Here is a 48,909-nt window from a genome sequence, read left to right as displayed (position 1 = left end):
CTACCTGAAGCAACACCGCTTATATACCCGCACACTTGGAATTATTTGAGTCTCTAAAAATGAGGGGATCTCTGAGGATCGGCGCGGGTCTCGTCGCCGTCGATCTCCTTGGCGGAAACGGTGAGCCCGAGGGAGAGCTGGTCGCTGCCCTCATGGTCCAGAGGCCCATTGAGGGAGACGGTGACATTGCCGTCGATATCACTGCCCTGTTGGCTGGCGGTCAGCTCGGCCTTCAGCACCTCGACCCGCTTGCCATTGCCATCCAGGTAATACCCCGTCAGCAGGCGATCACCGGTGAATTCGAAGGTCAAGGCGTGGCCGTCGCTGCTGATACCGCTGCCGTTGAGACGGGCCAGGGTTGCACTCTGATCCGCGAAGACGGCACTTGTTGCCACCAAGGGATCGGACTGATGGCCCACCACGAACTGGCTCTGTCCCACCACCGCCGCCGGATTGGTGAAATCATCCTCCGTGAGGCTGATGGGGGCGATGGTGAAGTCCGGCGGTGTGCTGTCCACCAGGTTGACGGTGAGATTGGCGCTCACCCGATCCCCGTCGCTGTCGCGGTACTCCAGGGCAAAGGGCAGGCTCAGGCTATCCTGGCCGTGATCCAGGCTCTGGTTCCAGACGATGCGATAGCTGCCGTCGTTGGCCAGGGTCAGGGTGAAGACGGTCACGCCCCCCGCACTGGCGGTGAGGGTCTGGCCGCTGACCTGGTAGGCGAGCGCCGTCCCGTGGCTGGTCAGGCCAAGCTGATTGAGGGCACCTTGATCGGCGGCAAAACTCACCTGCAGGTTGCCATCAAGCCCGGCACCGGTGTGCAGGGATCCGGTGGCACTCACCGGCCCCTTGGCAAGATCCGCCTCGGAGAGGGTCAGGGTATCGCTCTGACCGATGAGGGGAGCCCCGTCAATAACCCGGTTGCCCGCCAGATCCGTCACCTCGGCGCGTACCTCGTAGGGGCCCCGGATGCTGGAGAGATCCAGGCCTCTCAGTTGCCAGCGGCCGTCACTGCCCACCAGGGCACTGCCGCTGAAGAGGGTCTGGCCATTCTGGCCAACCAGGGTGATGGTCACCCGCTGCCCCGCCTCCACGTCCGTGGTACTGCCGCTCAGGGTGACCTTGTCATGGCCGAGGATGCTGTCGGTATCGAGATCGTCGATGTCGATGGCGGCACGGGTATCCACCGTCACCGTCAAGGTGTCGCTGGCCCGGTTGCCCGCGATGTCCACCGCATCGACGCGAAAATCATGGGGGCCATCGGCCAGGGTATCGGGGATCTGATATTGCCAGTTGCCGTTGCCATCCACGGTGAGCACGGCCATCACCTTGCCTTCCAGGGTCAGGGTAACGGTAGCGCCAGGCTCCCCCTTCCCTTGCAGCAGCGGTGTGGTGTCGCGGGTCAGATCATCGGTCTGGCTGGTGCCGGTGTCGCTCTCGTCCGCCAAATCCAGGGTAATGGTGGTGATGGTGTCGAGCAGGGTCTGGCCGGTGTCGCTGGCCCGGTTGCCGGCCGCATCCTGGGTATCGGCCTGGATGGTCAGGGGGCCGTCCACCAGCTTGCCGGTGACGTCGCCGAAGTTTGCCTCCCAGACGAAGCCGGGCAGCACCACTGTGGTGGTGGTCAGGCGGTTGCCATCCTGATCTATCAGGGTGACGGTGACGGTCTGGCCGACTTCCACATCCTCGACAAAGCCGCGGATGATGACGCCGGTCGCCTCGTCGGCATTGATGATGTTGTCATCGGTCTGGGGCTCTGTGATGGTGATGGCGGCCAGCAGATCCTGATCTTCGGCATAGAGCAGCTCGTCGCCCGGCTGACGCGCCTCATGGCCGGTGTCAAACCCCGCCTCGGCCAGAGTCGCATCATTGATACGATCCACCACCACGAAACCGCCGGCGCTGGAGCCAACCACGCCACTAGTGGTACCGGCCCCGGCGTTGCCCGCCGCCGTCTCTTCAAACAATTTGGTCGGGTCTGCCCCCTGGCGGATCGCCTCCTGGAGGCTCGCCAGCTCGGCATCGGCACCGGCGGGCAGTGCCGCCTCGGGCTGGGGAGGCTCGGGGCGTTCGCTGCCCGCCTCCGCCAGCTCCACCTGTCCGTCGGATTCGGTGAACAGGCGCATCCCGGGCTCCAGTTGCATGCCAAGGGTCGCACGGCGCAAAGAGCCGTCCGCATCCATCACAAACACAGCGCCCTCCACCTTGGCAATAAGAGTCGGTTTATCGATTCGCAGCTCGGCCATATATCCTCCAACGGGTAAACACAGACTTCCCAGCACATGAAGCGTAAAGGGAAAGTCTCCGTGACAGGCGGCTATTTTACCGTCAATCACCCCCTATAACCCTTCGTCATTTTCGAAAATATCGAAAGTAAATGCCGCCAACCGTCCTATTAAATTCAATAACACGCTACCAGGCCGCGAATATGCTGGAATAAAGCCCTTAATTTCTCTTTTATAAAAATAGATGGCTCTCTTGGCACCCATTTCTACGACAGCTTCTGTCACAGAGCCCCTTGACAGGGGCCATGGGGATGGAAAACCGAAGTATCGCCCCTCCTTTTTCAAGCCAAAAATTGAATTTAAATTCAATAAAATCGGTTCACTCTCTCCCGTCATACGCTGTATCTGCCCGCAGCCTCTTGCCCTGCTCCCCTCGCCAGCATGATGAACATCGTTTTTACCTATTTTCATCAAAAGAGAACGGGTGGAAATAACCCTCTGATGAGGTTCAATAATTCCACCTGGATCGCACTTCTGGCATCCCTCATCCCCCTCAATTGATCTAGCGCAACTCTCACGGGGATAAATGATTATCCATTTTACCCATTTGGTATTATCCCCCCGAGCAATTGCATAAACACCGATTTATATGCAGCCATAACAATGGATCGGCCTGCCATGCCCGTCGATGATGAGCACAGATGTCCACACCAAGATGGAACGGTCAGGCCCGACATGGACTTTTTATCTGGGAGTGATGACCGTGGGTTCATATGACAAGCTATTTCGACCAGGGCTGGCGGCCCTGCTGCTGACCGCCCTGCTGGGTACAGGCAGTCTGGCACAGGCAGACGACAGTGCCCCCAAGGGCAAGATCGAGGCGCGCAGCGAGCTGTTTGCCAAGGATCACGCCGATCAGTTCACCAGTTGGAAAGGCACCAGCGAGAGCCGCGAGCGCACCGACGCCCTGGCGGAAGATCCGCAGATGGTGGTGCTCTGGGCCGGCTACCCCTTCTCCAAGGATTACAACAAGCCGCGCGGCCACTTCTATGCCCTGACCGACGTGCGGGAAACCCTGCGCACCGGCGCCCCCAAGACTGCCGAAGACGGTCCGCTGCCCATGGCCTGCTGGAGCTGCAAAGGCCCGGACGTGGCCCGCGTCATCGACGAGAAGGGTGAGGATGGCTACTTCAAGGGGATGTGGGCAAAAGGCGGACCGGAAATCGTCAACACCATCGGCTGCGCCGACTGCCACGACACCGCCTCGAAAGAGTTCAAGGAGGGCAAGCCCGCCCTGCACCTCTCCCGTCCCTATGCCGACCGGGCAATGACCGCCATCGGCAAGCCGTTCAAGGAGCAGGGGCGCTTCGATCAGCAGTCCCAAGTATGCGGCCAGTGCCACGTGGAGTACTACTTCAGCGGCCCCACCAAGGCGGTGAAATTCCCCTGGGACAAGGGCACCAGCGTTGAGCAAATGGAAGCCTACTATGACGAGCTGGGCTTCGCCGACTGGACTCATGCCCTCTCCAAGACCCCCATGCTCAAAGCCCAGCACCCCGAGTACGAGACCTGGCGCGCCGGCATTCACGGCCAGAACAACGTCGCCTGCGTCGACTGCCACATGCCCAAGGTGCAGAACGAACAGGGCAAGGTCTACACCGATCACAAGGTAGGCAACCCCTTCGATCGCTTCGATCAGACCTGCCGCAACTGCCACACCCAGAGCAAGGAGATGCTGCAAGGGGTGGTCAAGCAGCGCAAGGACGCCGTCACCGAAATCAAGCTCAAAGTCGAGAAGCAGCTGGTGCACGCCCACTTTGAAGCCAAGGCCGCCTGGGATGCCGGCGCCACCGAGGCCGAGATGAAGGACATTTTGCAGGACATCCGTCACGCCCAATGGCGCTGGGACTTCTCCATCGCCTCCCACGGGGTGCAGATGCACGCCCCGGAAGTGGCGCTGCGCATGCTGGGAACCGCCCTGGACAAGACCGCCGACGCCCGCACCAAGCTGGCACGCCTGCTGGCCGCCAAGGGGATCAGCCACGAGATCGCCATTCCTGACATCTCCAGCAAGGAGAAGGCCCAGGCCGCTCTTGGCATGGACATGCAGCAGATGAACAGCGACAAGGCCCAGTTCCTCAAGACCACAGTCCCCGCCTGGGATGCCGAGGCCAAAGCGGCCGGACGGCTCGCACAATGACGAGGCATGCGGGCCCGCAGTGTCGGGCCCGCAGCCGGATGGAGGCTTCCTATGGGTGATTTAACAATGGATTTCTTACGACTGATGCTGATGGCAGCCATGCTGCTCACCAGCCTGCAGGGCCAGGCGGCCGATGCGGCAACCGCCCCGGCACCGACTACACATGAAGTGGAATTTCTGCGCAGTGCCGACAAGGCCTGCACCGACTGCCACAAGGAGCAGGTCGAAGGCATGCACGGCAAGCACGGCCAGGCGACCAACCCCAACAACCTGGCGCCGGTCACCTGCACCAACTGCCACGGTCAACCCTCCCCCCAACACCGGGAAGGGGTCAAGGACGTGATGCGCTTTAGCGACAGCTTCAAGGACAAACAGAGCACCGAGCGCTACCCCATCGCCGAGCAGAACGGGGTCTGCATGAGCTGTCACGAGCCCAAAGTGCTTCGCGAGGCGCTCTGGGCCCACGACGTGCACGCCACCAAGCTCACCTGCACCAGCTGCCACCAGCTGCACCCGGCCAAGGAGCCCATGGTGGCGATTCCGGAGAAGTCCCGCATCAAGCTCTGCGTCGACTGCCACAGCAAGCAGCATGAGGCCGTCAAGGCGGCCAAGGCGAACACCACCTCGGGCAAGGAGGCACCATGAGCTGCTCTCGCCGTCACTTCATGGCGGGGATGAGCGCGGGGGCCCTCATCATGATGACAGGGCCGACTCGCTCCCTTGCCACCCCCCTCGCCCACAGCCAGACCATCGACGGGGTACGCTTTGGCATGCTCCACGACGAGACGGCCTGTATCGGCTGTACCGCCTGCATGGATGCCTGCCGGGAGGTGAATCAGGTGCCAGAGGGGGTCTCGCGCCTCGAGATCATCCGCTCCGGCCCCATCGGCACCTTCCCCGATGCCGAGTACCACTTCTTTCGCAAGTCCTGCCAGCACTGCGACAACGCTCCCTGCGTACACGTCTGCCCCACCGGTGCCTCCCATATCCGCAAGGAGGATGGCATCGTCGACGTCAACCCGGATCTTTGCGTCGGCTGCATGTACTGTCTGGCTGCCTGCCCCTATCAGGTGCGCTTTATCAACCCTGTGACCAAGGTGGCCGACAAGTGCGACTTTTGCCGCAAGACCAACCTGGCGGCGGGCAAGGAGCCGGCCTGTGTGGAATCCTGCCCCACCAAGGCGCTGGTGTTCGGCAATCTGGATGACCCGGACAGCCCCATCGCCAAACGGCTGGTGAAGGAGACCACCTATCGCTACAAGCAGGCACTCGGCACCTCGCCCAAGATGTACCGCGTGCCCAAAGGGGAGATAAAGTCATGACGATGCAAGAGGCGTTTCACTTCCCTTCCCTCGTGTGGGGATTTGTCAGATCGCCATCTACCGCAGTAACAGAAGGAGGAATGGATCATGTTGCATGACGCATTTCACTTCTCCTCGCTGGTGTGGGACTGGCCGATCGCCATCTATCTCTTTCTGCTCGGCATCTCCGCCGGGGCCACCACCCTCTCGGTGCTGCTGCGCCGCAAGGGAGCCGGCAGCGAGAGCGGCATCATCAAGGCGACTGCCATTCTGGCGCCTCTGAGCGTCGTGTTGGGGCTGCTTATCCTCATCTTCCATCTGGCCCGCCCCTGGACCTTCTGGAAGCTGATGTTCCACTACCAGTTCGACTCCGTGATGTCGATGGGGGTCATGCTGTTTCAGGTCTACATGGCGGTGCTGTTCGCCTGGCTGGCGGTGGTGTTTCGGACCGAGATCGAGACCTTGCGCCGTCACCTGCTGCAAGAGAAGTTCGCCTTTGTGGATGGTCTGATTGGCTGGCTTGCCCGCATCGAGCGGCTGCTGGCGCCGCTCTTGCTGATGCTCGCCGTGCTCTTGGGGGCCTACACCGGCTTTCTGCTGTCGGCGCTCAAGACCTATCCGCTCTTGAACAACCCGGTGCTGCCGGTGCTGTTCCTCATCTCCGGCGTCAGCTCCGGCATCGCTTCCACCATCTTGCTGGCGGTCACCCTGTTCAAGGAGGACCATCACAGCCAGGGGGTGAGCTTTGTCCACCGCTTCGAGCGGCCGGTGCTGGCGGTGGAGGTGTTGCTGCTGGTCTGCTTCTTTACCGGCCTCTACTTCGGCGGCGGCCAGAAGGAGGCAGCCATGTGGGCCGCCATCGGCAGCGGCTTCTGGGCTCAGGTATTCTGGCTCGGGGTGGTGGGCATCGGTATGCTGCTGCCCCAGTTGCTGGCCCTGCTGGCCCCGGCGCCACTGCGGGCCAAAAACGGCTATCTGGTACTGGTCTGCAGCCTGACCCTGGTGGGGATCCTGCTGCTGCGCTACTTCGTGCTCTACGCCGGCCAGATGACGGTAGTTTAAAGGTATGATCACCAGCGCCAGCCACCCTCGGGTGACTGGCGCTGGTTTGTTGCTGGCCCAATGAATTTCTGGTGATGCCACACCCGTTGCTTGGCAATGTGTTCCCCCAAAGGGAGACGACGCGGCGTGTGTTGCATGACATGAATGACATCAAAGATTGATCCTGGAGGTTGTGTGCTGGCAGAGCTCGGCTATCTCTCACTGTTGCTGGCGACCGGGCTCGCCCTGCTGCAAGGGCTGCTGCCCTGGCTGGGATTGCGGCTCGCCTCACGCCCGCTGCTGGGCTGCGCAACACCGCTGGCCATCCTGGTCGCGCTCCTGCTCGGGGCAGCCCTGCTGCTGCTCGCCGGCTGTTTTGGCCAGGATGACTTCACCCTGGTCTATGTGGCCCAGCACGCCAACAGCGCCCTGCCCCTTGGCTTCAAGCTGGCGGCCGTGTGGGGCGGCCACGAGGGCTCCATGCTGTTCTTCGTCTTTGCGCTGGGGGTGTGGGGCGCTCTGGTAGCTCTTTGCTCCAGGCGGGTCGATCCGCTGATCCGCACCCGGGTATTGGCCATCATGGGGCTGATCGTCGGGCTGTTCGGCCTCTATACCCTGATCTTCTCCAGCCCGTTTGACCGCCAGTTCCCGGGACCGCTGGAGGGGCGCGATCTCAACCCCATGCTGCAGGATATCGGCCTCATCATCCACCCGCCCCTGCTCTATCTCGGTTACGTCGGTTTTGCGGTCAACTTCGCCTTCGCCATGGCGGCGCTGCACTCGGGTCGGCTCGATGGCGCCGTGGCCCACTGGAGCCGCCCCTGGGCGCTCGGCTCCTGGGTCTTTCTCACCGCCGGCATCGTGCTGGGTTCCTGGTGGGCCTATTACGAGCTCGGCTGGGGCGGCTGGTGGTTCTGGGATCCGGTAGAAAACGCCTCCCTCTTGCCCTGGCTGCTCGGCACTGCCCTGCTGCACGCCCTGGTGGTGTGCGAGAAGCGCGGGGCTTACGGCCACGCCGTGCTGCTGCTCTCCATCTTTACCTTTGCCTTAAGCCTGCTCGGCACCTTCGTGGTGCGCTCCGGGGTGCTCACCTCGGTACACGCCTTTGCGGTGGACCCCAGCCGCGGCCTCACCCTCTTGTTGCTGCTCGGCTTGCTATTGACCTGCGCCCTCACCCTGTTTGCCCTGCGGGCGGACATTCGCGCCCCCTATGCCCGCTTTGGCTTGCTCTCAAAAGAGGGGCTGCTCGGCGCCGCCATCCTGCTGCTTTGCGTGGCCTGTGCCAGCGTGCTGCTCGGCACCTTCTACCCCATGGTGTTCCAGTCGCTTCATCTGGGTTCGCTCTCGGTGGGCGCCCCCTATTTCAATACCATCTTCGTGCCGCTGGCCCTCTGCCTGATGGCGCTGATGACCCAACTGCCGCGCCTTCGCTGGCAGCATCTGGCAGCCCAGCGCCGCATCAAGGTGCTGCTCCCATGCCTGTTCGGCCTGCTGGGGGGCGCCTTGCTGAGCCTCGCCTATCCCGAGCCGCTGCGGGCAAGCTGGCTGGGGCTTGCGGCCAACGTGCTGAGCCTCTGGCTGATGGCCAGCCTGCTGCTCCCGCTCTTGCAACCGGTCGCCCTGCGCGAGCTCACCCTCAATCGGTTCGGCAGCCTGCTGGCCCACCTCGGGGTGGCGGTGTGCGCCCTCGGCATTGCGCAGGTGAGTCACCACAGTCAGGAGGGGGGCGCCGTACTCGCCGCAGGCCAGCCCTATCGGCTCGGCGCCTTCGAGTTTCGCTATGAGGGGAGCGAGCCCATCATCGGCCCCAACTACACCGCCGAGCGCATCACTCTCAGCGTGCATCAGGATGGTAAAGAGGTCGCCAGGCTGACCCCGGAGCGGCGCCACTACAGCGTGCGCACCATGAACATGAACGAACCCGGGATCAAATGGGGATTGCTCGGCGATCTCTACGTGGTGCTTGGCGAGAAGATGGGGCCCGGCGCCTATGCCATGCGGCTGCACTACAAGCCGCTGGTGCGCTGGATCTGGCTCGGCGGCCTGTTGATGATGGCGGGCGGCACCCTGCGTTTGCTGGGGCGCAAGCCATTGCTGGCAGCCCAACCGCAGACCTCTGCACATCAAGTCGCGGGCTTGCTCCCCAAGGAGGCACCATGAGAGCCCGTTTGCGCCTGTTCGTGCCACTCATGCTCAGTCTGGGGCTCGGTGCCCTGCTCTGGCTCGGCCTTGGCAACAACCCCTACAGCCAGGATGAGGCCGTCGCCGGGCGCACCCTGCCCGCGTGGCAGAGTGACGATCTGCTTGGTGGCCCCCCCATCCACACCGCGGCGCTCAAGGGGGAGCCCTTCGTGCTCAACGTCTGGGCCAGCTGGTGCCCCAACTGCCGCGCCGAGCATCCGCTGCTGGGTGAGCTGGCCAGCGCCGTGCCCCTCTATGGCCTCAGCTACCGGGACAAGGGGGATGCCGCCCGCGCCTGGCTCACCGAGGCGGGCAATCCCTATCGCGCCGTGCTGGCCGACCCCGACGGTCGACTCGCGTTGGAGCTCGGCGTCTATGGCACGCCGGAGACCTATCTCTTTGCCGGCGACGGCACCCTGCTGACCCGCCATACCGGCCTGCTCACCCGGGAAATCTGGCAACGCCAGTTTGCCCCCCTGCTTGCAAAGGCCCGCAGCAACACCGCCAGCCAGCCCGAAGTGGAAAGAGAAGTAGAGAGACAAGTGCGGGAGAGCAAGCCATGAGCCGTCTCGGCCACGCCCTGATCGCGCCGCTCTTGCTGGCCTTGAGCCTCGGGGCCCTTGCCAGCGGGGTCGACACCTATGAGTTTCGCCACCCCGAGCGGCAGACCCGTGCTCAGGAATTGGCCCGCGCCCTGCGCTGCCCCCAGTGCCAGAACCAGAACCTGGTGGAGTCCAACTCCCCCATCGCCCGGGATCTGCGGCTTGAGGTCTACCGCTGGGTGGACGAGGGACAGTCTGATGAGCAGGTGATCGCCCGCATGACGGAGCGCTTCGGCGACTTCGTGCGCTACGATCCCCCCTTCAAGCGCAGCACGGCGCTGCTGTGGGGCGGCCCCGCCCTCTTGCTGTTGTTGGCGCTCAATCGCCTGCGCAGGAGCCTGCATCGCCGGCAACCGGCGCAGGTGCCGCTTGTCGGCGACAGAGCCGAGGGGGCGCTCGCCCACGACCCCAGGGCCGAGCTGAACCGGCTGATCATGGCCGAGCAGCAGGCGGGGCTTGCCCCCCACAGCCGCCTCTACCGGGAGCTGGAGCTGGCCCGCCTCGCCAACGCCACCCCACTTGCCGAACAGGCCCTGCGCGAGCGGCTGGCCAAGGACCGCACCGCCCGTCCGCTGCCCTGGCTGCGCTCCTGGATGCTGCTTGGGGGCCTGCTGCTGGCGCTGATGGCCGGTATTTATGCCGGCACCGGCCGCTATCAGGCGTGGCAGGCGTATCAGTCGCGCCCCGATCCGCTGGCGGGATTGAGCACGCGGGATCTGCAGGACAAGGAGCTGGGCGCCCTGCACCAGCGTCTGCAAGCCAACCCCGCCGATCTCGACGGCTGGGCGGCGCTCGGCCAGCTCTATCTCTATCGAAACGAGTACGCCAATGCCCTGCTCGCCTACCAGCGCCTCGCCCTGCAAGAAGGGGGCGCCAGCGCGGCGACCCAGGCCGCCCAGGCCACCGTGCTCTACTACCAGGCGGGCCAGCAGCTCACCCCGGAGGCGCAGCACCTGTTGGGTAGCGCGCTCAAGCAGGACAAGGGTGAGGTGAGCGCCCTGATGCTGCTCGCCTCCGATCACTTCCTGCACGGCCGCTACTCCCAGGCCATTGCGCTGTGGCAGCAACTGCTCGATGAAGAGCGACCCCGTATCAACCGGACCGCGTTGATCCAGGCCATTCAGACCGCGCGGATGATGGGAGGATGACGCAGGGCAAAACGGCGATAATGCAGCGGACCATCTTCCCTGCCGGGCACCGTTTTTATCGCCATGGTCGCCATTAACGACCCCTTCATCATTCCAAGACGCCGAAAGGTGCGAAAGGAGTCGTCATCCCGCCCCTCGCCAGCATATAGTGCGCCCCCGTAGTGGCGTGTCTGGCATGGCCTGGCAGGCCTCTATGACTCCCTTTATCGGGCCCAATAGCCCCGATGCGGGGGATTTCAAGGTGCGCCAACCCATAAAATGGAAATATCCGGCCACCAGACGTTGTGAAGCGTCAATTACCGTCATATAACTTAGCCAAATGTCCCTGTGAGTCGTAGTAGAGTCAAATCATGAACCTTCGTCCTTTTCTTCCCTTGCTGCTCGGCGCCTTCCTCCTTCCCGCCAGCATGGAAAGCGCCCATGCCAACCCGTTTTCTGCGACCTCTTCTTCCACCAACAGCCTGCTCGAACCCCGCAGCAACCTGCCGCTGAGATCCGATGCCTACGTGGTCGTCAACCCGAAAACCGGCGAGACACTGGCAGAGCGCAACGCCAACCGGGTGATGTCCATCGCCTCCATCACCAAGCTGATGACAGCGCTGGTGGTACTGGATGGCAATCAGCGCCTCAACGAGACCCTCACCGTCACCATGGATGACGTGGACAGACTCAAGGGCACGGGGTCGCGCCTCGCGGTGGGCTCGCGCCTGAGCCGCGCCGACATGCTGCACATCGCACTGATGTCCTCTGAAAACCGCGCCGCCTCCGCCTTGGGACGGCACTACCCGGGTGGCCGCAAAGCCTTTATCGAGGCAATGAATGCCAAGGCCCGCATGCTCGGCATGTGGAGCACCCATTTCGCCGACAGCACCGGGCTCAACCCCCGCAACGTCTCCACCGCACACGATCTCGCCAAACTGGCTGCTGCCGCATCCACCTACCCGCTGATCCGCCAGTACACCGCCTCCGAGCAGCGTCTGGTACGCAACGGCAAGCGCCAGTTGCACTACCTCAACTCCAACCGCCTGGTACGGGAAGGAAGCTGGCCCATTCTGGTCTCCAAGACCGGTTATATCCGCGAGGCGGGGCGCTGCCTGGTGATGGGAACCCGGGTCAACAACGAGCCCGTGGTCATGGTGCTGCTCCACGCCAACACCACGGATGAACGGGTCGCCGATGCCAGAAAGATCAAGAGCTGGCTGGAAACCTCGGGCCGCATGACCCTGACGGCGCAGTCCACTCCCCAGCCCAGGCTCTTCAGCAGCCAGTAACGGCTACGAGAACAAGGGCCCCCGAACCGGCAGGTGCGGGGGCCTTTTTCATGAGTGGCAATCACCCCCTGCTGTCTCTTTCTGCTCCCCCGGTGATCCCGACCGTATGGTGCTTCGTTAAGGAGGCAGAGAGAAACCAAGGGCATCAACAGGGCCGCCACATGCACCTCAAACCCCATCTACCCGAGAAGATCTGTCCCGTCTGCCTTCGTCCTTTTGCCTGGCGGCGCAAGTGGGCCCGCTGCTGGCAGGAAGTGCGCTATTGCAGCGAACGCTGCCGTCGTCGGAAGGAGCACCCCTGATGGAGCTGCGCCTCATTCTCGGAGATCAACTGAACGCAGGTCACAGCTGGTTTCGCACGCAGGATCCCGCTGTCTGCTACCTGATGGCGGAGCTGCGCCAGGAGACGGACTACTGCCGCCACCATCGCCAGAAGGTGCTCGCCTTCTTTGCCGCCATGCGCGCCTTCGCCGCCGCTCTCACCAAGGCGGGCCACCGGGTCTGCTACCTGACTCTCGATGAGAGCGCCACCTGGCCCGATTTGCCGAGCTTGCTGGCGGCCCAGCTCGAAGCGCATCAGGCCGAGCGCTTCGCCTGGCAGAGCCCGGACGAGTGGCGCCTTGCAAGCCAGCTGACCCAGTGGGCCTCAGGCCTTGCCATCCCGACCGCTGAGGTGGACAGCGAACATTTTCTCACCCCCCGCGATGGCTGGCGACGCTACCCCCACAGCCGGATGGAGTTCTTCTACCGCGCCCTGCGAAAGCAGTACCGGGTATTGCTCGATGAGCGCGGCCAGCCCCTTGGGGGGCGCTGGAACTTCGATGCCGAGAATCGCGCCAAATTGCCGGCGACCCGACCCATCCCGGCGCCCCTCACCTTTGCCAACGAGGTGAGCGACATCGATGCCATGCTGACCCGCCACGGCGTCGCCACCATTGGCAGTGCCGATGCCGACGCCCTGCCCTGGCCCGTCACCCGGCGCCAGAGCCGCGCACTGCTTGAACACTTCCTTGCACACTGCCTGCCCCACTTCGGCCGCTATCAGGACGCCCTGAGCGAGCGGGGCTGGAGCCTGTTCCACAGCCGCCTGTCGTTTTCCATGAACAGCAAGATGCTCCATCCCCTCGAGGTGATCCGCGCTGCGCAAGCTCACTGGCAGGCCAATCAGGCCACCATTTCCCTAGCGCAGGTGGAGGGGTTCATCCGCCAGATCCTCGGCTGGCGCGAGTTTGTCCGCGCCCTCTACTGGGAAAAGATGCCCGAGTATCGGCGCACCAACTTTCTCGGGGCCGAGCGACCCCTGCCCGGTTTTTTCTGGAATGGAGAAACCAGCATGGCCTGCGTGCGCCACGCCCTTCGACAGTCTCTGGAGCACGCCTATGCCCACCATATCCAGCGGCTGATGGTGACCGGCAACTTCGCCCTGCTGGCGGGGATCCACCCTGACGAGGTGGATGCCTGGTATCTGGGCATCTATGTGGACGCCATCGAGTGGGTGGAGCTGCCCAACACCCGCGGCATGAGCCAGTTTGCCGATGGCGGCCTGATGGGCAGCAAGCCCTACGCCAGCAGCGGCGCCTATCTCGAGCGGATGGGCCACTACTGCAAGGGGTGTCACTATCAGGTGAAGGCCCGCAGCGGGCCGGAAAGCTGCCCCTTCAACAGCCTCTATTGGCACTTTCTCTGGCGCAACCGGGACAAACTTGGCAACAACCCTCGCCTCGCCCTGCCCTATGCCAACTGGGATGGCCAAACCACAGAACAGCAGCAAGCCATCCTGACGACGGCAGAGCATCATCTGCTCCACCTGGAACGGCTCTGAATCGACCGGATTTCATGCCAGAAAGTGAGCAAATGACAACATTGAGAGCCAGTTAACAAAATGTGAATAGCGATAACCACCAATGACATCGACACCAGTTGAATATCCTGTGGCGGCTGATTAAGGTGGAGGCCCCAGTCAAGGAGAGACAAGATGGACATAGTGGTACTCGGTGGTGGCGTGGTCGGTGTGACCAGCGCCTGGTATCTGGCCAAGGCCGGTCACAAGGTGACCCTGCTGGAGCGGCGTGACGGGGTGGCCCTTGAAACCAGCCATGCCAACGCGGGTCAGATCTCCCCGGGTTATGCTTCCCCCTGGGCTGCCCCCGGCATTCCCCTCAAGGCCGCCAAATGGCTGCTGCAAAAGCACGCCCCCTTCACGGTGCGGCCCACCTCGGACCCCTTCCAGCTGCGCTGGATGCTGAAGATGTTCGCCAACTGCACGCCGGCGGCCTATGCGGTCAACAAGGGGCGCATGGTGCGGCTGGCCGAGTACAGCCGCGACTGCATGAAGCAGTTGCGGGGCGAGCTCGCGCTCGACTACGAAGGGCGCCAGCTCGGCACCCTGCAACTGTTTCGCAGTCAGGCCCAGCTCGATGCCAGCCAGCGCGACATCGCCGTGCTCGAGGAGTACGGCGTCCCCTACCAGTCTCTGAATGCCGACGGCTGCGAGGAGGTCGAGCCCGCCCTGGCAAGGGTGCGTGGCAAGGTGGTGGGGGGCCTGCGCCTGCCGGGGGACGAGACGGGGGATTGCTTCCGCTTCACCCAAGCCCTGGCTGACGAGGCCCGCAAGCTCGGGGTGAGCTTCGTCTTCAACTGCGCCATCGACGAGGTCGAGATCGCGAAGGGACGCGCCGTAGCGGTCCGTGCCGGCGAGCAGCGCTTCCAGGCCGACGCCATCGTCTGTGCCCTCGGCAGTTATGGCACCGGCTTCCTGCGCCCCCTCGGAATTGAGCTCCCCGTCTACCCGGTCAAGGGGTACTCCCTCACCCTGCCGATGACGGATGCCGAGGGTGCCCCGCGCAGCACCGTGCTGGACGAGACCTACAAGGTCGCCATTACCCGCTTCGACGAACGGATCCGGGTGGGCGGCATGGCCGAACTCTCGGGCTTCAACCTGGCGCTCAACCCCAGACGCCACGATACCCTGGCCATGGTGGTGAGGGATCTCTTCCCCCAGGGGGGAAATCTGGAGCAGGCCACCTTCTGGACCGGGCTGCGCCCCATGACGCCGGACGGCACGCCCCTGGTGGGCCCAAGTCCCATTCCCGGGCTCTGGCTCAATACCGGCCACGGCACCCTGGGCTGGACCATGGCGGCAGGATCGGGCCAGTTGCTCAGCGATCTCATCTCGGGCAATACCCCGGATATCAGCGACGAGGGGCTCACCCTGGCCCGCTACGGCTAGCCCGCTGGGCGCAATGCCAGATGCAAGAGAGGGAGTGCCCGGCACTCCCTCTCTTTATTCGTCCCTCTTCGCCGGAACTAGGCCAGCCGGTGCCAGCCCCGGCATCGACTGCCAGACCCGGGCGGGGTCAGGCTCCTCAATGGCCGCCATCATCAGCTGCTCGCTCCAGCGTCTATGGAGTTGCCACAGCGCGCAGCCCGCCTCCCCCTGCCCCTTGGTGCACTGCTTGGCCACGTCCGCGGTCCGGTAGAAGTAGCGCACCAGGGTGGTGAGCTCGGGCTCGGGCCAGCGGCAGCCAAAGTGGCGCAGCCGCTCGGACCAGAACGCAATCTGGCGTCCCTCGTGCTCCTGCTCGACCCCGTGCAGGGCGGGGATGAGATCCATCGCCTGCCACAGCGCCCCATACCCGACGAAGCGTTCATCCAGTGCCTCCAGCGCCTCGTCCAGCAGCAGCAGGGTCTGCGGCCAGTCTACGGCCTGCTGCCTGATTGCCTCCTGCGCCTCGCACACCGCCGCCAGCCAGTCCAAGGCCAGCCGGCAGATGATGGCCTCCTTGTTGGGGTAGAGGTGGTAGAGCGACTTGATGCCCACCCCGGCGCGGGCGGCGATGGAGTTGGTGTTGAGGGCCGCAAACCCCTGCTCCTGCAACAGGGCCAGGGTGGCCTGCTCGATGCGGCTCGCCACCTCCTGGCTGCGCAGTTGCCTGGGTTGGCGCCGCATGCACAGCTCGGCCGGCAGCACGTGTTGTGACATTCTCTTCCCCCGATGCGGTGTTCCCCCCAAGGGGCGACTGGTTGTCATAACTACATGATGAGACAAGGTAAACACAAGTCAAAAAAAGTGCAGCAATCACTGGCATTTTTCAGAATAGCTGCAATAACCATAGGTGCTCATATCTGCAGTAAAAACTGCAATTAACCCAAGGAGAGCGCGCTATGGATAGCAAACACCCCAATCTCAGGCTGGGCGCCATCGCCCTGCTGCTAAGTGGCCTGCTCGGCTGCCAGCAGGACAGCAGTGAGCCACCGCCCGGCAACACCCTCTATCTCAACGGCAAAATCCACACCCAGGATGGGCAACGCAGCCAGGCCGAGGCCATGGTGGTGCAAGGGGGCAAGTTCACTTACGTGGGCTCCCGCGAGGGGGCCGAGGCCTTGAAGAACGGTGCGACCCAGGTGGTGGATCTGCAAGGGAGGATGGTGCTGCCGGGCCTGCACGACAACCACATCCACCTGCTCGGCACAGTTGCGCTTGATATGTGCGATCTGGACGGCCAGAGCGTCGACCTGGATCAGCTCGCGGCCAAGATCGGCGAATGCCTGCCCCGCTACGCCCCGGCCCCCGGGGACTGGCTGGTGGTCAACCAGTGGTCGCCCTATGACGGCAACACCCCGACCGCCACCCATGCCACCCTGCTGGCGGCCCTGGATGCGGCGGCGCCGAACAACCCCGTGATGCTGGCCGGGGTCGACGGCCATGCCGGCGGCTACAACTCCCAGGCGCTGGCGCTTGCACAGGACGAAGACGGCAATGTTGTCGGCTTCAATGCCACCACCCTGGCCCCGGGCGGCGTGTTCGAGGCCTTCATCCCCTATGTGGATCTGGTAACCGGCGTGATCCGGGACGCGGCCCGCAGCGCCATTGCGGTTCCCGACACCGGGGTGCTGAGCGCGGAGGGGGAACAGGCAGCGGCCCAGTATGACAAGATACTCCCCGCCATCTCCGAACTGATGGCGTCCCGCGGCATCACGGGGGTGCAGGATGCCTGCGCCAACGACTTCATCCGGGAGCGGCTGCGCAAGATGCAGGACCAGGATCTGCTGCACATGCGCGTCACCGCCGCCACCTGCTTCAACCAGGATGACTACAGCGGCAAGCTGGACATCGACGGGCACCTGGCCAAGGCGAACCAGGTACGCGACGCCTTCGCAGGCAACTCCCTCATCAAGGCCGATGCGGTCAAGATCTTCCTCGACGGCGTGCTGGAGGGGGATCCCTTCACCAGCCCCCCCTTCCTGCCCAATGCCGGCATGCTGGAGAACTACCACAGTCCCCATCTGGCCCTGGATCCCGCCAGCGGCGAGGTGAGCATCACTGCGGACAGCGAGGATGCGGGCAGCAACGGCATAGTCAACTACAAGGAGGCGGATCTGACGCGCTACGTCACGGCACTGGATGGGGCCGGGTTTGGCATCCACATGCACAGCATCGGCGATCGCAGCACCCGGGTGGCCCTCAATGCCCTGGAGGCGGCCCGCGCCAGCAACGGGAACAGCGGCATCCCCCACACCCTGGCTCACCTGCAGGTGGTGCATCCGGACGATCAGAAACGCCTCGGCGAGCTTGGCCTCTACCTCACCTTCACCTATGCCTGGACCACGCCCCAGCTTGCCTACGACATGCTGGTCAGCCCCTTCATCCAGCCAACCAAGGCAGGGCAGTCCCTGAGCGAAGCCATCTACGACCCCATGGGCTATCTCCATGACGCCCTCTACCCGGTCGAGCGTTCGCGCCAGGCCGGCGCCGTGCTGGTGGCGGGCAGCGACGCCCCGGTGGACAGCCGGGACCCACGCCCGTTCGCGAACATGGCCGCCGGCATAGTGAAGGCGGCCGGCAGCGGCGACGACTTCCGGGCCAGTCAGCGCACCTCCCTTGCCGAGATGCTGGCCGCCTACACCATCAACGGCGCCAGGGCGGTCCGTCAGGGCGACATCACCGGCTCCATCGAGGCGGGCAAGTCGGCGGACTTCATCGTGCTGGACAGGGACCTGTTCGCCCTGGTCAAGGCCGGCACCCCGGAACTGATCGCCGATACCCAGGTCGAGCAGACGGTCTTCATGGGGGAGACCGTCTATCCCAGACCCTGAATGACACGGGCCCCGCAAGGGGCCCGTTTCTTATGGCTCATTCTTATTGCTCACAGGCGTGCGCCTCCTCCACCTGACCCGGTTGCAGGGCCAGGGTGAACAGGGCCGCCACCATGTCGGACTGGGTGATGATGCCCACCAGCTGCTCCCCCTCCACCACCGGCATGTGGTGCAGCCCCCCGTCGGAGAAGGCCTCCACCAGATCGTAGAGAGGCTGGTAGCGCCGCGCCGTCTGCACCTCCCGGGTCATCAGAGCCGCCACCTGCTGCTGTTCAAGGGCCTCCTTCCCCCTCGGCTGGTGACCCGCCCGGTCGATCATCAGGTCGTGCAGGGTGATGATGCCGACCAGCCTCTCCCCCTCATCCACCACCGGCAGCGCCTTGATCTGGTGGTGGGAGAGCAGATGCCACGCTTCCATGGCGAGCGCCTGTGGCGTCGTCACGACGAGATCCCGCGACATCACATCCTGGCAACGCACCGTCCCCACTCGCCCCCGCAGGGCGTGAAGCTGGGCCTCCTGCAGCAGCTCCTGCAGATCCTGGCGGCTGATGTCCAGCAGTTCCCCGTGTTTTTGCAGGGCAAAGTCGATGTCCTGGGTGGCGAGCCGGGCGCTCGGCTGGGGATCCGCCGTCTGGTGGCGATTGGGCGCCGCCTTGCCGCCATGGGGATAACGACGCCCCAGGGCGTGGTTGTAGAGCAAGCCCAGACTCAGCAGCAACAGGGAGTTGAGCAGCACCGGCAGCAGCACGTAGCCGACCCCGAGCGCCCGGATCCCCTCGCCGCCGATGACGGCGGTCAGGGCCACGGCGCCGCCGGGCGGGTGCAGGCTGCGGGTGAGGAACATGGCGGCGATGGCCAGCATCACCGCCAGGGCCGAGGCGATAGCCATGTCCGGCAACAGGCTCGCACTCAATACCCCCATCAGGGCCGACACCCCGTTGCCCACAAGGATGGACCAGGGCTGGGCCAGGGGGCTGGCGGGGGCGGCAAACAGCAGCACGGCGGAGGCCCCCATGGGGGCGATGAGCCAGTGCACCTCGAGCCCCAGCCCCCAGCGGCACAGCAAGGCGGTGCCGAGCAAGCCGACGAAGGCGCCAAGGGCGCCGTAACAACTCTCTTTGACGCTGGTATTGGTCGATACCGGCAAAAAATCCCTGAACTGCATGGTGCTCCCGCGGACGATAACATTTATTTCAAATGCGCAATTCTAGCCACTTTCACCCGTCCCGCACCAGCACCCCGCTCCGCCATGGCCATCATCCGCACGCGTTTTCCCTTCTTAACATTGTCTTAAGAGTCCGCTGGCACCCTTTACGCCATCCCAACACTGGAGCCCAACGGTATGACTCACCTCAACGATGCCCTGCGCCGCTTCGACGGCCAACGCCGGGTCTGGACGGCGGGACTGGAGCGAACCCTGCTCGGCTGGCTTGCCAGTCGCAGCGCATTGCCGCCCTCTTCGCAGACACCCCGCCGGATCCTGGTCATTCGCAGCACCAACCGCATCGGCAACAACCTCTTCCTGCTGCCCTTCCTGCACCAGCTTCATCGCGCCCATCCCCACGCCGAGCTGGAGCTGGTGTGCAGCCCCGCCGCTCTGCTCCCCTTCCTGGCCGATCTGCCCCTGCGGCACATTCATCAAATCCGGTTGCAGGGCAGACACCTGCCGGGCGCCCTCTCGGCACTCTCGCGTCTGCGCCGCCAGCACTACGACAGGGTCTACGTCCCCTTCGCCTCCAGTACGGATCACTTCATCGCCGCCTGGGTACAGGCCCGTGAGAAATGCGGCTTCGACGATGGCCATGGGGATCTCATCTTCCCGCGTCCGCGGGCTGCGGACAGTGAGTGCCACTACGCCCACCAGCCCCTGCAACTGCTCGGCATACCGGGCAATCCGGCCGAACCCATCCCCCTTGGCAGCCTGTTGCAGGGGCCAAGCCCGGCCTTGAGTGCGCTGCGACGAGCCCATCCTGGCCGTCCTCTGATCGGCTTTTTCACCGGCGCTCGCAAGGGCAAGGGGCTCTCCCTGCCCCAGTGGCAGCGGTTGCTTGGGGATCTGCGCCGTCACAGCCCGGATGCCCTGCTGATCCAGCTCGCGGATCCCGCCGCCCCCGAGCACCCGCTCGGGGACGTGCACGTTTCCCTTGGCAACATGGGGGAGCTGGCCCGCTTCACGGGCGGCCTCTCCCTCTTCGTCAGCGCCGACACCGGTCCCCTGCACCTGGCTGCCGCCAGCGGTGTGCCCTGTCTTGGCCTCTTTACCCAGACCGACCCCGCCCGCTACGGGTGCCTGGGCGCCCAGCACCTCAATCTGGTGATCGAGGATCGCAATGCCATCCCCCTCGACCGCCAGTGGCTGGCCGAGGCGCTCGCAAGCGCCCCTCACCCGGTGACGATGTCGGTTTCCCCCACCCGCTACCAGCCCGCCTCCCGCCCCGCCCTGCTCCCCCTCTAGGGAGCGGCCATGCACAAAAAGAGGGAAGGCTGTCGCCTTCCCTCTCTCGTCTTGATGACACTCACCGGGCGCTCGTCCGGGTGAATGGAAGCCCTCAGGCCAGCTCGGCGCGCAGCGCCCGGGTGGCATCGACCATCACCTTCAGGGCAGCGGTGGTCTCTTCCCAGCCGCGGGTCTTGAGGCCGCAGTCCGGGTTCACCCAGAGCCGGTCCGCCGGGATTTGTTGCGCAGCCTTGCGGATGAGGTCTTCAATCCAGCCCTGGCTCGGTACGTTCGGCGAGTGGATGTCGTAGACGCCCGGGCCGATCTCGTTGGGGTAGTTGAAGCGCTCGAACGCTTCGAGCAACTGCATCTGGCTGCGGCTCGTCTCGATGGTGATCACATCCGCGTCCAGCGCCGCCACCGCCTCGATGATGAGGTTGAAGTCGCTGTAACACATGTGGGTGTGGATCTGGGTGCTGTCCACCACCGGGCTTGCGCTCAGGCGGAAGGCGCGCACCGCCCAGTCGAGATAGGCCTGGTGATCCTGCTTGCGCAGGGGCAGCCCTTCGCGGATCGCCGGCTCGTCGATCTGGATGATCTTGATGCCGGCGGCTTCCAAGTCAGCCACCTCGTCGCGAATGGCCAGGCCAATCTGCAGGGCGGACTGCTCGCGGCTCACGTCTTCCCGCGGGAAGGACCAGCAGAGAATGGTCACGGGGCCGGTCAGCATGCCCTTCACCGGCTTGTCGGTCAGGCTCTGGGCAAACTTCGTCCACTCAAGGGTCATGGGGGTCGGACGGTCGATGTCACGGGTGATCACCGGCGGCTTGACGCAGCGGGAGCCATAGCTCTGTACCCAGCCAAAGCGGGTGATGGCAAAGCCGTCCAGCAGCTCCCCGAAATACTCCACCATGTCGTTGCGCTCCGCTTCACCATGCACCAGCACGTCGAGCCCGATGGCCTCCTGGCGCTCGATGGCATCCTTGATCTGGGCCTGGATGCCCGCCTCGTAGGCCTGGTCATCGATGCGCCCGGCACGCCAGTCCTGACGCAGCACCCGGATTTCAGAGGTCTGCGGGAAGGAGCCGATGGTGGTGGTGGGCAGGAGCGGCAGCTTCAGATCCGAGCGCTGCGCGTCGGCACGCACCGGGTAGGCGCTCTGGCGATCGAAGTCACTGTTGGTCAAGCTGGCGAGGCGCGACTGCACCGCTTTCTTGTGAACCCGGCTGTCGGACTCCCGATCCACGATGGGCTGGCTGTAAGCCTCGATTTTGTCCAGGGCGCCACCGTCCAGGTAGTCGGACAGCAGCCCCAGCTCATAGCACTTTTGCAGGGCGAAGGCGAACCAGCTGCGGGTCTGGGGATCCAGCTCGTGCTCCAGGGTCAAATCCACCGGGCTGTGCAGCAAGGAACAGGAGGAGGCCACCCAGAGGCGCTCGCCAAGCTTTTCTTTCAAGGCCTTGAGGGTCGGCGCCAGCTTGGCCAAGTTGGCACGCCAGACGTTGCGGCCGTTGATGACACCCGCCGAGAGTACCCACTGGGCCGGCAGGTGCGGGACCAGGGTCTCGAGCTGCTCGGGGGCAGCCACCAGATCCAGGTGCAGGCCGTCCACCTTCAGACTGGTGATGATGTCGCGCTGATGGGCCACGGACCCGAAGTAGGTGGTGAGCAGCAGCTTGCAGGGGCCGCTCAGGCGCTCATATGCCTTGAGGTAGGCCAGGCGCCACTCGTCCGGCAGGTCCAGCGCCAGGGCCGGCTCGTCGATTTGTACCCACTCCACCCCCTGGGCCGCCAGTTTGGCCAGGATCTCCTGGTAGACGATCAGCAGGCGATCCAGCAGTTCGAGGCGGGAGAAGCCGCTCTCTTTCTCCTTGCCAAGCCAGAGGTAGGAGACGGGCCCCAGCAACACCGCCTTGACCGGCAGCCCAAGGGCCTTGGCCTCTTCCACCTCGTCAAAGAGCTGGCTCCAGCCCAGCTTGAAGCGCTGGTCACGGTAAAATTCCGGCACTAGGTAGTGGTAGTTGGTGTTGAACCACTTGGTCATCTCGGCAGCGGCCGCCGCCGGGCCGGTCGGCGCACGGCCACGGGCCACCCGGAACAGGGTGTCGAGGTCGGTGTCGCCGTGGCGGTGACGGGCAGGCACGGCGTCCACCAGCAGACTGGTACCCAGCACCTGATCGTACCAGGCAAAATCCCCCACCGGCAGCAGGTTGACCCCGGCGGTACGCTGGGCCTGCCAGTGGCGCTCACGCAGGCTCTTGCCCACGGCGACCAGCTCGGCCTGGGTGGTTTCGCCACGCCAGTAGGATTCGAGGGCAAATTTCAGTTCGCGCTTGGCGCCGATACGGGGAAAGCCCAGGGTGTGTGCGAAGGTCATAGGTTCCATTCCTTATGCTCGTTTATCTGATGAGGATCTGGATTGTTTGGCCATCCAGATGTTTACACATCCAAAATGACAAGATAAGGTGGCCTTGGCTATTGAATCCTCTTCAACTGGCTCTCAAGAATTTCTCAACTGACGCACAAAGGAGCAGTGCCATGGTCGCGCCCACCCCATCCAGCCCCCCTCAGAGCAGCAATCTGGGCATCGATCTCAAACACCTGAAGACCATCAGCGCCCTGGCCGAGCAAGGGTCCCTGGCCGGGGCCGCACTCACCCTCAACCTCACCCAGTCCGCCCTCTCCCACCAGCTCAAGGAGCTGGAGACCCGCCTCAATCTGGAGCTGTTTCTTCGAAAAAGCCGCCCTCTGGTGCTGACGGCGGCAGGCCAGCATCTGCTGGCCCTGGCCCGTCAGGTGCTGCCCGCCCTGGCCCAGACCGAGCGCCAGCTGGTCGCCCTGCACAGCGGTGAGGCGGGCAGGCTGCATCTGGCCCTCGATTGCCACAGCTGCATCCAGTGGCTGCTGCCGCTGTTGCCGGACTTTCGCCGCCAGTGGCCCGGCGTGGATCTGGAGGTGGAGTCGGTGCCGGGTTTCGATGCCATCAGTGCCCTGCTTGGCGGCCAGCTCGATCTGCTGCTCACCTCGGATGTGCAGGCCCGCGGGGATCTTCACTTCGAGCCGCTGTTCGCCTTCGATCTCACCCTGGTGATGGCGCCGGATCACCCCCTCTGCCAGCAGCGGCGCATCGCACCGGACGATCTGCGGCCGGAGGTGCTGCTGGTCTATCCGGTGGAGCGGGCGCGCATGGACGTGTTCAGCCGTTTCCTGCAACCGGCCGGGGTGGAGCCCGCCCGCTGCAAACCGGTGGACAACACCTCTGTCATGCTGCAGATGGCCGCCGCCGGGCTCGGGCTCGCCGCCCTGCCCCGCTGGGCCAGCGAGGAGTTCGTGCGCCAGGGCCTGCTTGAGGCGCGCCCTCTCGGGGAGGGCATTCGCCGCCACATGTATGGCGCCGTGCGCGCCGCCGACAAAGATCAGGCCTGCCTGCAGAGCCTGTTCGAGCGCATCCGCACCCGGATGGCGGCCCAGTAAGCCGGACACAAAAAAGCCGCCAGGATCAGGCGGCTTTCATCACGGGTTGCCCGCGCAGACGAAGAGTCGGGCATCAGCACTCGTCACCCCTCGCCCCACCCTGCCTTCGCGGGCAGTTGCCACAAAGCTCCCCATCCCGGCGCTTGTAGTGCAGGCAGCAGCGCTGGCGCACATAGCCCGGGAAGGCTTCGTCCCGGGGCAGCCCCGCCTCGCGCCAACCCGTCAGATGTGCCGACGGCAGGCCACAGGATTCAAGCCAGAGGGGGGCATGGGCCCTCACCTCCTCCCGACTCACCTCCCCGAAGAAATCGGGCACCCGCACCAGGGCCGCCAGCAGATCGTCCGCCAGGAGCGGGCGCACGAAACCGGGGCGCAGCCGCTGCGCCGTCCCAAGGAGGGAGAACAGCCCCTGCCAGTGCGCCTGGAGTCGCTCCCCGGCCGTCTTGATCAACACGCCGACCTCCCCTCTGATCATGGGCTCGGCCGGCAGGGTAAAACCCGACACCACGCCGGCCTCATGCCCCTGTCCCAGCCTGTCGAGGGCAGGCACGGCCTGATGGCGATAGACGGCCACCATGGCGAGATAGATGGATTGCCAGCAGAGCATGCCCCAGCTGCGGGTGAGCCAGTAGGCGGGCCCCGCCTCCGGGTGTGCCTGCTGCCAGTGCGCATGGAGGGCTGCGGCCACCTCGGCCGACGTCGCTCCGGCGGCATCCGTCAGTGGCGGGCGCACGTCACCGACCGCCACCAGGTTCCCCTTGAGGGACGGGATCAGGCTGGCCGCCGCCGCGAACAGGGCCTGGTGATCCGAGACGAGGGCGCGTTCCGCGTCCGCTTTCTCCCGGCCAAGGCCGCGCGGCACACCGCGCCCCCTCTCCTCGCCCATTCGTTGAAAGGGCCCCGGGCGCGTGCCGGGGCGCAAGGTCAGAATGCGTATTTGAGTCGCGCCTCCACGCTTCGTTCGGCCCCGAACCAGCAGTTGTTCTGGTCGTAGCAGGAGTAGTAGGTCTTGTTGAACAGGTTGCTGGCGCCAAGCGATACCCCCATCCCCTTCAGGCTTGCGCTGAGGGCGGCGAGATCGTAGGAGGCGGACATGTCCATCAGGAGGTAGTCCGGTACCTTGTCGGTGTTGGCGGCATCCATCTCGGCCTCCCCCACGTAGCGCAGGCCGGCGCCCACTCGCATCCCCTCGAGGTTGCCGCCGGGGTAGTAGTTGCTCCACAGCGACGCCATCTGTCTGGGGACCCAGACCGGCGTCTTGCCCTGCAGCGTGGTGGTGTCACGCGTGATCTCCATGTCCATCAGGGTGTAGTTGAGGGCCAGATCCAGCTGGCTGGTGAGATCGGCTCTCCCCTCAAGCTCGATGCCCCTGGAGACCGTCTCCCCGGTCTGCAGCTTGGGCCCGTAGACATTGTCCGGATCCGTCACCAGGGCGTTCTTCTTGGTGATGTGGAACGCCGACAGGGTCGCCGTCTTGCTCATGTCGTCGGAGAGGAACTTGACGCCCCCTTCCCACTGATGACCGGTTGCCGGTTTGAACGCCTGGCCCTGCTTGTCCGCCCCCGGCACCGGCTCGAAACTCTCGGCATAGCTCGCATAGGGGGAGAAGCCGCCATCCAGCTCATAGAGGGCGCCGACGCGGAAGGAGAGGTTGTCCTGATCGATGTGGGCCAGGGACTGGCTGTCCGCCCCCTGATAGAGGGTCCGGCTGTCGGTGTCCATCCGGTAGCGGTCGTAGCGGGCGCCGCCGATGGCCACCAGCCGATCGAGGCGCACCTGATCCTGCAGATAGACGCCGGTCTGGGACTGACGGATCACCTTTTTATCCTGGTAGTTGAAAGTGAGTGCCCCTGGGACTATCTGGCTATGGTTCGGGTTGAAAATGTCGATGCTGGGCGCCGAGTAGTCGAGGGTATCCCGGTAGAGGATATGGGCATCCAGGTACTGGTAATCGACCCCGAGCAGCAGGTTGTGCTGGGCAGAGCCCGTCTGTACCTTGCCCGCCAGCTGGTTGTCGATGACAACGCCCCGGGACTCTTCATCGGTGAGATAGGCGTTGCGGGCCAGGGTGCGGTTGTCCGCCGCCAGGGCCGCGTTGTAGGTGTTGCGCTGATAGGCGGACGCATCCATGTAGCGGGCATTTTGCAGCACCTGCCAGCGCTCGTTGAAGTCGTGGCTCAGCTTGTAGCCCAGCAGGGTCACATCCCGGTTGTACTCGTTCCAGTTCTCGTCACCAAGGAAGGTGTCGCTGCCAAGCTGCCCCAGGGGGTTGGACTTGGCCGAGCCGCTGGCGGGCACGGTGGTGTAGATGCCGGCCTCGGGATCCTTCTGGTAGTAGAGGTTGAGGTTCAGCAGGGTGCGCTCGCCGAGCTGCCAGTCCAGGGACGGCGCAAAGACGTAGCGCTCCTCCTTCGAGGTCACCGCCTGGCCATCCTTCTCCCGGGCCAGTCCCACCAGCCGATAGGCAAGCTGCTCGTTGATGGCACCGGTGCTGTCGAGGGTCATCTCCTTGAGGGTGCCCGTGCCGGTCGCCACGCTCACGTTGTGCTTGCTCTCCCGCTGGGGGCGCTTGGCGATGAGGTTGACCATGCCGCCGGGGGGCATGCTGCCATAGAGCACCGATGTCGGCCCCTTGAACACCTCCAGCTGCTCGATGGCCACCGGATCGATCTGGGGTTGCAGGTTCCAGTCGTTGTACTGGAGCAGCAGGCCGTCATAGAAGTTCTGGTAGTTGTCAAAGCCACGGATGTTGAACAGATCCAGCCGGTTGACCGCCCCGCCCCGCAGCTCGGTGTTGACGCCGGGCACGTAGCGCAGCGCCTCGCTCACCGAGCTGACGCCGCGCAGCGACAGGGTCTCCCCATCCACCACCGAGATGGCCTGGGGCGTCTCGATGGGGTCGAGCCGGGTCTTGGTCGCGGTGTTGCGATAGGTCTGGCCGAGCACGGTCAGGGTCTCGTCGGCGGTGGCCGTATCCTGGCTTTCGGGTGTGGCGGCCTGTACAGAGCCTGCCAACAGGGTGGAGATGGTCACGGCGACCAGGGTCAAAGGGGGGTGAACAAGCTGCATCTGATCCTCGATTACTTACTGCATATGAATAGTAACAAATATCATTTGCATTTTATTGTTCTATTTTGCCCCGATATTAACAATTTGGGGCATGTTGGCGGGGAAGCGGGGAAAGCGAGGGTGGCAGGCACGCCATCTGCTATCGGAGGCAACATGGCAACGCCGTCGAGGCTCTCTGAGAGGGTCCATCATGGCCGCCTGATGAAGGTCACCGCCTTCACTTGCACAGCAAATTAGCAAGTAACCATCACATATTCAGAACATGGCAGCATTTTCACCCCCATATTCACACTCATCAGACAAGTATGGTCGCGATCTCCCTCCCCTTGTTGATCCTGGTCAATCGCTATTGATAAATGAGGCGATAGCATGCCCACCCTTTTATCCGCCCTGATTGAGACAATACCAAGCCATCAGCACACGCCTATGAATGAGACCGCCCACCAAAATCTGCACTGCGATACCCAGCTCAACGTCACCTTCGGAGTCATCATCCTGACCCTGCTCATCGCCCTGATGGCCGTCAGTGTCAGCATCCGGACCTCTGCCGAGCGCAAGTACCACAAGGTGGCGGCCATGTTCGTGCACAACATGGCGACCCAGTCCATCGAGCCACAGTTCAAGTCACTGGAGCATGTCCTCAACGAAACGGGCAGTGTCATCGATGAATCAGGCCTGGATGCCTTCCTCAATGAGGATCACACGCCCCTTGGCCTCTCCCTGATGCAAACGTTGGCGCTCACCCCCTATGTGAAGAGCATCCTGCTCGCCGATCCGCAGGGGCGGTTCAACGCCATCCCCCATCTGCCGGTCGGGGAGCACTTTGATGCCAGGGAGCGCCCCTGGTTTCTCGCGGCCGCCGTGCGAACCCTCTTCGTGCACTACACCGACCACTACACCAGCAAGTTCGATGACAAGAGCCGCAGCGTCTCCGTCTCCCGCCCCCTGCTCGACAAGGAGGGGTTCTTCCTCGGCACCCTGGCCATGAACGTGGATCTCGAGCAGATGAGCTATCCCCTGCGTCAGCTCATGAGCCCTCTCAAGGGGGAGTTCTACCTGGTCGATCGGGCGGGCGACATCCTGCTGCATTCGGATGTGGGGAACCTGTTTCGCCATCGCGTGGACCGCCGGCTCATCGAGCAGATGACCAACGGCGCCGACCACCTCTTCGATGCAAAGCGCCAGACCCACCTCTACTACTACTCCTTCTCCAACCCGGACTGGTTCGTCATCTATGCCGTCAGCGATGCCAGGTTCAAGGAGGTAAGCAGCAGCGAGTCCCACCAGCTCCAGATCACCCTGGTGGGCTGCATGCTGATCTGCCTGCTCTGCTGGTGGTCCTTGCGTCATGTGCTCAGCAAGATGATTTTCGAGATCATCGCCCTGATGCGCACCGGACGCATCCACGCGGGCAAACCGGGGGATCAGTTGCGCCAGGAGATCCAGAGCGGCCATCGCCAGATGCTGGAAGCCGTGGAGGCGTCCAACACGGATGCCCTGACGGGTCTGTTCAATCGCCGCTGCTTTGACAAGGCACTCGACGACCAGCTGATCGCCGGCCGCCCTTTCTGCCTGGGGTTGATCGATCTGGACAACTTCAAATCCATCAATGACACCCACGGCCACCCGGTCGGTGACGACGTCCTGCGGGCGGTTGCCCGGGAAGGGCGGCAGATTGCAGGCCAGGAGGCCACCCTCTACCGCTACGGCGGCGAGGAGCTGGCCATCATCATTCCCGGGGAGGACAGCACCAGAGCACTGACGATGCTCGAGCAGTGGCGCACCCAGGTGGCACAGCGACCATGGCGCGAACCGGACCTGGTGGTGACCTTCTCTGCCGGGCTGGGACTGTGGCGACAGGAGTCCGCCGAGCAACTGCTGGCGCGGGTCGATCAGGCGCTCTATCAGGCCAAGGATGCCGGCAAGAATCGGGTGCACCATGCCGACTGATCCCCTGGCACAGCGTCTGCGTCTGGCCATCGTGCTCGGGCTCCTCTTGCTGGTCGGCCTCACCGCCCTCAACCTCCTGCAGGCGGCCAGCGGCCTTCGCAAGGACAACGCGCGCAGCCTGAACCATGCTAGGGCCATGATAGAGAGTGCCATCAACGACAGTCAGTCCCTAGTCGAGGCCGCCCACCCCCTCGCCATGGGCCGCTGCCAGGATGAGCAACTGGCCCTGCGCGACCTCATCACCGCCTCCCCCTATGCGCGGGCACTCTATGTGCTGGAGGGGCAGCAACTGCGCTGTACCACCCTGCACAGGCCCATCCTCACCCGGGATATTCCCCGTGGCCCGGCGGGCAACCAGACGCTGATCCTCGCCAGACACAGCCCCATCACCGGGCAGACCGCCATCCTCTACCGTCAGCCATCCGGCGATCGCACCCTGCTGGTGGAGCTGGACGGCTTCCACATCTTCGGCGCCTTGCAGGCCGTGATGGGAGAGGACAACCTCTTCTTCCTCCTCGGGGACCAGGCCCTCGATGGCCACGGCAGGACCCTGCCCGCAGCCCGCCTGCTGGAAGGGGGACAGCGTCTGCAACAGAGCGAGCCCACCGCTCATCCCTATCGCCTGGTGGCGCTCAACGGTTACAAGGAAGTGCTGGCGTTTGCCTGGGCGTACAACCAGGAGAACCTGCTTGCCGCCCCTGTGCTGGCGCTGTTGCTGGGGCTGCTCACCTTCTATCTGAGGGGGCGCAGCGGCTCCCCCCGCAGCGAGCTTGCCAGAGCCATGGCGGCCCGGGAGTTCATCCCCCATCTGCAACCCGTGATGGACAGGCAGGGGCGCCTGCGCGGTTGTGAAGTGTTGATGCGCTGGCGTCATCCCACACAAGGGATGATTGCCCCCAACCACTTCATCCCCCTCGCGGAGGAGTGCGGCTACATAGTGCCGATGACTCGCCAGTTGATGGCCCAGACCCGGGATTATCTGGTCGGGGTGGCCGACAGGCTGCCCCCCGGCTTTCACGTCGCCGTCAATGTCTGCGCCCAGCACTTCAAAAACCAGGACATCGTCGCCGAGTGCCGCGACTTTCTTCGCGCTTTCCCGGGCCAGGATCTGCGCCTGGTGCTCGAGGTGACGGAGCGGGAGATGGTGGATGCGGACGAGCAGACCCGCGCCATCTTCGATGCCCTGGACGAGCTGGGCGTGCTCATCGCCATCGATGACTTTGGCACCGGCCACTCCAGCCTCTGCTATCTGCAGATGTTCCATGTGGACATCATCAAAATCGATCGCAGCTTTATCAAAGGAATGAAAGAGGAAGGCCCCTCCCGCCATATCGTCGAAAACATCCTGGATCTCGCCCATCGCATGGGGCTGGCTCTGGTCGCCGAGGGGGTGGAGACCCAGGAGCAGGTCGAAATGGCACGCCACTATGGCATCGACTACCTGCAGGGCTTCTACTTCGCCAAGCCGCTGCCACCGGCCCAGTTCACTGATCTCCTGGCCAGCGCCACACGCCCGGAGCCATCCCGGCGCCATGCCGGGGTGAGCCTCCTTCCCTAACGGGGGGCGACGGGCAGCCAGTACTCCATGGTGGCGTCGGGCTGCTGGCCGTCAAAGCCGGGGGCATAGCGCTCCAGTTCGAAACCGTCCAGCCCCCGGTATGCCGACTCCGGCAGCCAGTGCAGGATGAACCAGTGCAGGCTCTCCCCCAGCTGGGCAATGGGTCCTTTGTGGGTGAGCACGGCATACTCCTGGGCCGGCACGTTGAGACTCGACAGGCCGGGGGGCGTAGGCGCCGTCGTGGCCACTCCGGCCCAGTAAGGCAGCCGCTCCCCTGCCCCCGACACATCCACCACCCCCAGCCATTCCCTCGACAGGTCCAGCGCCCCCGTCTCGCGCAGCGCTCGCCAGATGGCGGGCACCGTCTGCTGAAAATCCGGTGAGGCATCGAACAACCCCCGGATCGTGCCCCTGACCCCCTGCAAGGTGAACGCCGGCAGGCTCTCTATGCGCACCTGCACCAGGTTGGGAGAGGCAGAGCGGGGGACCGCCGCCCGCACCAGGGGCGTGCGCAGCCCCAGCCGCAGGCCCCGCTTGCGATACGCCAGCGGCGAGCAGCCAAATTGCTGCTTGAAGGCGCGGCTGAAACTCACTTCGGAGCCAAACCCGTGATCCAGCGCCACATCCAGCACCCGCAGCCGGGTGGAGAGCAGCGCCTCCGCCGCCATGCTCAGCTTCAGCTCGCGCACATAGTGAGCCACCGTCTGGCCCGTCTCATGCAGGAATACCCGTTGCAACTGCCAGCGGGACCAGCAGCTCTGCCGGGCCAGCGCCTCCAGGGAGAGCGGCTGATCCAGATTGGCATGGATGTAGTCGAGCACTCGCTCGATGCGGGTGAGGTGGGCGCGCGCCTCGGGTGCCGGCTCACGGAGTGGGTGGGGAGAAGTCGGTGTCATGATGCGCTTGAGACCACGCCAGCAGAGGGCGCTCTGGCCCGGGAGGGCCACATTAAACAGGGGTGTCGCGCCGACCGCAAGGCCGGCGCACCGCCTGGCTATTCATCCCGCCTCGCTCAAGGTAGACGGCTCTGGCCATGCTCGGCAAAGTGGCTGCGAAGGGCGCTGATCACCCGCCGCACCTTCTCCGGGATCTCCCGCTGGGGGGTGATGGCATGGATCTCCATGGGAGGGGCCAAAAATCCCGGCAGCAGCGCGAGCAATCGACCGGTGGCGAGATCTTCTTCTATTTCACCTTCCGGTTGCAGCGAAATCCCCTGCCCTGCCAGGGTAAACTGGCGCAGGGGCAAGACGTTGTTGCACAGCACCCTGGGCTTGGGCTTGATCTTGTGGGCCTCCCCCTTCTCGTCCAGCAGCAGTATCCCGCCCCCCAGCATGTCCGAGGCCAGCCAGTCGTGGGCCAGCAGATCCGCCGGGCTGCGCGGCGTGCCCTTGCGTGCCAGATAGGCGGGCGAGGCACACAGCAACATCCGGGTCTGACCCAGTCTGCGCGCCACCAGGGTGGAATCTTCAAGCGTGCCGACCCGCAGCGCCACGTCGATGCGATCCTTGATGAGATCCCGCTTCTCGTCGTCGGCAATGATCTGGATGCCCAGGCCCGGGTGCGCCTGCAGCAGTGGCGAGAGCGCCCGCGCCAGAGGCTGGCCCGCCATCCCCACCGGCGCGGTGATCCGCACTTCTCCGAGCAGGCTGTCGCGCACCTCCGAGAGGCGCAGCTCGGTGTCGTTCAAGGTCTGCTGCAACGACTGGCAACCCTGCCACACCACCTCCCCCGCCTCGGTCAGGCTGAGGCGGCGGGTGGAGCGGTGCAGCAGGGGCAGGCCGAGCTGGCTCTCCAGTTGACTGATATGCTGGCTGACGGCGGACGGGGTCATGCCGAGGGCCTTGGCGGCGCCGGTCATGCTGCCCGCCTCCACCACGGCGGCGAAGATGGCGTAGCGTCTGAGCTGATCCATTATGAAACCCTGCTTACAAGTGAATGCAATTTTAAGTGGATTATTAAATCACACTCGGGGGCGTAGGATAGCCCCATTCCCACAGTGAAGGAGAATTCCCATGAAGATTGCCCTCATCGGTGCCAGCGGTTTTGTCGGTTCAGCCATCCTCCAGGAGGCCGTCAGCCGCGGCCATCAGGTCACCGCCATCGTGCGTGACGTGAGCAAGGTCGCCGCCCATCCCCTGGTCACCGCCGTGGCGGTGGACGCCCAGGACAGCCAGGCACTGGCCAGTGTGCTCAAGGGGCACGATCGGGTGATCAGTGCCTACAACCCGGGCTGGAGTGCCCCGGACATCTACGATCAGTACCTCAAGGGGGCCAGCGCCATCGTGGCCGCCGCCGTCGCCGCCAACAGCTGGTTGCTGGTGGTCGGCGGTGCCGGCAGTCTGGAAATCGCCCCGGGCGTGCAGCTGGTGGACACCCCGGAGTTCCCGGCAGAGTGGAAGCAAGGGGCCCTCGCGGCCCGGGATGGTCTCACCGCCCTTCGCCGGGAAACCACCCTCGACTGGCGTTTCGTCTCCCCGCCCGTGTTCCTCGAACCCGGCGAGAAGCGCGGCGGTTACCGCCTTGGCACGGATCAGGTGTTGTTCAGCGGCGAGCAGCCCGCCGGGATCACGGTCGGCGATCTGGCGGACGGGGTGCTGAACGAGGCGCAAGCACCGGCTCACCTGCGCCAGCGTTTCACCCTGGGTTATTGAGGAAAGGCGCGCCAGCAACCCTTCCCATGACAGTCACACGGAGGGAGGCGGATGCCTCCCTCCGTCTATCCCGTCACGCCAATGTCGCTCTCGCCCGGTACGGCAGATCGCCGCCTGAGCCGCCCGTTGCTCGTTCCATTCGCTCAAGTCCGAATTCCATTTCGAATTTTGTATATAACTAAGAATATTTTGTTGCTTCCACCTTATAACCTCGAACAGTAGCATCACCCTCAACCCAAACGGCGCCACTCAAGAAGAGTGCGCCCCGGTTTCGCAACACCCCGCACGCCGGGGCACGCAGACCCCGTTCACGGAAAGTGAGGAGATGCCCATGACCACCCCATCATTGCCGATCATCGATCTCGCCGCCCTCAAGGGCACCCCGGCTGCACGCAGCCGGATGCTGGCGCAGCTTGGCCAGGCCGCCCGCGAAGTGGGCTTTTTCTATCTGGTGGGCCATGATCTGAGCGAATCGGCGCGCCAGGAGACCCTGGCGCTCGCCGCCCGCTTCTTCGCCCTGCCACTTGAAGAAAAACTGGCGGTGCAGATGGTCCACTCCCCCCACTTTCGCGGCTACAACCAGGTGGGGGCAGAGCTCACCCGGGCACGGCCGGATCTGCGGGAGCAGTTCGATATCATGAACGAGGCCCAGGCCCTGCCTGTGGCGCACATTCGTGAACCCTGGCAGCGCCTCATCGGCCCCAATCAGTGGCCCGCCGCCCTGCCCGAGATGAAAACACGTCTGCTGGCATGGCAGGATCGACTGAGCGACATCACCCTCACCCTGCTGGACGCTTTCGCAGAGGTGCTGGGGCAGCCCGCCGGCGTATTTGACGAGAGCATTCGCGGTGCCCCCTACCAGCACATGAAGCTCATTCACTACCCCGGACAACCGGAAGGCAGCAGTGGTCAGGGGGTAGGTGCCCACAAGGATCCCGGCTACCTGACCCTGGTGATGCAGGACGATCACTCCGGGCTCGAGGTGGAGACGGCGGATGGCTGGATCCCCGCGCCCCCCTTGCCGGGCGCCCTGGTGGTCAACATCGGCGAGCTGCTGGAGCTCGCGTCCGACGGCTACCTCAAGGCCACCCTGCACCGGGTGGTGAGCCCCCCTCCCGGGGTATCGCGCCTCTCCTGCGCCTTCTTCATGGCGGCAAGGCTGGATGCGACTGTGCCACTGCTTAGCCTCTCCCCCGAGCTGGCGGCGCTGGCCGAAGGGCCCCAGAGCGATCCCGCCAACCCGCTCTTTTATCAGGTGGGGGAGAACGTGCTCAAGGGGAGGCTGCGCTCCCACCCGGATGTGGCGGCCCGCCACTATGCAGGCGAGCCGCAGCGCGAGCCAGCGCTAGTCTGACAACCCGCCACTCGACATTAAAAAAGGGGCGCGATGGCGCCCCGGATAACACAAGCAGTCGGGCAACGACCTGACAATGACGGAGTAAAAAAATGAAATTCAAGACCATGAGCGTGCACAGCGGCCAGCGGATCGATCCCCAGACCGGCGCCCTCACCACCCCGCTCTACCAGAGCAGCACCTTCAGCTACTTCAACGCCCAGGCGGGCAAGGAGCGCTTCGCAGGTCAAGCCCCCGGCTTCATCTACAGCCGCTTTGGCAACCCCACCACCGCCGAACTGGAGCAGAAGCTGGCAGCCCTCGAAGGTGCAGATGAGGCACTGGTGGTGGCAAGCGGCATGGCGGCGGTGAGTGCCATCATGTATGCCCTGGCAGACAGCGGTGATGAAGTGGCCTATATCGGCCCCCTCTACGGCGGCACCGATGCCTTCCTCAAGCAGACCTTCAGCCGCGCCGGCATCAAGATCACCGCCTACGAGAGCGATCAGGCGCTGCTGGCCAACATCCGCCCCGCCACCAAGGTGGTACTGTTCGAAACCCTGACCAACCCCACCCTCAAGGTGGTGGATCCGCGGGTGGTGGTGGAGGCGGCCCGCAAGGTGGGTGCCATCACGGTGTGTGACAACACCTTCCTTACCCCCTATCTGCTGCGCCCGCTCGAGCTTGGCATCGACATTGTCATGCACAGCGGTACCAAGTACCTGGGCGGCCACGGCGACATCATCGCCGGGGTGGTGGCGGGCTCTCACGCGCTGATGAAGTCGATTCGCACCGTGGCCCTCAAGCACATCGGCTCTCCCATCGGCCCGCAGGAGGCCTACCTGCTGCAACGGGGGGTCAAGACCCTTCCCCTGCGCATGGATGCCCACCTGCACAACGCCCAGAAGGTGGCTGACTTCCTGGCCGCCCATCCAGCGGTGAAAAAGGTGATCTACCCAGGGCTGGCCAACCATCCGGGCCACGATGCCCTCGGCGCCTTCGCCAGCGGCTTTGGCGGCATGGTGAGCATCGAGCTGGAAGGCGGGTTTGAGCGCTGCGCCACCCTGCTCGACAACCTGCAACTCTTCGTGCAGGCGGTGAGCCTCGGCGATCTCGAGAGTCTGGCCTGCCATCCGGCCAGCACCACCCACGCCGCCATGGACGAGGCGAGCCGCCTCGCCGCCGGAGTCAATGACGATCTCATTCGATTCAGCATCGGGGTGGAAGACGCCGACGATCTGATTGCCGATCTGGCCGCCGCCCTGGCCCTCCTCTGATATCCAGTGGCGATCCGGGGGAGTGACGCAATAAAAAAAGGGAAGGCAATGCCTTCCCTTTCTCTTTTCTGCCCGGCGCCCTCATCAGGCGTCGTGGTAATCCTGGCAGGCGCTCAGGGTGTTCTCCATCAGGCTGGCGACCGTCATGGGGCCCACGCCCCCCGGTACCGGCGTGATGAAGGCGGCGTGATTGCGCGCGGTTTCATACTCCACATCTCCCACCAGGGAGCCGTCCGCAAGGCGGTTGATGCCCACGTCGATCACCAGGGCACCGGGTTTAACCCACTCCCCCGGAATGAAGTTGGGCTTGCCCACCGCCACCACCAGCAAGTCGGCCCGGCGCACCTGGGTTTCCAGATCCTGGGTGAAGCGGTGACAGGTGGTGGTGGTGCAACCGGCCAGCAGCAGCTCCAGCGTCATGGGGCGCCCCACGATGTTGGAAGCCCCGACCACCACCGCATGCAGACCATGGGTCTTGACGCCGGTGGTCTCGATCAGGGTCATGATCCCCTTGGGGGTGCAGGGTCGCAACGCCGGGATCCGCTGGGCCAGACGACCCACGTTGTAGGGATGGAAGCCATCAACGTCCTTGTCGGGACGAATGCGCTCCAGCACCTGGGTGGTATCGCAGTGGGCCGGCAAGGGCAACTGCACCAGGATGCCGTCCACTTCCGGATCCTCGTTGAGCTGGTCGATCAGGGACAGCAGCTCTGCTTGTGTCGCCGTGGCGCTGAGGTCATAGGAGCGGGAGACAAATCCCACCTCTTCACAAGCGCGACGTTTGCTGCCCACATAGACTTGGGAGGCCGGATCCAGCCCCACCAGGATCACCGCCAGACCCGGTGCCCGTTTCCCCTGCGCCAACCGCTGTTGGACTTGCGCGGCGACCTGATTGCGAATCGTTTGCGCAACCTGTTTTCCATCAATGATTTTGGCAGACATCGTTCTTCACTCACCATGTGTTCAACTGCGGCGCATTGTCGCATTTTTTTGGCGCGGGTGTTAGCGGCTCTCGCAGGGAGGGCAATAAGTAGGCACTTGAATTTACTGGTGGAAAAAGTCGTTGACGCTGACTTTGGCGCTTGGGTATGATGCCCGCCCGTTGCCCAGTGGTGCCGCCGAAGGTATGCTGGATGGCGAATTTTCGGTGATTAGCGCAGCCCGGTAGCGCATCTGGTTTGGGACCAGAGGGTCAAAGGTTCGAATCCTTTATCACCGACCAGGTTCATCGGGAAATCCCCGGATTTCTTGATACAACGCGCCCTTAGCTCAGTCGGATAGAGCAACGGCCTTCTAAGCCGTGGGTCGCAGGTTCGAATCCTGCAGGGCGCGCCATCGATACACATGAGTTTGATTGCTGTATCGAAGGCAGATTTCAGTGGTGGCTGTAGCTCAGTTGGTAGAGTCCCGGATTGTGATTCCGGTTGTCGTGGGTTCGAGCCCCATCAGCCACCCCATCATTCCCCTCCAGGCTGGGATCAGCCTGATGAGACAGCAGCACGCTGTCTGTTTGGACCGGCCACTGGCCGGTCTTTTTGTTTCTGCGCCGCCCGCTTTTTGGCGCAACACCCCCACCCCATCCTCTGGCGCCGTCGCCCTGCTCAGGATGCAATCCGGACCGCCGTCACAAAAATGGGGTTTTCTACCCCGCTCAAGACAAGCCCTCCCCATGCCATGACCCAGCGCAAGTCCAGGTCTGATCCTTCGTGTTATGGATAAAAAAATTGATAACACGGCTGCCAGGGCGCTCCTTCCTTCTCTTATCCCTTGTACAGGAGCAGCCAAATTCGATGGCACCGATTCATCTTTTCGTAATACGGTCATCCCATCCTTAATCAATTAGCTGAAATATAAGGAGTTATTGATATCCCCCCGATGCCGGTCCAAGGCCCAGCCTGTCACATGCCCCGCCGGTTGCAGGAAAAGTTCCCATACTGAGTTGTCTGCATTGCACATGACTGCCAAGGAGAGACAGAGATGAGTGAAGAAAGCAAATGCCCCTTCAACCACACCGCCGGCGTCGGCAGAACCAATCGAGATTGGTGGCCGAACCAGTTGCGGCTGGATCTGCTGCATCAGCATTCCCCCGGCGCCGATCCCATGGACAAGGACTTTGACTACGCCAAGGCCTTCGCCAGCCTGGATTACAAGGCACTCAAGAAAGATCTGGTCAAGCTGATGACGGATTCCCAGGAGTGGTGGCCGGCGGACTTCGGTCACTACGGCCCCCAGTTCATCCGCATGACCTGGCATGCTGCGGGCACCTATCGCACCACCGACGGTCGCGGTGGCGGCGGCCGTGGTCAACAGCGCTTCGCCCCCCTCAACAGCTGGCCTGACAACGTCAACATCGACAAGTCCCGTCGCCTGCTCTGGCCCATCAAGCAGAAATACGGCAACAAGATCTCCTGGGCCGATCTCCTGATCCTCGCCGGCAACGTCGCCCTGGAGACCATGGGTTTTCGCACCTTCGGCTTTGGCGGTGGGCGGCCCGACGTGTGGGAGCCGGATCAGGACGTCAACTGGGGGGATGAAATTGCCTGGCTCGGGGTCGATCCCGATCGGGTCAAGGGCGATCGCGAGCTTACGGCCCCCTTCGGTGCCACCCACATGGGCCTCATCTACGTCAACCCGGAAGGGCCCAACGCCAGCGGCGATTACATGGAGGCGGCCAAGGACATCCGTTCCACCTTCGGTCGCATGGCCATGAACGATGAAGAGACGGTCGCCCTTATCGCGGGCGGCCACACCTTCGGCAAGGCCCACGGCGCCGCGCCCGAATCCCACAAGGGGCCAGAGCCGGAAGCCGCGCCTCTGGAGGCACAGGGCCTCGGCTGGATGAGCGACTACGGCAGCGGCCATGGCAAGGATACCGTCTCGAGCGGGCTCGAAGTAACCTGGACCAAGACACCAGCCCTGTGGAGCAACAACTTCTTTGAAAACCTGTTCAACTACGAGTGGGAGCTGACCAAATCGCCAGCCGGCGCCAAGCAGTGGGTGGCCAAGGATGCGCCGGAGATCATTCCCGATGCGCACATCCCGGGCAAGTTCCACAAGCCGACCATGCTCACTACCGACCTGACCCTGCGCTTTGACCCCGAGTTTGGCAAGATCTCCCGCCACTTCTACGAGGATCCGCAGGCCTTCGCCGATGCCTTCGCACGCGCCTGGTTCAAGCTGACCCACCGTGACATGGGCCCCATCGCCCGCTACCTGGGGCCGGAGGTACCCAAAGAGGAGCTGATCTGGCAAGACCCCATCCCCGCCGTCAATCATCCCCTGATCGATGACAAGGACGTGGCCCTGCTCAAGGAACAGATTCTGGCGGCTTCCCTGTCCGTGGCCGAGCTGGTGTCGACCGCCTGGGCCTCCGCGTCCACCTTCCGTGGCTCTGACAAGCGTGGCGGCGCCAACGGTGCCCGCATCCGGCTCGCCCCGCAAAAGGATTGGGCCGTCAACCAACCGGCACAGCTGGCCAAGGTCCTCAAGACCCTCGAAGGGATCCAGCAGGCCTTCAACGCTTCCGCCACCGGCGGCAAGAAGATATCCCTGGCCGATCTCATCGTCCTAGCGGGCGGCGTGGGGGTCGAGCAGGCCGCGAAGAGAGCCGGTGTCGCCGTGACCGTGCCCTTCACTCCGGGCCGGATGGATGCCTCCCAGGCCCAGACCGATGTGGACTCCTTCGCGGTGCTCGAGCCCCTCGCAGATGGATTTCGCAACTACGCGGGCGAGTGCGCGGGCTTCGCGGAGACCATGCTGATCGACAAGGCGCAGCTACTCACCCTAAGTGCCCCCGAGATGACGGTACTGGTGGGCGGCATGCGGGTGCTCGGCACCAACGCGGGCAACTGCCACGGGGTCTTTACCGCCGCCCCGGGTACCCTCTCCAACGACTTCTTCGTCAACCTGCTCGACATGGGCACGGAGTGGAAACCGGCGGCGGGCAGCCAGGGAGTCTATGAAGGCCGTGATCGCCAGAGCGGCAAGGTGAAGTGGACCGGAACCCGGGTCGATCTGGTGTTCGGTTCCAACTCCCAGCTGCGCGCCCTGGCAGAGGTCTACGCCAGTGCGGATGCCAAGGAGAAGTTCGTGAAGGACTTCGTGGCGGCCTGGACCAAGGTGATGAACCTGGATCGCTTCGATCTCGCCTGATGACGCTGGCAGGTGCCCCGTTCCCGACGCCCCGGGAACGGGGCGTTTTTTATGGGCTGCTTCCAGCCCCCGGCCTCTCCCCGCTCTTCTCGCGGCGGCGCAGCCTGCCCGGCTTCAGCCGGCGGTGATGACGGTGCAGCCCTCCCCTTCGAACGTCTTGACCAGGACCGGATCCTGCCGGGTGCAGATCAGGTAGTCGAGATCCGCGGCGTGCAGGAAGGGGTAGGAGGCCAGGGACTCCAGCTTGTCGTCATTGCACAGCACCGCCAGCGAGCCGCAACGCTCCGCGACCCGGCGCTTGAACTCGCTGTCCTGGTAATGCACGGCGCTGAAGCCGAGATACGAGGACCAGGCACAGACCCCCAGGAAACCGAGGTCGAAGCGGAACTTTTTGATGCCCTCGGCCGCCGCGATATCAACGGCCCCGCCGACCAGCGGATCCTGCTCGCCACCGAGGAGGATGGTCCTGATGCCGGGTCTCTCCAGCAGCCGGCAGGCGATGGCCGGGCTGTTGGTCACCACCGTCAGGCCCTGGTGTTCCGGCATGAGGGAGGCCAGCAGCAGGTGGGTGCTGCTGGCATCCAGGAAGATCAGCTGGTTCGGTTTGACCAGGCTCAGGGCGGCCATGGCCAGGGCCTGCTTCTGCGCCACATGCTGGGTACTGCGCTCGGTCAGGGTCCCCGTCTGGGGCGACAGGGAGATGGCGCCACCGTGGATGCGCTTGCAGCGCCCCTCATCGGCCAGATAGCGCAGATCCCGCCTGATGGTCGCCTCCGTGGTGCCCAGCGGCTCCGCCAGCTCCGCCGCCATCACCTTGTGGTGCGCGGCCAGCAGATCCAGAATGAGGAGCCGTCGCTCCTCCGGTGAATACTTGTCCATGGTGTTCCCTTGTAATGGCCGGGCGATCATCGCCTGGCCCGTCTCACGCCCCCTACCTCTGCAGTGCGAGCAGTTGCAAGATGGTGTGCATGACGGCGTCTTCATCGTTCGAGCGGGTGATGAAATGGGCGGCATCCTTGGTCCGTCGTGGCCATTGCGCATGGCGAAACTGAAGTCGGCGCACGCCATCAGCTCGATGTCATTGAGCCCGTCGCCAAAGACCAGGGTCTCATGACGACCAGCGCCGACCAGCTGCTGCAACCTGGCCACCGTCGTCCCCTGTGCACGCCAGCATTGGCGATGTCTATCCACTGCTGGTCGGACGCCACTATGCAGGCTTCGTCATCACACTCGCCAAGCTGGCCCCGCAGCTCCAGGCAGCGCCCCTGCTCGTCATAGACGGTGACCTTCACAACGTCCGCGGTGATGTCGCCAAAATCGGCGACCGTCTGTAGCTGGGTGTAGGAGTGGCGTACCAGGGCTTTCAGATGATCCGGCACCTCCTCCCGGATCGCCGCGCAGGCGATGACGATATGCTCGCCCGGCAGACGCGCCAACCAACGGATGATGGCCAGGCCCAGGGCGTTGTCCAGCAGTGACTGATAGACGTAGCGCCCCTGGTGCTTGATGCGGGTGGCGCTGTCTCCCAGGATCCAGATATTCGCGCTCTGCGCCCCCCAGCAGCTCCTCGACCCGATCGACCTGTTTTCCCGTGCAGGGCGCAAAATGTATCCCCTGCTGCGCCATGGCGGCAACCACCTCGGCGAACAGGGCTCGGTTGTTATCCCCCCTGCTATATGAGGAAGGTGCCGTCCATGTCCGTGATGATGAGTTTGATCATGCTGTTACCTCGGATGTATGCATGCTGATCGCGGTCATCATATCGCCACAATGAACACATACAAACAAATACAAGATCATTTTTGTTCATATTAGCTCGAAATGATCATAGCATGACCTCCTCGCTCGGAGGATCCCAGGCACAGCCCCTCCTTCGACTGTCATCCAAGGAGACCCCATGTTGTCCACACTCTCCAGTCGGCGGCCCCGGCACGAGCGGCTCGCCACCCGAGCCACCTTCTTCTGCTCGGGCTTTGCCACGGCGGCCTGGGCCTCCATCATCCCCTTCGCCAAACTGAACGCCCAGATAAGCGACGCCACCCAGGACTATGTCGGGGTGCTCTCCAGCCCCGCCCTGGTCGGCTTTGTCGCCGACGCCTTCGGTCTGCCGGCTGCCCTCCACGGCGTCGTTTTGCTGATGGTGCTGGCCCTGCTCCTCAGCAGAGGCGTGGGGCTGGCACCCCGGGCCACCCCTCTTTCTACAACCTGTCAGGAGCTGCCATGAGAAACCCTGTTTTCGGCGACGTGGTATTAAATACCGAGGACATTGCGCTCGGCGTCGAGGTCATCGCCAAACGGCTCAACGAGCGATTCACGGAGGCGGTGGTGATCACCGTGGTGCCGGGCGGCATGCTGTTTACCGCCGATGTCGTCAGGGCGCTGCGCTTTGATATCGCCATGGACTACATCTCCTGCCCCCACACTCCGGGGGAGCGCCACAATGCCTCTCCCATCGTCTTTCACAACAATGTCGGCATCCAGGGCAGAGACGTCATCCTGATGGACGACGCCATCGAATCGGGGGGTACCATGAGGCGGCTGGTCGCGCACCTGCAGGCGTTCGCGCCACGTTCCCTGTCCATCGCGACCCTGTTTGTCAAATCAGGGCGCGTGGCTATCCCCGCCGAGCAGTTTTATGCCTACGAGATGACGAGCGATGACCTGCTGGTGGGCTACGGCCTGCCCTGGGAGCACAAGTACCGGAATATCCCCTATGTCTCCAGGTTGAAGAGATAACGGGACGGGACAAGGTTAGGGAGCGATAAACCGATCAGGATAAACCTGACAGCAAGAGAAGAATTGACCAGACCACGTCCCGGTGTCGCCCGGTGTACGGCCTATGCCACTCCAGCAGGGCTAGTCCACCCGCCTGTCGATACCGGGTAGAGACCAGATTGCCGGTTACCGGAAAAACAAAAGGCCCCGTCTTGCGACGGGGCCTTTTGTTTTATTTGGCGGTGAGGGAGGGATTCGAACCCTCGATATCACTTACTAAAGCGTTGTGAATCAACCAGTTATGGCTAACATAAAACAAAATCATGTCACAATTATGTGACATTGTCAATTAGCCAACAAAACTGGCTATCAGAACATCGCCATCAACAGAAAGTACTCCTAGTATTAGACAAAACAAAAGTCATTTTAATAAAATACAGGAACCGCATTTTTAATAAATACATTGCTGTACTTGATAGCACAGCCTTTAGTTTTTTATAAAAATATATTTGTTATTATTGATATTCATAAGCTCCATTGGCGGTGTTAATTGTTAACGACTTTATTTTAGGGAGTGTACCATATATGGTTTTTTGGTCGAATTTAATTAGACAAAAAAGAATAACACCATTTCCTGAGGCAGTCTGGACCCTTGGGTTAAGAAGTGATGGTATCTTACTAGATAGATCCTTGGCGTATGGTAGGCATTGTTTCATTTGCTTACTTTTGCGTTCCTCCAAGATTTTTTCGGTTTTAGCTACCTGCCTCAGGTGAGCTTCCTCCTGGTACTGCTTCTTTGTCATGCAAGAAATATCAGCAGCACATAATTTATCAGATTGCGCCTTCACCCACTGTGTATAATTTTTTTCCAATCTCGTCTTTATATTATATTCACTTTCATAAGACCTCGTATAATCATGCCAGTAAATGGGGGCTTTGGGGTCATACAGCAAATAAGCATCTGTGCCACCTGAAAGGTTCACTGAACACATCTTTATACCTTCAAATGTATCAATCATTCTATAATGTGACTTATTGGATTTAATCCGTGAGCTATATGTATCAAATAATCTATTGAAACATGGATTATCGCTCATGTCTGGCATGCCAATTTTTTTTGGGGGGGGTAGTGCATTACAGCCAGAAACAAGCAGTGTTGCACCTATAAAAAACAAAAACCTCATAATATACTCTTCTTGTCAAAAATGTCATCATAACAATCAAACTATGGGTTGTTTGTTACTTGTTTTTTGTTAAAAACTTTTCTTTAAGCCACACCACTGGGTACATATAAACAAAGTCACCATATATTTCACGTGCTTTTTCAAATTCGATACGGCATAATTTATAATGAGAAACCCCATTGCGCTTAGCTGTTGATAAAACTAACATATCATTTAATTCAATATTGTAGTTTTTACAAAAACGCCAAGTAGACTGATACTCTACACCACTATCTATATCAATATGATGCCCATTATCAATCCTCGAAAAATTCATTTTACCGCCCTCGAAATAAAGTGAAGAATTGAATAAATAACCAACCCTAATAATGCCACACCTTCCTAGTCATGGGTAATCAGGTTGAAAATGCCGCCAATAATGGCAGCATTTGACCATATTTCCTCGATCAGCGAATGAACCCGAGCGCCCGCAGTTGGTGGAGGGCCTGATCCTGCACACTGTTCGAGTAATCAGGCTCCTGAGTAATTCGAGCAAGACGATCAATCAGTCTCTTGCCGTTATCGTCAAGGCTCGCAGACACATCTAGCAGTGATACTGAATAGCTTGTATTGCAAGCGGACGCCAGCGCGGCAGCCAGCACCCCGCTGGATTTGGTCTGCGGATGTTCTTTTATAATTGCCAAAATTTCATTCAAAACCTTCATCATTATTCCTCTTACTCAGGTAACCTTGGAAATATTCACATTCAGCGTATTCCGCATGTACGGCCCTGGGCGCCGCAAGGCAACAGGCTAGCTCTTGCTGGGTTTCCTATTGCACTCATGCTAATAAGGCTATACCGGCGTCAGACCTGCCCCAATGAGCTCCAGAAACGGCTCATTTGGATTGCAATTCTCCCGTCCTGCTTGTTTCCGCATTGGGATGGCTACCGCACCCGACTGACGGCACTGTCAGGGGCTCAGTATCATCGTAATCATTTGGGCGCCGTTTCATGATTTTTTCAATGATACCATGGTGTTACCACCATGAACATGAGCCATATCACTACTCAAATGAATATTTTCAATGTATTGACTCTGCTCTGCTGCCTGAAATGGATCGAGCGGTCTGATACACCTAAACAAGGGTACTGGCTGCCTATGTGGCTAATCTGCCGTTGAGTATTCAACGGCAATAAGAAAATCAGCACCGACGACCATTAGGTTGTGCGGCGTCAATTCCCGATATATCTGCTGGGCTCTCGGTGTAATGGTGATCGGTAATCTTTATGGTGTGTGATCGGTTGTTGTGATTAGGTACTAGTTACGCTACTCAACCTCCTCTTAATCAGCCCTGAGCCTTGCTATGACAGCGTTTGATACAATAATGGTTAGGTGGTTAGGTGTCGTTGCAGCAAAGCATTCTAAGCGTTTGAGAAGCCCATGCATTTTTACTCCATGACTTTTTATATAGCAACTACTTAATCAATTAACAAAAACCCACTGTGGGCCTGTAATGGTGCGGCATTCAAGCTGGTTAAGCAGTCCACATTGCACTTAACCACTGCCTAATCACTTAATCATCTGCCAACCCTACAGGCAGAAAAAAGCCCCGCCTTATCGGCAGGGCTTAAGAGTTACTTCTTGTCGGCTTTGCCCTTCTCTTTGGGGCTATCGACGGGCAGCAGGTACTCAGTCCGATTAGAACGCACCCTGCGGCTCTGGAGCTTGCCCTCGCTCGCGAGCAACCGGAGTGCCTTACCCCAACTACTCGCCATGCTCAGCCTCTCACCGTGGCGGACGCACAGCTCGCTCGCCGTGAGCCATTCAGATGAGGCCAGTGGACGCGATAGATGGTGATGGTAAATCACCTCATAGAACGGGCCCTTGTCCGTGTGGGCATCGTTTGCAGTAGCTGCCAGCGCTGCGGTCTCGTCATCCAGAAACCACGTTGCTCCAGACTCATAACGTTCCCTTACCTCCAGCCAGAACTGGCGCAGTTGCTCAGGATCATCCAAGGATAGTCGGCCTGCATTCCAGCTCCAGCCTAGGATCGCATTCAGGCGATCAACATCAGCCGCAGCGGCTAGCTCGATAACCGCAAATCGAGCGTTACCTGTCGTGTCTCTGAGAAAATCCGAGCCGTTAACCGTGGCGATAAATGCGGTCTGGCGCTTTTTAGTGGTCATGCTGCGGGCATAGGGCAGGCGGAAACAATCACTCTCTCTTGTCAGAAAAGCTTTGAGCGAGCCAGCCTCATGCTTCGTCGTACTTTCCAACTCAGCCAGTTCCACAATCCACGCTGACACAGCGCGACGAACATCATCAGGTCTGTCTGGATTGATGGAGCAATCCAAGGTTGAACCTGGCACCACGGCAGCCAGACGGCTAATCCATGCGGATTTACGGAGGGACTGCCCGCCCGCCAGCACCGGCACCAGTTTTGAATGCCAGCGTGGGTGATACAGCGCAGCAACACACCCAACCAGCCATGCATGCAACACGGCACCCGCATAGGCGGGATTAGCGGTATTGAGGGTAGCAATCACCGCATCGATGCGCGGTTTCCCATCCCACGGTGCCCCACGTTCGAGCCACTGACGCACAGGGTGATAACTGTGGCGCTCACAAATTGCGATCAGGTGCTCCTCAATCACGGCATCCGGCACACCTGCCAGCTGGCAGGCATCAATCAGCGCAGATCGCTGGCCCGCCTCAGAGCCCCCCAGGCGCTCACCATCAGCCCCCGCCAGTTCCGGCTCACCCGTCATCAGGTTGTAGCGCGGCAACCATGCCTGAAATCGAATCAGGGCGCACAGATTTGCACTGGTCTTGATAGGGCGGCCAGTAGGGCCCATGTCCGGCAGAGTCAGCAGTTCACCCTGCATCACTGACCTAACAGCCTGCTGAACCTGCTCTGTGGCAACACCATCGTTCTGACCGTCATATGACGGAATATCATGCTCAACTGTTGTATTTTTATTGTTTTTCATTTTTTGTTATCCTGGGCGTTATCGCCTGATTGTTGTTATATATGAACCCTTATTATTTTCTACTTGTTAACTTCATGAGCCGCTAATACATTAGCCAGCCAATTCAATTAAATCTAAAAGGTTTTTATGAATGGCATTGCGCTATAAATATGGATGACCGTCACCAATATATGTGTCAAGGTTGATCTTCCTCATACTTCGTCAGATGTCACCTTGGCACACATATGGTTCCGATGTCATTCCATATTTCCCGCTTCATGCCATCCATAAAAATGGATTCTCCACCCACTCCGTTCGCAAGCTCTCTACGGGGTTCCGGTCTCGTGCCTCGACCCATCCACATACTTACGCACTTTTGTGCGCGTAAGTATGGTTAAAGAAGCCCGTACTTACGTAGTCTCACGCCTCGCACTTACGTGTGTGGCGGTCGGACTTACTTACTATATTTTTATTGTCCCCCCCTTCCAATTTTAATCTCGATATACTAATGAATTAATTCATAACCTCCTTGAATTAAGATAAATCATTTTCACTGGATTCATTTTTTCGTCTGAATATCACAGCTGCCATCCCTCGGTTCCGCACTGAGGTATTATTGACCTGATTTATTACTGGAGACTCAGGTTTGATATAATGTGTATTATCCGCTGATAGCTGACTGTGAGTAATTCGAATTCCGCTTAAATCGGCATCAGCAGGGCAGCTAGGCAGTCGCCCGCCTCTAGCTAATTTCCTATTGCCATAACGGTCAACAGAGCCAGTGGCCTGATGGCCCATCAAATATGCAATACGTTGGCGGTCCATTCCGGAACCTTTGAGCTCAGAGCCGAGCTGGTGACGCCAGCTATAAAATGTGGGTAGAGCCTTACGCCTAGGCCATAATTTTTTACCAGCAGCCCGCAGCCTGTCCTGCATCACACCAACGTCTACTCGTTGTGCCTGCATGACACAATATCTGAGCAGGCCAGAATCGATGCCATCCAACAGTAAAGTCCGGTCTGCCCCCCGTTTTCCGCCATGGCTTTTTTTAGCGCCCGTCACAATAAGCCGATTTCCATCCACCCTCAGACCTGAAAGCTCAGCGGGTCTAATGCCTGCGTTTTTAAAAATGAGGATGGCAGAAACCATACTAATGTCACCACGCTGATTAAAATATGATTTCAGAGCATCCTCATCTGACTGATTGATCGCCCTCGCTCGGGGCTGTCTGGATCTTTTTGATAAATTACTACCATGTGCAGTCACAGGGTTTTTCGCCCTCCGAATACGTTCGGCAGCATCAACATAGCCCAGCATATTCTGGTGATACGCCAGAGCACATCGCAGTCTCCGCCAATACCCTGGTCGGTAATCTGGTGCGCAGGCTAGCAATTCCTGAGAAATATTTTTTGCCGTGAGTGGCATCTCTCTATTTTCAAGGCGCTGATAAAAAAATTTAGCCAGCTTCGTATACTCAAACTCCGTCTTTTTGGTAACCATATATCTCCTAGAGCTCTTTTCGGCCCCTATTTAAAAACTATTATCTTAACGCAAAAGTTATGAGCGCCAGCCATATAGGATAACAACTCACGTAACGTTTATCGTAAAATTATAATGAACGGTATCACTACAATAATTGAATTATTGCATACAGTATTATATCGTGGATTTGTTGTTAGTTAAATAAAACCACTTGACCTATAAGAATATATTGTTTTTGTCTACTCCCCATCGCTGGCTCAATTTATGTATAGCTGCCATCCGCCTATCATCCATATGTAATGTAGATGAGCTATTAACGGAAATATCGTGTATTCTCGAATCACTATCGTCTATAGACGCAGTGTCTGAACCATAACACTGATGAGACTCGTCGGATTTAGCTATCGTAGCTGGCTCCAGTTTCGTAAAACCATTAAAACAGCGGTCCAGCACAGCATCCTCAACGGCATCATAATCAGGTGCATCCTCTACAATCCATTTCCCGTAGTGCCTATATATCATGGCAGTACTGGTGAGCCCCATTTTACGGGCAATCCGCTCTACAGAGACGCCCGCAGTGAGCATCTGACTCGCATAGGTGTGGCGGAATTG

The 48,909-nt window shown here is 61.8% G+C and carries 39 protein-coding genes, 3 tRNA genes and 1 pseudogene; 25 read left to right on the top strand and 18 right to left on the bottom strand.

Features of this window, described 5'->3' with window-relative positions:
• Window positions 1-53 precede the first annotated feature (53 nt).
• Together OKC41_RS19215 and OKC41_RS19210 are read right to left on the bottom strand one after the other, a co-directional pair.
• Window positions 54-2,246 (bottom strand): retention module-containing protein, encoded by a 2,193-nt coding sequence (locus OKC41_RS19215; protein ID WP_270672282.1) that lies wholly within the window; start codon window positions 2,244-2,246, stop codon window positions 54-56.
• Window positions 2,247-2,339: 93 nt separating this feature from the next.
• Window positions 2,340-2,696, bottom strand: a complete 357-nt coding sequence (locus tag OKC41_RS19210) for a hypothetical protein (RefSeq protein WP_270672281.1) — start codon at window positions 2,694-2,696, stop codon at window positions 2,340-2,342.
• A 286-nt stretch (window positions 2,697-2,982) separates the two neighbouring features.
• Between OKC41_RS19210 and nrfA the strand changes: the two genes are divergently transcribed.
• From nrfA to OKC41_RS19155, 11 genes are all read left to right on the top strand, one after another.
• A complete protein-coding gene (gene nrfA / locus OKC41_RS19205) occupies window positions 2,983-4,425 on the top strand; it encodes an ammonia-forming nitrite reductase cytochrome c552 subunit (protein ID WP_201893801.1) in 1,443 nt (480 codons plus the stop codon).
• A gap of 51 nt (window positions 4,426-4,476) precedes the next feature.
• On the top strand, window positions 4,477-5,070 hold the full coding sequence (gene nrfB / locus OKC41_RS19200) for a cytochrome c nitrite reductase pentaheme subunit (protein ID WP_201893800.1): 594 nt from the start codon (window positions 4,477-4,479) through the stop codon (window positions 5,068-5,070).
• On the top strand, window positions 5,067-5,747 hold the full coding sequence (locus OKC41_RS19195; protein WP_039041283.1) for a 4Fe-4S dicluster domain-containing protein: 681 nt from the start codon (window positions 5,067-5,069) through the stop codon (window positions 5,745-5,747). Before nrfB ends, OKC41_RS19195 begins: the two co-directional genes overlap by 4 nt.
• 87 nt (window positions 5,748-5,834) lie before the next feature.
• Window positions 5,835-6,788 (top strand): cytochrome c nitrite reductase subunit NrfD, encoded by a 954-nt coding sequence (nrfD, locus tag OKC41_RS19190; RefSeq protein WP_201893799.1) that lies wholly within the window; start codon window positions 5,835-5,837, stop codon window positions 6,786-6,788.
• A 174-nt stretch (window positions 6,789-6,962) separates the two neighbouring features.
• Window positions 6,963-8,927 carry a heme lyase NrfEFG subunit NrfE gene (gene nrfE / locus OKC41_RS19185; RefSeq protein WP_201893798.1) on the top strand — a complete coding sequence of 655 codons (1,965 nt, stop codon included), beginning with the start codon at window positions 6,963-6,965 and terminating at the stop codon, window positions 8,925-8,927.
• The gene (locus tag OKC41_RS19180) at window positions 8,924-9,511 is read left to right on the top strand and encodes a DsbE family thiol:disulfide interchange protein (protein WP_201893797.1); all 588 of its coding nucleotides are present in this window, start codon (window positions 8,924-8,926) and stop codon (window positions 9,509-9,511) included. The genes nrfE and OKC41_RS19180 overlap by 4 nt, the downstream gene beginning before the upstream one ends.
• Window positions 9,508-10,698, top strand: coding sequence for a heme lyase NrfEFG subunit NrfF (gene nrfF / locus OKC41_RS19175; RefSeq protein ID WP_201893796.1), 1,191 nt, complete (start codon window positions 9,508-9,510; stop codon window positions 10,696-10,698). Before OKC41_RS19180 ends, nrfF begins: the two co-directional genes overlap by 4 nt.
• Before the next feature lie 350 nt (window positions 10,699-11,048).
• A complete protein-coding gene (locus OKC41_RS19170; RefSeq protein ID WP_029314613.1) occupies window positions 11,049-11,969 on the top strand; it encodes a serine hydrolase in 921 nt (306 codons plus the stop codon).
• Window positions 11,970-12,130: 161 nt separating this feature from the next.
• Window positions 12,131-12,271, top strand: coding sequence for a DUF2256 domain-containing protein (locus OKC41_RS19165; RefSeq protein ID WP_080768040.1), 141 nt, complete (start codon window positions 12,131-12,133; stop codon window positions 12,269-12,271).
• Complete coding sequence (locus OKC41_RS19160) at window positions 12,271-13,791, top strand: cryptochrome/photolyase family protein (RefSeq protein WP_201893794.1); 1,521 nt, start codon at window positions 12,271-12,273, stop codon at window positions 13,789-13,791. Before OKC41_RS19165 ends, OKC41_RS19160 begins: the two co-directional genes overlap by 1 nt.
• Window positions 13,792-13,944: 153 nt before the next feature.
• Window positions 13,945-15,198, top strand: a complete 1,254-nt coding sequence (locus OKC41_RS19155; protein ID WP_042882483.1) for a D-amino acid dehydrogenase — start codon at window positions 13,945-13,947, stop codon at window positions 15,196-15,198.
• A 54-nt stretch (window positions 15,199-15,252) separates the two neighbouring features.
• Here OKC41_RS19155 and OKC41_RS19150 read toward each other — a convergent pair whose 3' ends face one another.
• On the bottom strand, window positions 15,253-15,951 hold the full coding sequence (locus OKC41_RS19150) for a TetR/AcrR family transcriptional regulator (protein WP_270672280.1): 699 nt from the start codon (window positions 15,949-15,951) through the stop codon (window positions 15,253-15,255).
• A gap of 182 nt (window positions 15,952-16,133) precedes the next feature.
• Between OKC41_RS19150 and OKC41_RS19145 the strand changes: the two genes are divergently transcribed.
• Window positions 16,134-18,065 (top strand): amidohydrolase, encoded by a 1,932-nt coding sequence (locus OKC41_RS19145; protein ID WP_270672279.1) that lies wholly within the window; start codon window positions 16,134-16,136, stop codon window positions 18,063-18,065.
• A gap of 43 nt (window positions 18,066-18,108) precedes the next feature.
• Here OKC41_RS19145 and OKC41_RS19140 read toward each other — a convergent pair whose 3' ends face one another.
• Window positions 18,109-19,230 (bottom strand): HPP family protein, encoded by a 1,122-nt coding sequence (locus OKC41_RS19140; protein ID WP_201893791.1) that lies wholly within the window; start codon window positions 19,228-19,230, stop codon window positions 18,109-18,111.
• 177 nt (window positions 19,231-19,407) lie between these two features.
• Between OKC41_RS19140 and OKC41_RS19135 the strand changes: the two genes are divergently transcribed.
• Complete coding sequence (locus OKC41_RS19135; protein ID WP_201893790.1) at window positions 19,408-20,520, top strand: glycosyltransferase family 9 protein; 1,113 nt, start codon at window positions 19,408-19,410, stop codon at window positions 20,518-20,520.
• Window positions 20,521-20,614: 94 nt separating this feature from the next.
• Here OKC41_RS19135 and metE read toward each other — a convergent pair whose 3' ends face one another.
• The gene (gene metE, locus OKC41_RS19130; protein ID WP_039041274.1) at window positions 20,615-22,879 is read right to left on the bottom strand and encodes a 5-methyltetrahydropteroyltriglutamate--homocysteine S-methyltransferase; all 2,265 of its coding nucleotides are present in this window, start codon (window positions 22,877-22,879) and stop codon (window positions 20,615-20,617) included.
• A gap of 161 nt (window positions 22,880-23,040) precedes the next feature.
• Between metE and OKC41_RS19125 the strand changes: the two genes are divergently transcribed.
• A complete protein-coding gene (locus OKC41_RS19125) occupies window positions 23,041-23,976 on the top strand; it encodes a LysR substrate-binding domain-containing protein (RefSeq protein WP_039041273.1) in 936 nt (311 codons plus the stop codon).
• Window positions 23,977-24,049: 73 nt separating this feature from the next.
• Here the strand turns inward: OKC41_RS19125 and OKC41_RS19120 are convergent, their stop codons facing one another.
• Window positions 24,050-24,862, bottom strand: a complete 813-nt coding sequence (locus OKC41_RS19120) for a siderophore ferric iron reductase (protein ID WP_201893789.1) — start codon at window positions 24,860-24,862, stop codon at window positions 24,050-24,052.
• Between the two features lie 38 nt (window positions 24,863-24,900).
• A complete protein-coding gene (locus OKC41_RS19115) occupies window positions 24,901-27,045 on the bottom strand; it encodes a TonB-dependent siderophore receptor (protein ID WP_201893788.1) in 2,145 nt (714 codons plus the stop codon).
• Window positions 27,046-27,471: 426 nt separating this feature from the next.
• Here OKC41_RS19115 and OKC41_RS19110 point away from each other — a divergent pair, with 426 nt between their 5' ends.
• Both OKC41_RS19110 and OKC41_RS19105 read left to right on the top strand, forming a co-directional pair.
• The gene (locus OKC41_RS19110; protein WP_270672278.1) at window positions 27,472-28,995 is read left to right on the top strand and encodes a diguanylate cyclase; all 1,524 of its coding nucleotides are present in this window, start codon (window positions 27,472-27,474) and stop codon (window positions 28,993-28,995) included.
• Window positions 28,985-30,553, top strand: a complete 1,569-nt coding sequence (locus OKC41_RS19105; RefSeq protein ID WP_270672277.1) for a cyclic diguanylate phosphodiesterase — start codon at window positions 28,985-28,987, stop codon at window positions 30,551-30,553. Before OKC41_RS19110 ends, OKC41_RS19105 begins: the two co-directional genes overlap by 11 nt.
• Here OKC41_RS19105 and OKC41_RS19100 read toward each other — a convergent pair.
• Window positions 30,550-31,449, bottom strand: coding sequence for an AraC family transcriptional regulator (locus OKC41_RS19100; RefSeq protein ID WP_182936212.1), 900 nt, complete (start codon window positions 31,447-31,449; stop codon window positions 30,550-30,552). The genes OKC41_RS19105 and OKC41_RS19100 overlap by 4 nt on opposite strands.
• Before the next feature lie 116 nt (window positions 31,450-31,565).
• Window positions 31,566-32,465, bottom strand: coding sequence for a LysR family transcriptional regulator (locus OKC41_RS19095; RefSeq protein WP_041215048.1), 900 nt, complete (start codon window positions 32,463-32,465; stop codon window positions 31,566-31,568).
• Between the two features lie 100 nt (window positions 32,466-32,565).
• Here OKC41_RS19095 and OKC41_RS19090 point away from each other — a divergent pair, with 100 nt between their 5' ends.
• From OKC41_RS19090 to OKC41_RS19080, 3 genes are all read left to right on the top strand, one after another.
• Window positions 32,566-33,204, top strand: a complete 639-nt coding sequence (locus tag OKC41_RS19090; RefSeq protein ID WP_270672276.1) for an NAD(P)-dependent oxidoreductase — start codon at window positions 32,566-32,568, stop codon at window positions 33,202-33,204.
• A gap of 331 nt (window positions 33,205-33,535) precedes the next feature.
• A complete protein-coding gene (locus OKC41_RS19085) occupies window positions 33,536-34,558 on the top strand; it encodes an isopenicillin N synthase family oxygenase (protein WP_219603680.1) in 1,023 nt (340 codons plus the stop codon).
• Between the two features lie 92 nt (window positions 34,559-34,650).
• Window positions 34,651-35,814, top strand: a complete 1,164-nt coding sequence (locus OKC41_RS19080) for a PLP-dependent aspartate aminotransferase family protein (RefSeq protein WP_201926048.1) — start codon at window positions 34,651-34,653, stop codon at window positions 35,812-35,814.
• An 84-nt stretch (window positions 35,815-35,898) separates the two neighbouring features.
• Here OKC41_RS19080 and folD read toward each other — a convergent pair whose 3' ends face one another.
• On the bottom strand, window positions 35,899-36,756 hold the full coding sequence (gene folD / locus OKC41_RS19075) for a bifunctional methylenetetrahydrofolate dehydrogenase/methenyltetrahydrofolate cyclohydrolase FolD (protein ID WP_010674955.1): 858 nt from the start codon (window positions 36,754-36,756) through the stop codon (window positions 35,899-35,901).
• 203 nt (window positions 36,757-36,959) lie between these two features.
• Here folD and OKC41_RS19070 point away from each other — a divergent pair.
• From OKC41_RS19070 to katG, 4 genes are all read left to right on the top strand, one after another.
• Window positions 36,960-37,036: transfer RNA gene (locus OKC41_RS19070), tRNA-Pro, on the top strand.
• Between the two features lie 36 nt (window positions 37,037-37,072).
• Window positions 37,073-37,149, top strand: a tRNA-Arg gene (locus OKC41_RS19065).
• Window positions 37,150-37,195: 46 nt separating this feature from the next.
• Window positions 37,196-37,271 (top strand) — tRNA-His (locus OKC41_RS19060).
• Between the two features lie 520 nt (window positions 37,272-37,791).
• Window positions 37,792-39,966 carry a catalase/peroxidase HPI gene (gene katG / locus OKC41_RS19055; protein ID WP_201893782.1) on the top strand — a complete coding sequence of 725 codons (2,175 nt, stop codon included), beginning with the start codon at window positions 37,792-37,794 and terminating at the stop codon, window positions 39,964-39,966.
• Between the two features lie 114 nt (window positions 39,967-40,080).
• On the opposite strand, the gene OKC41_RS19050 is transcribed toward katG, so the two are convergent.
• A complete protein-coding gene (locus OKC41_RS19050) occupies window positions 40,081-41,115 on the bottom strand; it encodes a DeoR/GlpR family DNA-binding transcription regulator (protein WP_201893780.1) in 1,035 nt (344 codons plus the stop codon).
• Window positions 41,034-41,570 (bottom strand): hypothetical protein, encoded by a 537-nt coding sequence (locus OKC41_RS19045; protein ID WP_201893779.1) that lies wholly within the window; start codon window positions 41,568-41,570, stop codon window positions 41,034-41,036. The genes OKC41_RS19050 and OKC41_RS19045 overlap by 82 nt, the downstream gene beginning before the upstream one ends.
• 293 nt (window positions 41,571-41,863) lie before the next feature.
• Between OKC41_RS19045 and OKC41_RS19040 the strand changes: the two genes are divergently transcribed.
• Together OKC41_RS19040 and OKC41_RS19035 are read left to right on the top strand one after the other, a co-directional pair.
• The gene (locus tag OKC41_RS19040; protein WP_201893778.1) at window positions 41,864-42,190 is read left to right on the top strand and encodes a hypothetical protein; all 327 of its coding nucleotides are present in this window, start codon (window positions 41,864-41,866) and stop codon (window positions 42,188-42,190) included.
• On the top strand, window positions 42,187-42,702 hold the full coding sequence (locus OKC41_RS19035; RefSeq protein WP_201893777.1) for a phosphoribosyltransferase: 516 nt from the start codon (window positions 42,187-42,189) through the stop codon (window positions 42,700-42,702). The genes OKC41_RS19040 and OKC41_RS19035 overlap by 4 nt, the downstream gene beginning before the upstream one ends.
• A gap of 494 nt (window positions 42,703-43,196) precedes the next feature.
• Here OKC41_RS19035 and OKC41_RS19030 read toward each other — a convergent pair whose 3' ends face one another.
• From OKC41_RS19030 to OKC41_RS19005, 6 genes and pseudogenes are all read right to left on the bottom strand, one after another.
• Window positions 43,197-43,865, bottom strand: coding sequence for a hypothetical protein (locus tag OKC41_RS19030; protein WP_162627321.1), 669 nt, complete (start codon window positions 43,863-43,865; stop codon window positions 43,197-43,199).
• Between the two features lie 55 nt (window positions 43,866-43,920).
• Complete coding sequence (locus OKC41_RS19025; protein WP_162627322.1) at window positions 43,921-44,181, bottom strand: hypothetical protein; 261 nt, start codon at window positions 44,179-44,181, stop codon at window positions 43,921-43,923.
• Between the two features lie 130 nt (window positions 44,182-44,311).
• On the bottom strand, window positions 44,312-44,572 hold the full coding sequence (locus OKC41_RS19020) for a hypothetical protein (protein WP_270672274.1): 261 nt from the start codon (window positions 44,570-44,572) through the stop codon (window positions 44,312-44,314).
• Between the two features lie 908 nt (window positions 44,573-45,480).
• Window positions 45,481-46,836: a VapE domain-containing protein gene (locus OKC41_RS19015; protein WP_111912221.1), complete on the bottom strand. Its 1,356-nt coding sequence runs from the start codon at window positions 46,834-46,836 to the stop codon at window positions 45,481-45,483.
• 513 nt (window positions 46,837-47,349) lie between these two features.
• The gene (locus OKC41_RS19010; RefSeq protein WP_111912223.1) at window positions 47,350-48,315 is read right to left on the bottom strand and encodes a site-specific integrase; all 966 of its coding nucleotides are present in this window, start codon (window positions 48,313-48,315) and stop codon (window positions 47,350-47,352) included.
• 198 nt (window positions 48,316-48,513) lie between these two features.
• Window positions 48,514-48,909 (bottom strand): annotated as a pseudogene (locus OKC41_RS19005) (site-specific integrase); the annotation flags it as partial.

It is taken from the genome of Aeromonas sp. QDB17 (genome assembly GCF_027705305.1).
Lineage (GTDB): Bacteria > Pseudomonadota > Gammaproteobacteria > Enterobacterales > Aeromonadaceae > Aeromonas > Aeromonas caviae.
Note: the sequence above shows the minus strand (reverse complement) of the source record. Positions and strands in the feature narration are given on the sequence as shown.

Excerpts from the sequence above, each read along its gene's own strand:
- OKC41_RS19215 (WP_270672282.1), bottom strand. The coding sequence starts at position 2,246 with ATGGCCGAGCTGCGAATCGATAAACCGACTCTTATTGCCAAGGTGGAG.
- OKC41_RS19210 (WP_270672281.1), bottom strand. The coding sequence starts at position 2,696 with ATGAAAATAGGTAAAAACGATGTTCATCATGCTGGCGAGGGGAGCAGG.
- nrfA (WP_201893801.1), top strand. The coding sequence starts at position 2,983 with ATGACCGTGGGTTCATATGACAAGCTATTTCGACCAGGGCTGGCGGCC.
- nrfB (WP_201893800.1), top strand. The coding sequence starts at position 4,477 with ATGGGTGATTTAACAATGGATTTCTTACGACTGATGCTGATGGCAGCC.
- OKC41_RS19195 (WP_039041283.1), top strand. The coding sequence starts at position 5,067 with ATGAGCTGCTCTCGCCGTCACTTCATGGCGGGGATGAGCGCGGGGGCC.
- nrfD (WP_201893799.1), top strand. The coding sequence starts at position 5,835 with ATGTTGCATGACGCATTTCACTTCTCCTCGCTGGTGTGGGACTGGCCG.
- OKC41_RS19180 (WP_201893797.1), top strand. The coding sequence starts at position 8,924 with ATGAGAGCCCGTTTGCGCCTGTTCGTGCCACTCATGCTCAGTCTGGGG.
- nrfF (WP_201893796.1), top strand. The coding sequence starts at position 9,508 with ATGAGCCGTCTCGGCCACGCCCTGATCGCGCCGCTCTTGCTGGCCTTG.
- OKC41_RS19170 (WP_029314613.1), top strand. The coding sequence starts at position 11,049 with ATGAACCTTCGTCCTTTTCTTCCCTTGCTGCTCGGCGCCTTCCTCCTT.
- OKC41_RS19165 (WP_080768040.1), top strand. The coding sequence starts at position 12,131 with ATGCACCTCAAACCCCATCTACCCGAGAAGATCTGTCCCGTCTGCCTT.
- OKC41_RS19160 (WP_201893794.1), top strand. The coding sequence starts at position 12,271 with ATGGAGCTGCGCCTCATTCTCGGAGATCAACTGAACGCAGGTCACAGC.
- OKC41_RS19155 (WP_042882483.1), top strand. The coding sequence starts at position 13,945 with ATGGACATAGTGGTACTCGGTGGTGGCGTGGTCGGTGTGACCAGCGCC.
- OKC41_RS19150 (WP_270672280.1), bottom strand. The coding sequence starts at position 15,951 with ATGTCACAACACGTGCTGCCGGCCGAGCTGTGCATGCGGCGCCAACCC.
- OKC41_RS19145 (WP_270672279.1), top strand. The coding sequence starts at position 16,134 with ATGGATAGCAAACACCCCAATCTCAGGCTGGGCGCCATCGCCCTGCTG.
- OKC41_RS19140 (WP_201893791.1), bottom strand. The coding sequence starts at position 19,230 with ATGCAGTTCAGGGATTTTTTGCCGGTATCGACCAATACCAGCGTCAAA.
- OKC41_RS19135 (WP_201893790.1), top strand. The coding sequence starts at position 19,408 with ATGACTCACCTCAACGATGCCCTGCGCCGCTTCGACGGCCAACGCCGG.
- metE (WP_039041274.1), bottom strand. The coding sequence starts at position 22,879 with ATGACCTTCGCACACACCCTGGGCTTTCCCCGTATCGGCGCCAAGCGC.
- OKC41_RS19125 (WP_039041273.1), top strand. The coding sequence starts at position 23,041 with ATGGTCGCGCCCACCCCATCCAGCCCCCCTCAGAGCAGCAATCTGGGC.
- OKC41_RS19120 (WP_201893789.1), bottom strand. The coding sequence starts at position 24,862 with ATGGGCGAGGAGAGGGGGCGCGGTGTGCCGCGCGGCCTTGGCCGGGAG.
- OKC41_RS19115 (WP_201893788.1), bottom strand. The coding sequence starts at position 27,045 with ATGCAGCTTGTTCACCCCCCTTTGACCCTGGTCGCCGTGACCATCTCC.
- OKC41_RS19110 (WP_270672278.1), top strand. The coding sequence starts at position 27,472 with ATGAATGAGACCGCCCACCAAAATCTGCACTGCGATACCCAGCTCAAC.
- OKC41_RS19105 (WP_270672277.1), top strand. The coding sequence starts at position 28,985 with ATGCCGACTGATCCCCTGGCACAGCGTCTGCGTCTGGCCATCGTGCTC.
- OKC41_RS19100 (WP_182936212.1), bottom strand. The coding sequence starts at position 31,449 with ATGACACCGACTTCTCCCCACCCACTCCGTGAGCCGGCACCCGAGGCG.
- OKC41_RS19095 (WP_041215048.1), bottom strand. The coding sequence starts at position 32,465 with ATGGATCAGCTCAGACGCTACGCCATCTTCGCCGCCGTGGTGGAGGCG.
- OKC41_RS19090 (WP_270672276.1), top strand. The coding sequence starts at position 32,566 with ATGAAGATTGCCCTCATCGGTGCCAGCGGTTTTGTCGGTTCAGCCATC.
- OKC41_RS19085 (WP_219603680.1), top strand. The coding sequence starts at position 33,536 with ATGACCACCCCATCATTGCCGATCATCGATCTCGCCGCCCTCAAGGGC.
- OKC41_RS19080 (WP_201926048.1), top strand. The coding sequence starts at position 34,651 with ATGAAATTCAAGACCATGAGCGTGCACAGCGGCCAGCGGATCGATCCC.
- folD (WP_010674955.1), bottom strand. The coding sequence starts at position 36,756 with ATGTCTGCCAAAATCATTGATGGAAAACAGGTTGCGCAAACGATTCGC.
- katG (WP_201893782.1), top strand. The coding sequence starts at position 37,792 with ATGAGTGAAGAAAGCAAATGCCCCTTCAACCACACCGCCGGCGTCGGC.
- OKC41_RS19040 (WP_201893778.1), top strand. The coding sequence starts at position 41,864 with ATGTTGTCCACACTCTCCAGTCGGCGGCCCCGGCACGAGCGGCTCGCC.
- OKC41_RS19035 (WP_201893777.1), top strand. The coding sequence starts at position 42,187 with ATGAGAAACCCTGTTTTCGGCGACGTGGTATTAAATACCGAGGACATT.
- OKC41_RS19030 (WP_162627321.1), bottom strand. The coding sequence starts at position 43,865 with ATGAGGTTTTTGTTTTTTATAGGTGCAACACTGCTTGTTTCTGGCTGT.
- OKC41_RS19025 (WP_162627322.1), bottom strand. The coding sequence starts at position 44,181 with ATGAATTTTTCGAGGATTGATAATGGGCATCATATTGATATAGATAGT.
- OKC41_RS19020 (WP_270672274.1), bottom strand. The coding sequence starts at position 44,572 with ATGATGAAGGTTTTGAATGAAATTTTGGCAATTATAAAAGAACATCCG.
- OKC41_RS19015 (WP_111912221.1), bottom strand. The coding sequence starts at position 46,836 with ATGAAAAACAATAAAAATACAACAGTTGAGCATGATATTCCGTCATAT.
- OKC41_RS19010 (WP_111912223.1), bottom strand. The coding sequence starts at position 48,315 with ATGGTTACCAAAAAGACGGAGTTTGAGTATACGAAGCTGGCTAAATTT.